Origin of the sequence: Microvirga pakistanensis (genome assembly GCF_004458765.1) — a bacterium.
Taxonomy (GTDB): domain Bacteria; phylum Pseudomonadota; class Alphaproteobacteria; order Rhizobiales; family Beijerinckiaceae; genus Microvirga; species Microvirga pakistanensis.
Genome location: NZ_SPJX01000012.1, coordinates 113,418 through 170,655, shown reverse-complemented (window position 1 = coordinate 170,655; position 57,238 = coordinate 113,418). Strand labels below are relative to the sequence as shown.

49 protein-coding genes (2 of these 49 only partly in view) are annotated in these 57,238 nt (G+C 66.6%); 29 read left to right on the top strand and 20 right to left on the bottom strand.

The window, feature by feature from the left end; translation table 11 throughout:
- Positions 1–137 carry the 3' portion of a hypothetical protein gene (locus E4K09_RS00820; RefSeq protein WP_134494315.1) on the top strand. It extends 127 nt beyond the left edge of the window, so only the last 137 of its 264 coding nucleotides appear in the window; its start codon lies off the left edge, out of view; it ends in the stop codon at positions 135–137.
- Positions 138–156: 19 nt separating this feature from the next.
- Here E4K09_RS00820 and E4K09_RS00815 read toward each other — a convergent pair whose 3' ends face one another.
- Complete coding sequence (locus tag E4K09_RS00815) at positions 157–399, bottom strand: DUF3297 family protein (protein ID WP_134494313.1); 243 nt, start codon at positions 397–399, stop codon at positions 157–159.
- 320 nt (positions 400–719) lie between these two features.
- Between E4K09_RS00815 and kynA the strand changes: the two genes are divergently transcribed.
- Positions 720–1,541: a tryptophan 2,3-dioxygenase gene (gene kynA, locus E4K09_RS00810; RefSeq protein ID WP_134494311.1), complete on the top strand. Its 822-nt coding sequence runs from the start codon at positions 720–722 to the stop codon at positions 1,539–1,541.
- Between the two features lie 18 nt (positions 1,542–1,559).
- On the top strand, positions 1,560–2,726 hold the full coding sequence (locus tag E4K09_RS00805; RefSeq protein ID WP_134494309.1) for an aminotransferase class V-fold PLP-dependent enzyme: 1,167 nt from the start codon (positions 1,560–1,562) through the stop codon (positions 2,724–2,726).
- A 257-nt stretch (positions 2,727–2,983) separates the two neighbouring features.
- Here the strand turns inward: E4K09_RS00805 and E4K09_RS00800 are convergent, their stop codons facing one another.
- From E4K09_RS00800 to E4K09_RS00790, 3 genes are all read right to left on the bottom strand, one after another.
- The gene (locus E4K09_RS00800) at positions 2,984–3,964 is read right to left on the bottom strand and encodes an aldo/keto reductase (RefSeq protein ID WP_134494307.1); all 981 of its coding nucleotides are present in this window, start codon (positions 3,962–3,964) and stop codon (positions 2,984–2,986) included.
- A 159-nt stretch (positions 3,965–4,123) separates the two neighbouring features.
- Complete coding sequence (locus E4K09_RS30590; protein WP_134494305.1) at positions 4,124–5,200, bottom strand: calcium-binding protein; 1,077 nt, start codon at positions 5,198–5,200, stop codon at positions 4,124–4,126.
- A gap of 282 nt (positions 5,201–5,482) precedes the next feature.
- A complete protein-coding gene (locus tag E4K09_RS00790) occupies positions 5,483–6,661 on the bottom strand; it encodes a BaiN/RdsA family NAD(P)/FAD-dependent oxidoreductase (RefSeq protein ID WP_134494303.1) in 1,179 nt (392 codons plus the stop codon).
- A gap of 225 nt (positions 6,662–6,886) precedes the next feature.
- On the opposite strand from E4K09_RS00790, the gene E4K09_RS00785 reads away from it, so the two are divergent.
- Positions 6,887–7,324: a YqaA family protein gene (locus tag E4K09_RS00785; RefSeq protein WP_134494561.1), complete on the top strand. Its 438-nt coding sequence runs from the start codon at positions 6,887–6,889 to the stop codon at positions 7,322–7,324.
- Between the two features lie 6 nt (positions 7,325–7,330).
- Here the strand turns inward: E4K09_RS00785 and E4K09_RS00780 are convergent, their stop codons facing one another.
- A complete protein-coding gene (locus tag E4K09_RS00780) occupies positions 7,331–7,576 on the bottom strand; it encodes a hypothetical protein (protein WP_134494301.1) in 246 nt (81 codons plus the stop codon).
- A 229-nt stretch (positions 7,577–7,805) separates the two neighbouring features.
- Between E4K09_RS00780 and ilvD the strand changes: the two genes are divergently transcribed.
- Both ilvD and E4K09_RS00770 read left to right on the top strand, forming a co-directional pair.
- Entirely contained in the window at positions 7,806–9,635 is a 1,830-nt protein-coding gene (gene ilvD, locus E4K09_RS00775; RefSeq protein ID WP_134494299.1) for a dihydroxy-acid dehydratase, read from the top strand.
- Positions 9,636–10,113: 478 nt separating this feature from the next.
- Positions 10,114–12,000, top strand: a complete 1,887-nt coding sequence (locus E4K09_RS00770; RefSeq protein ID WP_134494297.1) for a glycoside hydrolase family 113 — start codon at positions 10,114–10,116, stop codon at positions 11,998–12,000.
- 53 nt (positions 12,001–12,053) lie between these two features.
- Here the strand turns inward: E4K09_RS00770 and E4K09_RS00765 are convergent, their stop codons facing one another.
- On the bottom strand, positions 12,054–14,498 hold the full coding sequence (locus E4K09_RS00765) for an autotransporter family protein (protein ID WP_166802085.1): 2,445 nt from the start codon (positions 14,496–14,498) through the stop codon (positions 12,054–12,056).
- Positions 14,499–14,508: 10 nt separating this feature from the next.
- Here E4K09_RS00765 and E4K09_RS28650 point away from each other — a divergent pair, with 10 nt between their 5' ends.
- The 4 genes from E4K09_RS28650 to E4K09_RS00750 all read left to right on the top strand — a co-directional run bounded on the left by E4K09_RS28650 (position 14,509) and on the right by E4K09_RS00750 (position 17,458).
- On the top strand, positions 14,509–14,850 hold the full coding sequence (locus tag E4K09_RS28650; RefSeq protein WP_166802084.1) for a hypothetical protein: 342 nt from the start codon (positions 14,509–14,511) through the stop codon (positions 14,848–14,850).
- 201 nt (positions 14,851–15,051) lie between these two features.
- Positions 15,052–15,351 carry a hypothetical protein gene (locus E4K09_RS00760; protein ID WP_134494293.1) on the top strand — a complete coding sequence of 100 codons (300 nt, stop codon included), beginning with the start codon at positions 15,052–15,054 and terminating at the stop codon, positions 15,349–15,351.
- Between the two features lie 279 nt (positions 15,352–15,630).
- Positions 15,631–15,948, top strand: coding sequence for a quaternary ammonium compound efflux SMR transporter SugE (gene sugE / locus E4K09_RS00755; protein ID WP_134494291.1), 318 nt, complete (start codon positions 15,631–15,633; stop codon positions 15,946–15,948).
- Positions 15,949–15,964: 16 nt separating this feature from the next.
- Positions 15,965–17,458 carry a GGDEF domain-containing protein gene (locus E4K09_RS00750; RefSeq protein WP_134494290.1) on the top strand — a complete coding sequence of 498 codons (1,494 nt, stop codon included), beginning with the start codon at positions 15,965–15,967 and terminating at the stop codon, positions 17,456–17,458.
- A gap of 70 nt (positions 17,459–17,528) precedes the next feature.
- Here E4K09_RS00750 and E4K09_RS00745 read toward each other — a convergent pair whose 3' ends face one another.
- The 3 genes from E4K09_RS00745 to E4K09_RS00735 form a co-directional block, all read right to left on the bottom strand.
- Positions 17,529–18,899, bottom strand: a complete 1,371-nt coding sequence (locus E4K09_RS00745; protein WP_134494288.1) for a glutamate--cysteine ligase — start codon at positions 18,897–18,899, stop codon at positions 17,529–17,531.
- Positions 18,900–19,146: 247 nt separating this feature from the next.
- Positions 19,147–20,286, bottom strand: coding sequence for a carboxylate-amine ligase (locus E4K09_RS00740; RefSeq protein WP_134494286.1), 1,140 nt, complete (start codon positions 20,284–20,286; stop codon positions 19,147–19,149).
- 186 nt (positions 20,287–20,472) lie between these two features.
- A complete protein-coding gene (locus E4K09_RS00735; protein WP_134494284.1) occupies positions 20,473–21,219 on the bottom strand; it encodes a 16S rRNA (uracil(1498)-N(3))-methyltransferase in 747 nt (248 codons plus the stop codon).
- A 231-nt stretch (positions 21,220–21,450) separates the two neighbouring features.
- Between E4K09_RS00735 and E4K09_RS00730 the strand changes: the two genes are divergently transcribed.
- The 7 genes from E4K09_RS00730 to lpxK all read left to right on the top strand — a co-directional run bounded on the left by E4K09_RS00730 (position 21,451) and on the right by lpxK (position 27,167).
- On the top strand, positions 21,451–21,918 hold the full coding sequence (locus E4K09_RS00730) for a hypothetical protein (RefSeq protein ID WP_134494282.1): 468 nt from the start codon (positions 21,451–21,453) through the stop codon (positions 21,916–21,918).
- A gap of 18 nt (positions 21,919–21,936) precedes the next feature.
- Positions 21,937–22,866 (top strand): 4-hydroxybenzoate octaprenyltransferase, encoded by a 930-nt coding sequence (ubiA, locus tag E4K09_RS00725; RefSeq protein WP_134494281.1) that lies wholly within the window; start codon positions 21,937–21,939, stop codon positions 22,864–22,866.
- 136 nt (positions 22,867–23,002) lie between these two features.
- Positions 23,003–23,821, top strand: a complete 819-nt coding sequence (locus E4K09_RS00720) for an inositol monophosphatase family protein (RefSeq protein WP_134494279.1) — start codon at positions 23,003–23,005, stop codon at positions 23,819–23,821.
- 60 nt (positions 23,822–23,881) lie between these two features.
- A complete protein-coding gene (locus E4K09_RS00715; RefSeq protein WP_134494276.1) occupies positions 23,882–24,112 on the top strand; it encodes a DUF4170 domain-containing protein in 231 nt (76 codons plus the stop codon).
- Between the two features lie 15 nt (positions 24,113–24,127).
- Positions 24,128–24,868 (top strand): lysophospholipid acyltransferase family protein, encoded by a 741-nt coding sequence (locus tag E4K09_RS00710; RefSeq protein ID WP_134494275.1) that lies wholly within the window; start codon positions 24,128–24,130, stop codon positions 24,866–24,868.
- Positions 24,865–26,154 (top strand): 3-deoxy-D-manno-octulosonic acid transferase, encoded by a 1,290-nt coding sequence (locus tag E4K09_RS00705; protein WP_134494273.1) that lies wholly within the window; start codon positions 24,865–24,867, stop codon positions 26,152–26,154. Before E4K09_RS00710 ends, E4K09_RS00705 begins: the two co-directional genes overlap by 4 nt.
- Positions 26,154–27,167 carry a tetraacyldisaccharide 4'-kinase gene (gene lpxK / locus E4K09_RS00700; RefSeq protein WP_134494271.1) on the top strand — a complete coding sequence of 338 codons (1,014 nt, stop codon included), beginning with the start codon at positions 26,154–26,156 and terminating at the stop codon, positions 27,165–27,167. Before E4K09_RS00705 ends, lpxK begins: the two co-directional genes overlap by 1 nt.
- A 9-nt stretch (positions 27,168–27,176) precedes the next feature.
- Here lpxK and E4K09_RS00695 read toward each other — a convergent pair whose 3' ends face one another.
- On the bottom strand, positions 27,177–27,398 hold the full coding sequence (locus tag E4K09_RS00695; RefSeq protein WP_134494269.1) for a DUF2093 domain-containing protein: 222 nt from the start codon (positions 27,396–27,398) through the stop codon (positions 27,177–27,179).
- Between the two features lie 266 nt (positions 27,399–27,664).
- Positions 27,665–29,239: an exodeoxyribonuclease VII large subunit gene (gene xseA, locus E4K09_RS00690; RefSeq protein WP_134494267.1), complete on the bottom strand. Its 1,575-nt coding sequence runs from the start codon at positions 29,237–29,239 to the stop codon at positions 27,665–27,667.
- A 285-nt stretch (positions 29,240–29,524) separates the two neighbouring features.
- Between xseA and E4K09_RS30585 the strand changes: the two genes are divergently transcribed.
- The 5 genes from E4K09_RS30585 to E4K09_RS00665 all read left to right on the top strand — a co-directional run bounded on the left by E4K09_RS30585 (position 29,525) and on the right by E4K09_RS00665 (position 37,749).
- A complete protein-coding gene (locus tag E4K09_RS30585) occupies positions 29,525–33,688 on the top strand; it encodes a cadherin domain-containing protein (protein ID WP_134494265.1) in 4,164 nt (1,387 codons plus the stop codon).
- 133 nt (positions 33,689–33,821) lie between these two features.
- Complete coding sequence (gene purD / locus E4K09_RS00680; protein ID WP_134494263.1) at positions 33,822–35,099, top strand: phosphoribosylamine--glycine ligase; 1,278 nt, start codon at positions 33,822–33,824, stop codon at positions 35,097–35,099.
- Positions 35,100–35,165: 66 nt separating this feature from the next.
- On the top strand, positions 35,166–36,074 hold the full coding sequence (locus tag E4K09_RS00675; protein WP_134494262.1) for an alpha/beta fold hydrolase: 909 nt from the start codon (positions 35,166–35,168) through the stop codon (positions 36,072–36,074).
- 88 nt (positions 36,075–36,162) lie between these two features.
- Positions 36,163–36,600 carry a YsnF/AvaK domain-containing protein gene (locus tag E4K09_RS00670; RefSeq protein ID WP_134494260.1) on the top strand — a complete coding sequence of 146 codons (438 nt, stop codon included), beginning with the start codon at positions 36,163–36,165 and terminating at the stop codon, positions 36,598–36,600.
- A gap of 171 nt (positions 36,601–36,771) precedes the next feature.
- The gene (locus E4K09_RS00665) at positions 36,772–37,749 is read left to right on the top strand and encodes a YsnF/AvaK domain-containing protein (protein WP_134494258.1); all 978 of its coding nucleotides are present in this window, start codon (positions 36,772–36,774) and stop codon (positions 37,747–37,749) included.
- A gap of 60 nt (positions 37,750–37,809) precedes the next feature.
- Here the strand turns inward: E4K09_RS00665 and E4K09_RS00660 are convergent, their stop codons facing one another.
- The gene (locus E4K09_RS00660) at positions 37,810–38,238 is read right to left on the bottom strand and encodes a nucleoside deaminase (RefSeq protein ID WP_134494559.1); all 429 of its coding nucleotides are present in this window, start codon (positions 38,236–38,238) and stop codon (positions 37,810–37,812) included.
- Positions 38,239–38,356: 118 nt separating this feature from the next.
- On the opposite strand from E4K09_RS00660, the gene E4K09_RS00655 reads away from it, so the two are divergent.
- The 5 genes from E4K09_RS00655 (at position 38,357) to E4K09_RS00635 (ending at position 44,321) form a co-directional block, all read left to right on the top strand.
- Positions 38,357–40,351: a pseudouridine synthase gene (locus E4K09_RS00655; RefSeq protein ID WP_134494256.1), complete on the top strand. Its 1,995-nt coding sequence runs from the start codon at positions 38,357–38,359 to the stop codon at positions 40,349–40,351.
- A 13-nt stretch (positions 40,352–40,364) separates the two neighbouring features.
- Positions 40,365–40,922, top strand: coding sequence for a 16S rRNA (guanine(966)-N(2))-methyltransferase RsmD (gene rsmD / locus E4K09_RS00650; protein ID WP_134494254.1), 558 nt, complete (start codon positions 40,365–40,367; stop codon positions 40,920–40,922).
- 101 nt (positions 40,923–41,023) lie between these two features.
- Entirely contained in the window at positions 41,024–42,064 is a 1,041-nt protein-coding gene (locus tag E4K09_RS00645; RefSeq protein WP_134494252.1) for a zinc-dependent alcohol dehydrogenase family protein, read from the top strand.
- A 143-nt stretch (positions 42,065–42,207) separates the two neighbouring features.
- Positions 42,208–43,251 (top strand): L-glyceraldehyde 3-phosphate reductase, encoded by a 1,044-nt coding sequence (gene mgrA / locus E4K09_RS00640; protein ID WP_134494250.1) that lies wholly within the window; start codon positions 42,208–42,210, stop codon positions 43,249–43,251.
- Between the two features lie 671 nt (positions 43,252–43,922).
- On the top strand, positions 43,923–44,321 hold the full coding sequence (locus E4K09_RS00635) for a PilZ domain-containing protein (RefSeq protein ID WP_134494248.1): 399 nt from the start codon (positions 43,923–43,925) through the stop codon (positions 44,319–44,321).
- 26 nt (positions 44,322–44,347) lie between these two features.
- Here the strand turns inward: E4K09_RS00635 and mutL are convergent, their stop codons facing one another.
- The 7 genes from mutL to ileS form a co-directional block, all read right to left on the bottom strand.
- The gene (gene mutL, locus E4K09_RS00630; protein ID WP_134494246.1) at positions 44,348–46,201 is read right to left on the bottom strand and encodes a DNA mismatch repair endonuclease MutL; all 1,854 of its coding nucleotides are present in this window, start codon (positions 46,199–46,201) and stop codon (positions 44,348–44,350) included.
- A gap of 229 nt (positions 46,202–46,430) precedes the next feature.
- Positions 46,431–47,747: a glucose-6-phosphate isomerase gene (locus E4K09_RS00625; RefSeq protein WP_134494244.1), complete on the bottom strand. Its 1,317-nt coding sequence runs from the start codon at positions 47,745–47,747 to the stop codon at positions 46,431–46,433.
- A 199-nt stretch (positions 47,748–47,946) separates the two neighbouring features.
- A complete protein-coding gene (locus E4K09_RS00620; RefSeq protein ID WP_134494242.1) occupies positions 47,947–49,224 on the bottom strand; it encodes a M16 family metallopeptidase in 1,278 nt (425 codons plus the stop codon).
- A 26-nt stretch (positions 49,225–49,250) separates the two neighbouring features.
- A complete protein-coding gene (locus tag E4K09_RS00615; RefSeq protein ID WP_134494240.1) occupies positions 49,251–50,582 on the bottom strand; it encodes a M16 family metallopeptidase in 1,332 nt (443 codons plus the stop codon).
- A 216-nt stretch (positions 50,583–50,798) separates the two neighbouring features.
- Positions 50,799–51,437 (bottom strand): hypothetical protein, encoded by a 639-nt coding sequence (locus E4K09_RS00610; protein ID WP_134494238.1) that lies wholly within the window; start codon positions 51,435–51,437, stop codon positions 50,799–50,801.
- A gap of 88 nt (positions 51,438–51,525) precedes the next feature.
- Positions 51,526–52,122, bottom strand: coding sequence for a signal peptidase II (gene lspA / locus E4K09_RS00605; RefSeq protein WP_134494236.1), 597 nt, complete (start codon positions 52,120–52,122; stop codon positions 51,526–51,528).
- Positions 52,119–55,067, bottom strand: coding sequence for an isoleucine--tRNA ligase (gene ileS, locus E4K09_RS00600; protein WP_134494234.1), 2,949 nt, complete (start codon positions 55,065–55,067; stop codon positions 52,119–52,121). Before ileS ends, lspA begins: the two co-directional genes overlap by 4 nt.
- A gap of 264 nt (positions 55,068–55,331) precedes the next feature.
- Between ileS and msrB the strand changes: the two genes are divergently transcribed.
- Positions 55,332–55,835: a peptide-methionine (R)-S-oxide reductase MsrB gene (msrB, locus tag E4K09_RS00595; protein WP_134494232.1), complete on the top strand. Its 504-nt coding sequence runs from the start codon at positions 55,332–55,334 to the stop codon at positions 55,833–55,835.
- A gap of 5 nt (positions 55,836–55,840) precedes the next feature.
- Entirely contained in the window at positions 55,841–57,010 is a 1,170-nt protein-coding gene (locus tag E4K09_RS00590) for a DUF3095 domain-containing protein (RefSeq protein ID WP_134494230.1), read from the top strand.
- Between the two features lie 6 nt (positions 57,011–57,016).
- On the opposite strand, the gene E4K09_RS00585 is transcribed toward E4K09_RS00590, so the two are convergent.
- A protein-coding gene (locus tag E4K09_RS00585; protein ID WP_134494228.1) for a bifunctional riboflavin kinase/FAD synthetase crosses the window boundary here: on the bottom strand, positions 57,017–57,238 show its 3' end. The gene runs 750 nt beyond the window's last position; 222 of the gene's 972 nt are visible here — the last part of the coding sequence; the start codon falls outside the window, past its right edge — the gene reads right to left on this strand; it ends in the stop codon at positions 57,017–57,019.

Genomic DNA, 57,238 nt, shown 5'->3' with positions numbered 1-57,238 from the left:
CGCCGCGCGAGCCGGCGAGCCATGAGCTGGCGGCACCCGACGAGGCGAAGCCCGCGGAGGATGCGCCTCAGGGCACCGATCCCGCGCGGGTCGGCAAGGCCCCGCCCCAGCCGGGCTCCGGCGGCAACAATCCCTGAAGCCGCCGAGGCGGCAGGCTCACGCCTCGCTCTGGAGGTAGGGCTCGACCGTGCCCTTGAGCTTGATCGTCATGGGATTGCCGAAGCGGTCCTTCGCGTTCCCGGCGATCACGCGGACCCAGCCCTCGCTGACGCAATACTCGTCCACGTTGGTCTTCTCGGCTCCGTTGAAGCGGATGCCCACGCCCTTGGCCAGCAGCTCCTCGTTGTAATAGGGGCTGTTCGGGTTGGTGGACAGGCGGTCGGGAAGTGCGTCGGACATGCGTGGGTACTCCGTTCAGGGACAAATCGGGCCGCACGCTAGAGCATCGGACCCGAAAGTGGAATCCACTTTCGGGATTCATCCGATACTCGCTTTTTACAAGGAGCGCATCGTCGGTGCGGGAAAACCGGGCCCGCAAGTTGCGCTAGGCATCACACCCAAAAGTAGAGTCTACTGTACTTTCTTCTACTTTTGAGACAGGTTCGTGTTCCCCCTTTCCATGCGATCGTCGCGTGACGATGTTCTCGCCTCCCCTATTTCCTCTTCGCAACCCGAGAACGATACGTGCTCGGGCAGGACCAGTATCGAGGGAAGGCATCATGTCAGCGGCGGACGGAATTCACACGGATTTCTCGGAGAGCATGAGCTACGGGGATTATCTCCAGCTCGACGCTCTTCTGTCGTCTCAAAAGCCCCTCACCCAGGAGCATGACGAGCTTCTGTTCATCACCATCCATCAGGTGATGGAGCTGTGGCTCAAGCTCCTGAACCGCGAGCTCGACACGGCGCTGGCGCATCTGCGCGCCGACGAACTGCCGCCCGCCTTCAAGTGCACGGCGCGCATCAACCGGATCCAGGAACAGCTGATCCAGGCCTGGACGGTGCTCTCCACCATGACGCCGTCGGACTATCTCAGCTTCAGGCCGGCGCTGGGCCGCTCCTCCGGCTTCCAGTCCTGGCAATACCGCCTCGTGGAATTCAAGCTCGGAGCGAAGGACGACGTGAAGATGGCGCCGCACATGCACCGCGGCGATCTCGCGGTGCAGCTCGACGCCGCCTATCGCGCGCCGAGCCTGTACGACGAGGCTCTTCGCCTGCTGGCCCGCCGCGGCTACGACGTTCCCGACGACGTGCTGAACCGCGACGTGACGCAGCCCTACACCGCGCATCCCGGCGTGGAGGCCGTGTGGGAGGACATCTACCGGCATTCGAACGAGCATTTCGATCTCTACGAACTCGCCGAGGAGCTGGTCGATCTCGAGGATTCCTTCCAGCAATGGCGCTTCCGGCACATGAAGACCGTGGAGCGCATCATCGGCATGCGCCGCGGCACCGGCGGCAGCACGGGCGTCACCTATCTGCGCAAGGCGCTGGACCGCTACTTCTTCCCGGAGCTCTGGTCCGTGCGCGGCAACCTCTGAGCCGCCGAGATGTCTCCCATGCTCGACCTGCGCTCCCGCTTCTCCCGCTTCCTCGACGCCGCCCCGGAGCGTCTGCATTTCGCCGCGCACAGCCACCATCCCTGGCCGGACGTGACCCGCGCGGCGCATCTGCAGGCCTGGGACGATGCCGCGCGCCTCGTCGACGACAAGTGGGAGCACGTGCTCGGCCCCGTCCTCGAGGAATTCCGCGCGCATGCGGCGGGCCATCTCAACCTGCCGGATTCCGGCACCATCGCGGTCGCGCCCAACACGCATGAATTCCTCAAGCGCATCCTCTCCTGCTTCCCTGCGGACAGGCCGGTCCGCATCCTGACCTCGGACGGCGAGTTCCATTCCTTCAGCCGGCAGATCGCGCGCCTGGAGGAGGAAAGCCTCGCCGCCGTCACGCGCGTGAAGGTGGAGCCCTTCGCCAGCTTCGAGGATCGTTTCCGATCAGCCGCAGCCGGCGAGCACGATCTCGTCTTCGTCAGCCAGGTCTTCTTCAATTCGGGCTTCGCCGCGGATGTGCGAAGCCTCGTGGACGCCGCGGGCGAGCGCGCCCTGGTGGTGATCGACGGCTATCACGGTTTCATGGCGCGGCCGATGGACCTGAGCGCCGTCGCACAGCGCGCCTTCTACATCGCGGGCGGCTACAAATACGCCATGGCGGGCGAAGGCGCCTGCTTCATGCACTGCCCGCCGGACTGGGGCCCGCGCCCGCGGGACACCGGGTGGTACGCCGCCTTCGGCGCCCTCGCGGCCGCGCAGCCCGGACAGGTGGGCTACAGCGCCGACGGCTGGCGCTTCATGGGCGCGACCTTCGATCCGTCCGGCCTCTACCGCTTCAACGCCGTGATGCGCTGGCTGCGGGATGAAGGCATCACGCCTGCCATCGTCCATGCGCATGCGATCGCGCTGCAGCAGCTCTTCGTGCAGCATGTCGCGGACATCCCGGCGCTCGGCCGAGCCCGCCTCGTGGTGCCCGAGGACGAGATGCGGCGCGGCAACTTCCTGACCTTCGAGACCCCGGGGGCTCAAGATCTCCACGCCGGACTCACGCAACGCCATGTGGTCACGGATGTCCGGGGCAACCGCCTGCGGATCGGGTTTGGTCTCTACCAGACGCAGGAGGAGGTGAGCGAACTCGTCAGACGCCTGCAAGGAATGGGCCCGGCGCTCGCCTGAACCTTCCGACGCCTTGCCTCCGGGCTTCGCCTCTGCGGCTGCTTCATCTCTCGTCATGCTTGGCCTTGAGCCGGGCATCCACGTCTTTGCACACCTTTCCGCAAACGCCTTGTCATCACCGGCCTTGTGCCGGTCATCCTGACGCGGTGAAGCGCCGTGCTTTTCGGATCGGGTCGGCCGGGACGATGAAGACGTGGGAAGGTGGAGGAGCAATCGAGGAATGGGACCGCAGCGTCCGTTGCCGCTGCAGTCTTCACTTAGAGCCCGACTGTCTGCATGCCCGCCGCCGCGTAGCGCGCTCCGGCCACCGCGCCGGGCGGCATGATGCGGTCGATCCGTGCCAAGTCTTCCTTCGTGAGCGTGACCTCGAGAGCACCGACGTTCTGCTCCAGGTAGCTGCGCCGCTTCGTGCCGGGGATCGGCACGATGTCGTCGCCCTGCGCCAGCACCCATGCGAGGGCGAGCTGCGCGGGCGTGCAGCCCTTTTCCTGGGCCATCGCTTCGATCTCGCGCACGAGGTCGAGGTTCTTCTGGAAGTTCTCGCCCTCGAAGCGCGGGGAGTTGCGGCGGAAATCGTCAGGCTCCAGATCGTCGATGCTCTTGATCTGCCCGGTGAGGAAGCCGCGCCCGAGCGGCGAATAGGGCACGAAGCCGATGCCGAGCTCGCGCACGGTGGCGAGGATCTCGTCCTCCGGGTCGCGGCTCCAGAGGGAATATTCCGTCTGCAGCGCGGCGATGGGGTGAACCGCATGGGCGCGGCGGATGGTCTGGGGCGCGGCCTCGGACAGCCCCAGATGGCGCACCTTGCCTTCGCGCACGAGATCGGCCATGGCCCCGACCGTGTCCTCGATGGGCGTCTCGGGATCGACCCGGTGCTGGTAGTAGAGATCGATCACATCGACCTTCAGCCGCCTGAGGCTCGCCTCGCAGGCCTGGCGCACGTAATCGGGCTTGCCGCTGATGCCGAGCCGCTCCCCGTTGGGCCCGCGCACGTTGCCGAACTTGGTGGCGAGCACCACCCGGTCGCGGCGATCCCGGATGGCGCGGCCCACGAGCTCCTCGTTGTGGCCGACGCCGTACATGTCGGCGGTGTCGAGGAAGGTCACGCCGAGTTCGATGGCCCGGTGGATCGTAGCGATGGATTCGCCCTCGTCGCGACCGCCGTAGAATTCCGACATGCCCATGCAGCCGAGGCCGATGGCCGAAACCTGCAAGGGTCCGAGGTGTCGCGTCTGCATGGGAGATCTCCTGGTCGGGCGTGGATGGGCGCGAGCCCCGGCAACTGGGGCGTCGTGCGGCCCTTCGGGTCCGCTAAGACGATGCTCTCATTCTTGAGAAAAAAGCATCGGATTGATCCCAAACGTGCAAGTCCACTTTTGGGTCCGATGCTGTAGCGCCTAGATGATATTCGACCAGTCCAGCGCAGCCGCCGATCCTGCCCGTCCAAGACCGATCCCCGTCTCGAAGGTTCCGTTCTGGTCGAGGTCCGCGAGAAGGTAGCCCGTGTTCGTTGCTCCATTGTAGAGGAACCCGTAGCGGATGGACGGGCCCGCGAAGAGGCTCTCTGCCGCCGTGGCGGCAGCCTCGATGGAGTTTGCGCTCGTGGCGGCCTCGCCGTAGTTCAGCCCGGTTCCGGCGACGGCCATATCGATCCGGTCGAACGCGCGCCAGTCGCCGAGGACGTCAGCCGTCGCGGTGGTGATCCCGGATTCCCCGAGCTGGAAGCGGAAGGTGTCCGCCCCGGATCCGCCCATGAGAACGTCGCTCCCGGCCCCGCCCTGCAATGTGTCGTTGCCGGCCCCGCCGATCAGGGTGTCGTTGCCGTCTCCACCCTCGAGGCTGTCGTTCCCGCTTCCGCCGTGAAGCCAGTCGTTCTGGGCTCCGCCGAGGAGGCTGTCCTGGCCACGTCCGCCGGAGAGAGTATCGTCGCCACCGCCGCCGTCGAGAGAGTCGTTTCCGGCCCCACCATTCAGAGAATCGTCGTCGAAGGGGGAGCCGCTACCGCCGATCAAAGTGTCATCGCCGGTCCCGCCCATCAGGGTATTCCGGTCGAGCCCCCCGGTCAGGAGATCATGGCCGCTTCCGCCCTGCAGGGTGTCGAAACCAAACCTGCCGCCGCTCAGGGTATCGTTGCCGGACCCGCCATGCAGGAAATCGCTGCCGATCGGATCGATGCCGCTGTCGCCGATCAGCTGGTCGTCGCCGGCCCCGCCATGCAGGACGTCGTTGACGTCTCCTCCGATCAGGGTGTCGTTGCCCCAACCGCCATAAAGGGTATCCGAACCGAATCCGCCGCCACTCAGGCTGTCATTGCCGGCGCCGCCGTACAGAAGGTCGCTGCCTCGCTCCCCGCGCAGGGTGTCATGGCCACCGAAGCCCCATAGGGTGTCGTTGCCGTTCCCACCGGAGATCGAATCGTCGCTCGCCGTGCCCGGCAGGGTGTCGTCGGAAGGGGTGCCCATGATCACGGCCATGATCTCGATCTCCTGTGCCCTGGATGGCGAAACGGTGAATGGAATGCCAGCCGTCGCGGCTTCGGCGGGAACAGCCTGCTCCGATGAAACACGACAGACGACGCTTCGGATTGGGGCATCAAGGATCTCTCGTTGCCTCGCATGGATTCACGCAAGAGCGGCGTCGAGCGACGGGTGCAACGAGTCTATGGGGCGCGTCGGCAAACGCCATTGCTCAAAAGAGTACCTCTCCGTGAGCATCGGATTCAGCGCAGGAGCGGAGCCCATCTCGAGGCTTGATGCTCAGGCCGCCTGCCCCGCGCACCAGCCCGACGACCAGGCCCATTGGAAATTGTAGCCGCCGAGCCAGCCGGTCACGTCCACCACCTCGCCGATCATGTAGAGCCCGGGCACGGACTTGACTTCCATCGTCCGGGAATCGAGCTCGCTTGTGTCGACGCCGCCCAGCGTCACCTCGGCAGTGCGGTAGCCTTCCGACCCCGCCGGCTTGAAGCGCCAGCGGTTCACGGAATCGTCGATCCGCCGCAGGACCTTGTCGGAACAATCGGCGAGGTTCGCGGGCCCTTTCTCCTGCTCGGTGACGAGCTGCGCGAGACGCTTGGGGAGAAAGGCCGAGACCGCGGTCTGCAGCGCCTGCCGGCCGTTCTGCGCGCGGGCGGCGCGCAGCTCCTCGAACAGGTTCACGCCCGGCAGCAGGGAGACCGCGATCTCCGCGCCCTCGCGCCAATAGGACGAGATCTGCAGGATCGACGGGCCGCTCAGGCCCCGATGCGTGAACAGCATCGCCTCGGCGAAGGCGGTCTTGCCGCAGCCCACCACCGCATCGACCGACACGCCCGCGAGCGGCGCCAGCCGCTCGAGCATCGTCGGTTCCAGGGTCAGTGGCACGAGCGCGGGACGGGTCTCCACCACCTTCAGGCCGAAACGCTGCGCGAGATCGTAGCCGAAGCCGGTGGCGCCCATCTTCGGGATCGACTTGCCGCCGGTCGCCACCACAAGGGAGCGGCACTGCACGGCGCCGTCCGACAGCGCGAGATGAAAACCGTCGCCGGTCTTCTCCACCTCCGCGACGGATGTCCGCAGGCGCAGCGTGACGCCCGCCTGCCTCATCTCGTCGAGGAGCAGATCCACGATCTGCCGCGAGGAGCCGTCGCAGAACAGCTGACCCAGCGTCTTCTCATGATAAGCGATGCCGTATCGCTCCACGAGCGCGATGAAATCGCGTTGCGTGTAGCGGCGCAGGGCCGAGATGCAGAAGCTCGGGTTCTGCGAGATGTAGTTGGCGGGCGCGGCGTTGAGGTTGGTGAAGTTGCACCGCCCTCCCCCGGAGATGCGGATCTTCTCGCCGGGCTTGGCGGCGTGATCGAGGATCAGCACCGAACGCCCGCGCTTTCCGGCCTCGGCGGCGCACATCATCCCGGCGGCGCCGGCGCCGATCACCACCACATCGAAAGATTTCAAGAGACCCGTTCCCGAGAGATTTTCACGACAAGCCAAGCGAGCGGCGTTGGTAGTGACTTCCGCCATGCGGTGCAAGCGGGAGCGGAGCATGCCCGCTCCGCCTGTCCTCCGCTCATCGTCGTCACCGGCCATGACGCAGAGGCCATGACGGGAGAAGCTGCCGTTTGGGAAGCGCAGCCAGGCGTGGTAAGGCCGGGGTCCCGCAACGGCTTTTCCATCCGCCCCATGCCTCACCTTGCCGAATACGGCGCTCTTTTCGCGGCTGCGTTCCTCTCGGCCACGATTTTTCCGTTCCAGTCGGAGGCCGTGCTCTTCGGCATGCTGGCGGCCGAGCATTATTCGGGGTGGCTGCTCATTCTCGTGGCCAGCCTGGGCAATATCCTCGGGTCCGTCGTCAACTGGGTGCTGGGGCGGTCCTTCAGCCATTTCGAGGAAAGGCGCTGGTTCCCGGTCAAGCGGAAGCAGATGGCCCGCGCGGAGGCGTGGTATCGCCGCTACGGGCGCTGGACCCTGCTGCTAAGCTGGGTGCCGGTCGTCGGCGACCCGCTCACCATCGTGGCCGGCGTGCTGCGCGAGCCCCTGCCCGTCTTCGTCGTGCTCGTGACCCTGGCCAAGACCGGCCGCTATCTCGCCGTCGGGGCGCTCAGCCTGGGCTGGACCTGAAGGGCCTCACGGCCCCTGGAGGCTGAGCCAGATCTCCTCCAGCATGGCCGGACCGAGCACCGCGCCCGAGGAGGTGCGGATCACGGCCTGCATGCCGGCCGGAGCCTCGTTGTTCATGGCCCAATGAACCGCCTCGCGCAGGTTCTCGAACTCGGTCACGTCGCTCGGATCGCGCGAAGCGCCGCCCTGAGGCGAGGCGATCGGCTCGTATTGCAGATGAGCGGGGGCATCCCAATCGGTCTTCGGCACCATGGCGTCGTCCTGCCCTTATGCTGATGGCGTTGACAGGGACAACGCGGTCCGGGCCGCAACGGTTCAGCTTGGAAACGGCGCGCTTCCCGCCCGCGCGAGGCGCTTCTCCGGGCAAAAACGCCGGTCGGTCATGCGCTCTGCGCCTAAAGGCGGCAGCGAAATTCCTTGCATGTCGCCCGTTTTCGGTCGAACAAGACGGGCTCAAGGATTTCGCAGATCGAGACAACCCATGCCAGCCTATCGCTCTCGCACCACCACCCACGGCCGCAACATGGCGGGCGCCCGCGGCCTCTGGCGGGCCACCGGCATGAAGGATTCCGACTTCGGCAAGCCGATCATTGCCGTGGTCAATTCCTTCACCCAGTTCGTGCCGGGCCATGTCCACCTGAAGGATCTGGGACAGCTCGTCGCGCGCGAAATCGAGAAGGCGGGCGGCGTCGCCAAGGAGTTCAACACCATCGCGGTGGACGACGGCATCGCCATGGGCCATGACGGCATGCTCTACTCCCTGCCCTCGCGGGAGCTGATCGCCGATTCCGTGGAATACATGGTCAACGCCCATTGCGCGGACGCCATGGTGTGCATCTCCAACTGCGACAAGATCACCCCCGGCATGCTGATGGCGGCGCTTCGCCTCAACATCCCGGTGGTCTTCGTCTCCGGCGGCCCGATGGAGGCCGGCAAGGTCGTGCTCAACGGCGTGACCAAGAAGCTCGACCTCGTGGACGCCATGGTGGCGGCCGCCGACGACAAGGTGGCGGACGAGGACATCCAGGCGATCGAGCGCTCCGCCTGCCCCACCTGCGGCTCGTGCTCGGGCATGTTCACGGCCAATTCCATGAACTGCCTCACCGAGGCGCTGGGCCTGTCTCTGCCGGGCAACGGCTCGACGCTGGCGACCCACGCCGATCGCCGCCGCCTCTTCGTGGAGGCCGGCCACCTGATCGTCGACCTCGCCCGCCGCTATTACGAGCAGGACGATTCCAGCGTCCTGCCGCGCTCGATCGCGAACTTCGCCGCCTTCGAGAATGCGATGACGCTCGATATCGCCATGGGCGGATCGAGCAACACGGTGCTGCACCTGCTCGCCGCCGCCTACGAGGCGGAGGTGCCCTTCACCATGGCGGACATCGACCGCCTGTCGCGCCGGGTGCCGGTGCTCTGCAAGGTCGCGCCGGCCATCGCCAACGTGCACATGGAGGACGTCCACCGCGCCGGCGGCATCATGGCGATCCTCGGCGAGCTCGACCGGGCGGGCCTCCTCGATACCGCGGTGCCGACTGTCCATGCGGAGAGCATGAAGGCGGCCCTCGACCGCTGGGATGTGCGCCGCACCAACAGCCATTCCGTGCACGACTTCTACCGCGCCGCCCCCGGCGGCGTGCCGACCCAGACCGCGTTCAGCCAGGAGAGCCGCTACGACAGCCTGGACACGGACCGGGCCGGCGGCGTGATCCGCGATGCGGAGCATGCCTTCTCGAAGGACGGCGGCCTCGCCGTGCTCTCCGGCAACCTCGCGCTCGACGGCTGCATCGTGAAGACGGCAGGCGTCGACGAGAGCATCCTGGTGTTCTCAGGTCCCGCCATCGTGTTCGAGAGCCAGGACGATGCGGTGAGCGGCATCCTCAACGGCAAGGTGAAGGCCGGCGACGTGGTGGTCATCCGCTACGAGGGTCCGCGCGGCGGCCCCGGCATGCAGGAGATGCTCTATCCCACGAGCTACCTGAAATCGAAAGGCCTGGGCAAAGCCTGCGCGCTCATCACCGACGGCCGCTTCTCGGGCGGCACCTCGGGCCTGTCCATCGGCCACGTCTCGCCGGAAGCGGCGGAGGGCGGCACGATCGGCCTCGTGCGGGACGGCGACCGGATCGAGATCGACATCCCGAACCGCCGCATCCACTTGGCCGTGGCCGAGCCCGAGCTGGAACGCCGCCGCGCCGAGCAGGACGCGAAGGGCTGGCACCCCGCCGCTCCCCGCAAGCGCAAGGTGTCCGCGGCCCTCAAGGCCTATGCCATGCTCGCCACCAGCGCCGCCAAGGGAGCGGTGCGGCAGGTTTGATCCGGCGGCGCTCCTCTCCCGCCGGTGCGGGAGACAAAGGATGCCCGTCGCTTCCAGCCCTATGCTCAGCAATCAAGAGCTGAAAGCCTCGGCCGTGCATTCGAACTCACGTCCGAGGCTTTCAGAGCGTTCACGCCCCTCTTCATCAAAGAAAGACAGGCCCGCCCGCTGCCAGACCGGCGGAGCACCTTGTCGGCTGGCGTCCGCGCCTCCCACGGACGGATGGCGCAAGGCATGGTCTATGAGGTCGCGGATCGAGTGCGACTGGTTTGTCGATGGCGCCAATGCAGCGGATCGCAAGTTGCGGCCATACAACCACTAAGAATACCTCACAACCTGTAGCTGAAATCGGCCCGCTTTGACTGCGTCATTCGGCCTAACCCGATTGGAATAACGACAACTGAAGTAAGATATATTATATCTTAACTGAATCAGTTCAAAGACAGCGCAACTGTCGGCACGACAATGGGGGCACCGCATGAGCCTAGGCCAGATTCTCGAATGGGAAAGCATCACCCAGCCGTCCTACTGGGCGGGCCAGGCGCTGTCTCCCGGCGGCCAGGCGGCCATGGCCCAGATCGCCGCGACGGGAGCCAACACCCTAACGCTCATCCCGAACTTCTTCCAGACGGACAAATTCAGCAACTCGGCGGCCTTAAAGCTCGGCGATCCGAACATTCCCTGGGACAGCGAGAGCGACAGCTTCGAGCAGGTCAAGCAGACCATTCTCAACGCGAAGGCTCTTGGCATGAACGTCGTGCTCAAGCCGCACCTCGAAACCGATAATCGCGTGTGGCGCGCGGAGCTCGCGCCCACCGACCCGAAGGCTTGGTTCGACAGCTACAAGGCCATCATGGTCGAATACGCGCGGGTGGCTCAGGAGGCCGGCGCGGCGATGATCTGCGTCGGCACCGAAATCGACAGCATGATCGACCCGACCAAGCTCTGCAGCGACGGCAAGACCTACACGGAGAAATGGGGGGAGATCATCGACGCCGTGCGGGAAGTGTACTCGGGCAAGGTCACCTACGCGGCCACGTACTGGACGGTGAATAAGGTCGGTTTCTGGGACAAGGTCGATTATATCGGCGTCGACGCCTATTACCCGCTCTCGACGGTGGACGACCCCACCGTGGACCAGATGGTGGATGCCTGGGTGAAGCCGCATTTCAACCCCTGGATCCGAGATGACCTGCTCGGCGGCAAGTCCATCGTCGATTACTACAAGGCGCTGTCCGCGCAATACGGCAAGCAGGTGATCTTCACCGAAGTCGGTTATCGCAGCGTGCAGGGTGGGAACAAGGATCCGGGCGTTTTCGGCAGCGGCGGCACGGTCGATCTGCAAGAGCAGATGGACGCCTACACCGCCCTCTTCCGCGTAATGGAGAACTACGGCGGGCAATGGCTCGCGGGATCCTTCATGTGGAGCTACTACTCCTTCGCGCATCCGATGGACCCGCCATCAGAGGGAGGAGCCGGCGTCTCGTGGACGGACTACACGACGCAGGACAAACCCGCCAACGTCACGATCCGCGACCACTACTCCAACCCGACCCCTACCACCGGACTCGTCTGGAACGGCACTGCGGGCGCCGACAATCTCGACGGCGGCTACCACAACGACACGCTCAACGGCGGAGCCGGCAACGACACCCTCTGGGGTGGCAAAGGAAACGACAAACTGAACGGCGGCACCAGCGCGGATAGCATGGAGGGTGGAGCAGGCAACGACATCTACTACGTGGATTCCACGGGCGACCGGGTGGTGGAAACCGCGTCGGGCGGCACGGCCGACCGGGTCTACACCAGCGTCAGCCATAATCTCGCGGCTTACGTCGAGCAGCTTTACGCCACCGGCAGCGCGTCCCTTAACCTGACCGGCAACACGCTCGCCAACACGCTCACCGGCAATGCCGGCCGCAACAAGCTCTCCGGCGGCTCCGGCAACGACAAGCTCTATGGCGGCACTGGCAACGATACGCTCTCCGGCGGCAGCGGCCACGACACCCTGGACGGCGGTACGGGCCGGGACGTGCTCACGGGTGGGACGGGCAACGACACCTTCGTGTTCAAGGACCGGCCGGGCTCGACCCGCTACGACACGATCACCGACTACAACAAGCGCTACGACAGCATCCACCTCGACAACAAGTCCATGCCGAAGCTCGGCGGCGCGGGAAAGTTAAGCAGCTCGAAGTTCGTGCTGGGCACGGCGGCCAAGGACGCGGGCGACCGGGTGATCTACGACCGCAGCACGGGCAAGCTGTACTACGATGTGGACGGCACCGGCGCCATCGCCAAGCAGCTCATCGTCATCCTCAAGAACAAGCCCGGCCTCGCGGCTTCCGAGTTCCTGATCGTCTGAGGACAGCAATCAGAGAGCAGCGGCGCAGGCCGCAAGACCTGCGCCGCCGATGTTCAAAACCGGACCGTCAGGCCGGCTCTGACCGTGTGTTCCTGGTCGCGCCGGCCGATGGCGCCCGAATAGCTCACGTTCACCGTCATGTTCCTGCGCATCTCCCAGTTCAGGCCCGCTTCCATCACAAGACTGTCCTTGTCGATGGACGCGCCGGTCACCAGGAACGGACGCCCGTCGCCCGCATAGGAGAAGGTCGCCTTCGGCACAATGTCGCCGAAGGCGTGACGCCATCCGAGCAATCCCTTGAAGGTCACCGTGCCGGCTTGCGTCGGCATCGTGGCGATCAGGCGTGCGCCCAGGGTCGAATAGGTGGTGTCGAAGGAGTGAACCTCCCCCGCGACGGCGAGATCGGAGCCTTCCTCCACGACGCCGCGCCCTGCCACATGAACATGCGCCAGGCCTACGAACGGTTCGAGCACGACCCTGTCGCTCAGCAGGATCTCATAGCCGAGTTCCCCGAAGGCCTGGATGGAATCCGTTGAGCTGCTGGAACGGTTGGTCCCGGAGAAGCCCGTGAACCGGATGTCGCGCGTCATGTCCACGTCATGGTGGGCGTAAGCGACGCCGCCGCGCAGGTTGAGCGTACCGAAGGCGGCGGAGCCATAGAGGCCGATGTGCAGGCTCTCCACGGTGCCGCCGGATGCCAGCGTGGCGACATCGAGATCCGTCGAGAAATAGCCTACCGCGAGGCCCAAGCGATACGGCGTGCCGAAACCGCTGTCGATGCCTGCCACCAGACCCGCCGTGCTGCGCTCGAGCGCATGGGACGTGGCGGTCGCGTCCGTCGAGCCCCAGGAGCCGACGGCCTTCGCCCATATGGCCCAGTCTTGTGCGGTCTGCGGAGCGGGCACGGGAATCCGCGTGGTGGTCACCGGCCTGCCGGGCAGGTCCGCGGCATAGGCTGCGGTAACCAGATTCAACGTGCTGAAGGTCGGCAGGCCTTCCGAGCAGCGCAGGCGACAGAGCACGGCGGCCCGGAAGAGATCGTCGTGCACGAGGATCGTTCCGTTGGCGCCGACGATCGGCGCACCGGAGGTCTGGTCGAGAACGTCGGAGAGCTCATCCTCCGTCACCGAGTCGAACGGAGCGGGCGTCGGCCTGTTGTCGGGAAGCGTGCGCTGGATGCGCAGGAGCCCGAGATAGATGTTGTTCCCGTCCTTGCTCAACACGGGCCTGAAGAAAGCCAGGGTGGTGGTTGCACGCAAGAACTGCCCGGTGACTCCGTCCCTGGCCGTGAGGATGGTCCAGCGGCTGCCCGGCCTGTAATCTCCCGGCAACGTATTCACCTGCACGGTGCCGCCCCGAACATCGGCGCTGCCCTCGGCCACGATCCTGTCGCTGCGGAGAGACGCATCGAGATCGATCTTGTAGACGGTGCCGTTGGCGATGAGCACATTGCCGGTGACGGCAAGGGAGGCGATGCCGTTCATGCCGGGCGTCAATGTGCTGCCTGCGCGGGCATTGATGCTCCCGACGGTGCCGCTGCCGCCGAGCGTCGCGCCGCCATACACATTCATGTCCGCACCGCCCATGACGCCCGTCACCAGGAGGCTGCCCTGGCGCACATGCCACGGCATGACGCCGTCGTTGCTGCCGGTCACGACCCAGGTGGACGGGCCCAGCTTCTCATAGGTTTCGAAATTTCGATATTGCGCGCCGGCGCCGATCAACGCGGCATCGAACGATGCGTTCGCCGAGCCCCCTAGGGCAAACGTGTCCGTGCCGTCGCTCGCATCGACGAAGCCCGTGATGCGGGAGCTCGCGCCGATCAGAAACGAGTCGCTGCCGGCGCCGAGATCGGCAGCGGCCCCGCCGCCCGGCGCGCTCAGGGTGCCGAAATTCCGGACGCTTTCATTGCCCGCATCGAACTTGAAGAACTTGTCGTTCCGGCTGCGGATGATGCCGCTGCTTTCATTGATGATCGTGGTCGTCTCGCCGGCCCTGCTCGCAACCCAAATGCCGTAGGCACGATTCCCCGACGTATCGATCGTCCCACGATTGACGACGACGTTGCCGGTCCCCGCATCGACCTTGATGCCCCGCCCCTCCACGCCTGACGTCGTGACATTCCCCGTGTTGAGGATGGAGTTGTTGTTGCCGTGGACGCGAATTCCGTTTCCGACCGGACCAAATGTGGCGATGGCGCCGGCATTGGTGAGCACATTGCGGTCCCCATAGGCCGATAGGCCCTCGGCGCCACCCCCACCCGTGACGATGGTGCCCTGGTTGGTCGCTCTGTTCCCGGCTCCTTCGGCGAAGATCCCGATGGCCGCGCCACCCGTGCCCGTATTGAGCGTTCCGGTATTCAAAAGGATGTTGCTGTTCCCGAGAGCATGGAGGGCGCTGGCGGAATGTCCGGATGTCCGGACGCTGCCGTTGTTGGTGATCGTATTCCGGTTGCCGAGCACCTCCAGGCCATCCAGCGACGGGCCTATCGCGCTCAAGGATCCCCTGTTGATCAAACGTGTTCCCTCGCCGCGGCCGAGGACCGCGAAACCCGTCGAGCCGCTCGCGGCCGCATTCCCTTCGATGATGATGGTGCCTCCGCTCGTTGTCCTCGCGATCGGCGCATCGGCGGCTGTTGTCGTTCCTGAACAGGTGATGGTCTTTCCTGCGCTGCTGCAACTCGCCAGCGCCGTTTGCGTCAAAGCGCCGGACGCCAGGAGAAGGATCGCCGATGTGACAGCTGCTGACCGTATAATAGCGGCTCGGGGCACCAATGTAGTTGCCGCTAGGTTAGCATTCGAACGGATCATGCTTCAGCCCATGGTTGTTGCTTCGTTATGGGCCATCTAGGCAGCCGTTCGCCTCCACCACCTCTCCGAATCGAGAGGTTCGAATCCTCAGCAACAGAATATATTTTTAGACGGGCATGGAACTTTTCGTCCGTGCCGGGCAGAGCCTGCTTCCTATCGTCCGATCCCACTTTTGGCTCTTGACGTAATGGAACCGCATGGCGTCCTGTCAGGAATATTCGAAGTGCTTGCGAGGAGCCCGATGCGCCATTTTCTTTTCGCTGTCCTGCTCATGGGGGTGCCGGGCATGGCCTTTGCTCAGGGAGCGCCAGACGAAAAAGGGTTGCAGCTGACGGTGCGTCCCTCCGGCTACGAATCCGAGCAGAACGAGGCTCTCAAGCGGCAGGAGAAACTGCTCAAGCGCCTGGAGCAGAGCAACCACATGATCCGCTCGATCTGCATCAATTGCGGGGACTCGTGGAAGCATCAGATCTACGAGCCCTTCAACCCCTATGCCTCCCTGGGCCCCTCCGTCCGCCCCTCGGACGAACCTGTGAACTGACCCCGCGCGGAGCGCCCGCCCCGGCCTCACCCGTGGGCATTTCTGCAATGGCAGCTACTATTGAGACGCATGCGGACGCCCTGTATATCTCAAGAAGCGCAAGGGGGGCCTCGCGTCAGAGCATCGTGCGGATCCAGAGGGCCGCGTCAGCGACCCGAACGACGCTCTCATTGAAGAAAGCAAGCATCGGATCGACCCTGATAGTGCAAGTCCACTTTTGGGTCCGGTGCTTTAGCATCTCGGAAAAGGGGTGTCACCGGATGGTGACGTGAGACCTGTATGGCGTGGGTTTATCTGTTTTTGGCGGGTCTTCTCGAGGTCGGGTGGGCGATCGGGCTCAAATATACCGACGGATTCACGCGGCTCGTGCCCTCGGTGCTGACCGCCATCAGCATGGTGGCCAGCGTCCTGCTCCTCGGAATCGCCCTCAAGAGCCTCCCCGTCGGAACCGGATATGCCGTCTGGACCGGCATCGGAACCGTCGGCACCGCCCTCCTCGGCATCGTTCTCCTGGGCGAGCCCGCCACGGCGCTCCGCCTCGGCTGCATCGGCCTGATCGTCGCCGGCATCCTCGGCCTCAAGTTCGCCGGCACGTGACGGGAGACCGGGACTGATGCTTTCCCCTCCTTCCAAGGCCTATTCATCGTCCCGATGGCTCAAGATCTTCGTCACGGTCGTATGCCTCGCCATCGTCGCCCTCGAGGGCTGGAGGGACTGGACCGAGCGCCAGCAGGAATTCGTCCGGATCGAGGGCGAGATGAGCAACCTCGCCAAGTCCCTGGCCCAGCATGCGGAAGACACCTTCAACCGGGCCGACGCCATCCTGGTCGACATGGTCGACCGCCTGGAGCGCCAGGCGGTCGACCATGTCGACATACGGCCCATGGAGGAATTTCTCTCCGAGCGCATTCAGACCCTTCAGGCCCTGAAGTCCCTCACGGTCTATGGCGAGGATGGCTTCGTCCTTGCCAGCTCGCTTCCGGGCCACAGCCGGGTGAACGTCAGGGATCTGGCGTTCTTCCGGCATCATGCCGCCTCGCCGGACGGTAAATGGTTCTTCGGGCCGCTCGTTCAGGATCCGCTCGGGGGCGACCGGGTGCTGACCCTGTCCCGTCGCCTCGACAGGCCCGACGGCAGTTTCGCCGGCGTCGTCCAGGTCAGCATTCCGCCTCGCTACTTCGCGAATTTCTTCGGTCGCATCGACCTCGGCTCCCAGGGAACGATCGTGATGGTCAGCACCTTAGAGAGGGGGAGGATCCTGTCGCGCTACCCTTATGACGCATCCGTGATCGGCACCACGCCACCTCCACCCCCATGGCTGCTGGACGGCAGCCCCTCCGGCTCCCAGCCTTATCTCTCTCCCGTGGACGGGATGCCGCGTCTCGCCGGCTACCAGCGCAACCACGTCTATCCGGTCGTGCTCCTGGCAGCCGTCGGGCAGGAAGAGGCCCTGAGGAACTGGACCATGGAGTTTCAGATCCGCTCGCTCGGCGTGGCCATTCTCATCGTCATCATCGGCCTGCTGGGCTGGAGGCTCGCCCGCGAATTGCGGCGCCGCGAGCAGGCTGAGGCCGAACTCGCCGTGCTCGCCGCAACGGACCCCCTGACGGGTCTCGCCAACCGTCGCACCTTCGACTTGCGGCTGGAAATCGAATGGCTGCGCGCCGCGCGGGACGGAACGCCGCTCTCGCTGCTTCTGATCGATGTCGATCAGTTCAAGTCCTACAACGATTTCTACGGGCACCAGCAGGGCGACGAATGCCTGCGCAAGGTGGCAAGGGTGATCGCGGACGGCGCGAGGCGCCCCGGCGATCTGGTGGCCCGCTACGGAGGCGAGGAGATCGTCGTGCTGCTGCCGGGCACGGATGCGAGCGGCGCCGCGACGATCGCCGAGAGGATCCGTGCGAGCGTCGAGGCGCTGGCCGTGCATCACGAGGCCAATTCACCATCGTACACCCTCACGATCAGCATCGGCAGCGTCACGCAATCGCCTGCCGCCGACCCTTCCAACACGAGCCCGGCCAGTCTCATCGAGATGGCCGACAAGGCGCTCTATCAGGCCAAGCAGGACGGCCGCAATCGCGTTGCCATCGCGACCGCCGCCTAGAGCATCGGTCCGTTCCCCGCCCCCGATGACGGGGCGCCGCCGGCGCCGGCACGGACCCGCTTCGGCTCTCTCAGAACACGCAGTCCCGGAAGGCCGGGAGCACCGATCCTCCCCATCGTTCATGGTAAAGCTCCAGGAGCCGCTCGGCCGCTGTCCGTCCCGAGAGGACGATCTCTTCGGCATAGGCGAGATGCTTCGTCTCGTCCTGCCCGGCCTCGTCGAGGCAGGCGCGGCGCTTGAGGCCTTCGCGCGAGAGCGCGAGCGCGTCGCGCGCGATGTCCTGGACATTGCGCCCGGCAATCTGCGCTTTCAGCGCGAGTTTCGGCACATCGGCGCGCAGCCGCTCGCGCTCATCCGCGCTCCAGCCTTTCACGAGCTCCCAGGCTCCGTCGAGCGCAGCCTCGTCGTAGAGCAGTCCCGTCCAGAAGGCGGAGAGCGCCACGATGTGCTCGAGGCCGCCCACATCCGCGCCACGCATTTCGAGATAGCGCTTCAGGCGCACTTCCGGGAACAGGGTCGAAACGTGGTTCGCCCAGTCGGACCGGGTCGCGCGCTCGCCCGGCAACGGCGCGAGCCTGCCGGCGAGAAGATCCCGGAACGAGGCGCCGGTCACGTCGTGATAGGTCGCGCCGCGCTTGACGAAATACATCGGCACGTCCAGCGCCCAGTCCACATAGCGCTCGTAGCCGAAGCCGTCCTCGAACGCGAAGGCCATCATGCCCGTGCGGTCCCGGTCCGTATCGAGCCAGATGTTCGAGCGCATGGAGAGATAGCCGTTGGGCTTGCCCTCGGTGAAGGGCGAGTTCGCGAAGATCGCCGTCGCGACCGGCTGCAACGCGAGCGAGACGCGCAGCTTCTTCACCATGTCGGCCTCGGACGCGTAGTCCATGTTCACCTGCACGGTGGACGTGCGGTACATCATGTCGAGGCCGAGCGAGCCGACCTTCGGCATGTAGTTCGTCATGATGCCATAGCGCTTCTTGGGCATGACGGGCGTTTCGGCGCGTGTCCACAAGGGGCTCATGCCGAGTGTGAGGAATCGGATGCCGAGGCTCTCGCCGATCGCCTTAACGTCGGCGAGGTGCCGCGCGGTTTCGCAGGCCGTCTCGTGCAGCGTCTTGAGCGGCGCGCCGGAGAGCTCGAACTGGCCGCCGGGCTCCAGCGAGATCGCGCCGCCGCCGGCTTCGTCGAACAACCCGATCGGATGCTCGTCCTCCATGATGGCGGACCAGCCGGTGCGCGCCTGCAAGCCTTCGAGGAGCGCGCGAATGCCGCGTCCGCCGTCGTAGGGAACGGGGGATTCGTCCGCCTCGTAGAAGGGAACCTTCTCGTGCTCGGTCCCCAACCGCCACCTGTCGCGTGGCTTCTCGCCTTCCGCGATCCACTCCACGAGCTCAGCCCGCGCGCCGATGGGGGTCGTATCGGATACGTCCCGCGCCATACATCACCTCATCCAAAAAGCGCGTTCAAGGCGCGCCGACTCAGGGATCGTGACTAGATAGGCGGGTTAAGGCCAAGCTGCAACGAGAGTTCGTCCCACAAAATGCGGGGCCGGTTTTGCGCCCTGGCATCGGACCCGGAAGCGGACGACACTTCCGGGACCCACCCGATGCGCCCATTGAGAATAGCGCACCCTCTGAGCGGGCCGAGGGCCCATGCCGCGGAAAATCAGGGTCCGCACAAATTCCCTAGTGCCGAACGACCGTGTCCCCGACGGTTTCGGCGGAGAGCCAGTCGACCACGCCGACTAGGGCATCCCGGCTCGACAGGCCGCGCCCGAGGGCCTCCGTGTAGAGGGTGAGCTGCCGGTCGGCGCTGGTGCCGCGCGCCACGATCCAGCGGGCGAGATCGACCTCGCGTTCGCAGCCGAGCTCCTTCGCGTCGCCCCGGATCATGTCCAGCACCTCGTCGAGGATCTCGCGCACGGGCTTCGCGCTGCGGGTCTTCTCGTCGACGAAGCTGCCATGGATGCCGTAGCGCATCGCGCGCCAGCTGTTCTCGTCGTTGATGGCGCGGGACGCGCCGGTCTGGCCGGCATTGAGCGTGGCATCGAGGCTCAGGCGGCGCACGAGGCAGCGATAGAGCGCCGCGATCGCGATGGTGTCGTCCACCCGCGTGCAGCTGTCGGCCACGCGCAGCTCGAGGGTCGGGTGCTTGAGCGAAGGCCGGATCACCCACCACACATAGCTCGAATTCTCGATGGCCCGGGCGGCCACCAGCGTGTCGATATAGCGCTGGTAATCCTCCGCGCCGTCGAACAGGTCCGGCAATCCGGTGCGCGGCAGCTCACGGTAGGCCGCGAGCCGGTAGCCCAGGAGGCCCGTGCGCTGCGCCTGCCAGAACGGCGAGGACGTGGAGAGCGCCAGCAGCAGCGGCAGATAGGGCTGGATGCGGTTCATGATGTCGACCCGCGCCGCGAGATCCGGCACCTCCACATGCACATGCATGCCGCACAGGACCGTGCGGCTGCCGAGCATCTGCAGGTCGTGCATCACCTTGCCGTAGCGCGGCTGCGCGTTGGCGCGCACGCGCGACCACACGGCGAGCGGATGCGTGCCGGAGGCCATGATGGAGAGATTGTACTCGCGGGCGATCGCGCCCACCGAGGAGCGCAGGCCCGTGAGTTGGGCGCGGGCCTCGGCGAAATCCACCATCGGCTTGGTGGCGATCTCGATCTGAGGCTCGAGCATCTCGGGCTGGATTCCGTCCGCGAGCTGCTCACGGCAGGACGCGAAGAATTCCCGGATTCGACCCTTGGCCACGTCCCGCTTGGCGGCATCGTTCACAAAGTACTCTTCCTCGATGCCGAACTTGAAATCCCAGCTCATTTCCCGGTTTCCTCGATGTGTTTCTCAGGAATGACCCTTGCACGCGCAGGATGGCCTGCCGCCCGCTCCAAACTCCGCCCGAATGGGGCGTGAGTGGGGCGAATCGACGCTAAACTGCTAGGCTTCTGAATCTAGAGGCGAAGCGACCTGGCTCGAAGGGGCTCGGCCCATCGTCGGATGGCCGCGTCAGCTCCAATCGCCAAGCACGGACTGAACGATCGCGAGGGCTGCCACTGCGGCGGTATCGGCTCGCAGGATGCGCGGTCCCAACGATACGCGAACACAACTTTCGTGGGCGGCGACAAGCGCTCTCTCCTGATCGGTGAAACCCCCTTCGGGGCCCACGATAACGGCAACGCCTGCCGGATTGTTCCCAAGCTTGGCCAGAGCCTGGACCGGGTTGGAAACCGGCGCGTCCTCGTCGCAGAACACGAGTACGCGATCCTTGTCCAAGGTCTTGAGGAAAAGCTCCAAACTCTCCTCTTCGCGCACCTCCGGAAGCGTCAGGATTCCGCATTGCTCCGCCGCCTCGACGGCGTTGCTGCGCATGCGCTCCAGGTTGACCCGCGTGCTCTGGGTCCGCCGGGTGATGACCGGCTGGAGGGTGCCGGCGCCCATTTCCACCGCCTTCTGGACCATGTAGTCCAGGCGCGCGTGCTTGAGGGGCGCGAAGGCGTAGATCAGGCTCGGCCTCGCCGTCTGCCCGCGAGTCCGGTGGGCGCAGACCAGATCGGCCGCCTTGCGCCCTTCCACGGCGATGTCGGCGCGCCATTCCCCATCCTGGCCATTGAAGACCAGCACGCCCTCGCCGGTCTTCAGGCGGAGCACATTGAGCAGATAATTGGCCTGCCCCCGGTCGAGGGCGATCCTCGCGCCTTCGTGAAGAGGCGCGTCGACGAACAGGCGGGGGGCGTTGAAGTCGTAATCGGCCATGGGACGTGCGAGGGGGCTTTCGAGCGGTTGAGCCCCGAGCCATACCAAGTTCCCCCTGGCCTGGGGAGGCCTTTGCGGGCCTTCGGTCATCTGAAATTAAGGTGCGCCATGGCACAGCTTGCTCCCGGGCGACCAATCGCCCCTGGAATCACCCCTTGGCCTGGAGCCCCGTAAGCTGTTAACAGAGCACAGGCTCGCGAGACGTCGCGGGCTTTTTGAAGGATTTTTGCCATGACGCACATCCGTCCGACCATATTGGCCGCGCTTGCCGCCGTTGGCATTCTTGCATCCGCTCCCGCCTTCGCGCAGTCGAGCGCCTGTCAGGACGGGCAGAAGATCCTGCTCGAGCGGCAGAGCATCATCAAGCAGATCAACGGCCTGACCGGCGGCGGCAAGAAGAAGCAGATCGACCCGCGCGCCGCCTGCGGCGTCTTCGGCAAGCTCGTGAGCAATGGCGATGCCGGCCTGAAATGGATGACCACCAACAAGGATTGGTGCCAGGTGCCCGACCAGGTGGTCACGAATTTCGAGCAGGATCACAAGCGCGCCCAGACCTTCAAGTCGCAGGCCTGCGGTGCCGCCGCCAAGATGGCCGAGATGGAAAAGCGCGCCAAGCAGCAGGCCCAGCAGCAGGGAACCCCCGGCCGCATCGGCGGCGGCCTGACCGGCACCCTCAACGTGCCGAAGGGCGCCCTCTAAGCGGGATTTCCGGCGATCATGGAGCAACCCGGGGCGTCATCCCTTCCCGATGCCGTGCGCGGCCATTGGGCCGAAAGATGGGCCCCGGCGGGCCTGCGCCCCTATCTCCGCCTGGCGCGGATCGAGCGGCCCATCGGCTGGTGGCTGCTGCTCCTCCCCTGCTGGTGGTCGGCGGCGTTAGCCGCCATCGCGAAGGGCCAGCCCTATCCCGACCCGCTCCATTGCGTTCTCTTCCTGATCGGCGCCGTGGCCATGCGCGGCGCGGGCTGCACCTATAACGACATCGTCGACCGGGACCTCGACATCCGGGTGGAGCGGACCCGCCAGCGGCCCCTGCCCTCCGGCCAGGTCAGCCTGAAGGGGGCGCTCGTTTTCCTGGGACTTCAGGCCCTTGTCGGGCTCCTCGTCCTTCTGCAGTTCAACGCCTTCGCCATCGCGACGGGTTTCGGCTCGCTTGCGGTCGTGGCGCTCTATCCCTTCATGAAGCGGTTCTTCTGGATGCCGCAGATCGTGCTGGGGCTCGCCTTCTCCTGGGGCGCGCTGATGGGCTGGGCCGCAATGTTCGGGTCCTTGAGCCCGGCGCCGGGGCTGCTCTATCTCGCCAGCATCGCCTGGGTGGTGGGATACGACACCATCTATGCCCTTCAGGACATCGAGGACGACGAGATCGCCGGCATCAAGTCCTCCGCCCGCTTCTTCGGCGAGCGCGTGCGGCAGGGCGTCGCCGCCTGCTACGGCCTGACCGTGATGCTCATGATCGCGGCCTTCCTCCAGGCCGGCGCGGGCGTCGCCGCCTTCGTGGGCCTTTTCCTCTTCGCCCTTCATCTCGGCTGGCAGGTGGCCCGCATCGACCGCTCCGACGGCGCGGGCGCCCTGCGGCTCTTCCGCTCGAACCGGGATGCCGGGCTGATCCTCTTCGCCGCCATGGTCATGGACGCCCTGTTCTAGACCGGACGCATCATCGGAGAGCCCTGGCTTCCTTCACGTCACCCCGTCATCACGGGCTGGTGCCGGCCATGACGAGGTGAGGTTTCTTTGCCGCTCTCCCTGGCATCCGCCGGCGATCCCTCCCATCTTGGACCCGATGCTTTCCTCAGCCTCCGATTCCCTTGCCCGTCTCGCCGAGGCCGTGCGCGACGCGGCGCGCCAGGCCGGCGCCATCGCCCTTCCCTATTTCCGGTCCGGGGAGCAGACGGCCGCGCGCCTCTGGTATAAGGGCCAGGGGGCTTCGGGGCACAGCTCCCCGGTCACGGAAGCCGACATCGCCCTCGACACCTTCCTGAAGGATCGCCTCACCGGGATTTTACCGGAAGCCGGATGGCTGTCGGAAGAAACGGCGGACGATCCCGCCCGCCTGGGGCGCAGCCATGTGTGGGTGGTCGACCCCATCGACGGCACCCGGGCCTTCGCCTCCGGGCACCCCGACTGGGCCGTGTCGATCGCGCTCGTGAAGGACGGCGCCCCGGTGCTCGGCATCCTCCATGCCCCCATTCACGACCGTCTCTACGAGGCCATCCTCGGCGGCGGAGCCTGGTGCAACGGAGACAGGCTCCGGCTCTCCGAAACGGCGCCTCCCGGCCCCGCCCGCGTGGCCGGCCCCAAGCCGCTGGCGGACCGGTTCGAACGGAACACCGGCCCCGTCGAGCGCCTGCCTAAGGTGCCCTCCCTGGCGCTGCGCCTCGCCCGCGTGGCGGACGGCTCGATCGATGTCGGGCTCGTTTCCCACAATTCACAGGACTGGGACATCGCCGCCGCCGATCTCATCCTCCGGGAAGCGGGAGGCGTTCTCACGGATTTCTCAGGTCTGCCACCGGCTTACAACAAACCTGAGCCACGGCATGGCGAGATGATTGCCGTTGCGTCACGGTTGCATCCTCGTGCTATTGGAGCCATGAGGACCTGAACAAGGTTTGCCTCCCAGCGACATACCATCCCAATATCCATTCACGAGAGTTCTAAAAACATGACCGATACGTCCGGCAAGCAGCTGCTTCATCTGGTCTTCGGCGGTGAGCTCACCAGCCTCGAATCCGTTGATTTCAAGGATCTTTCCAAGCTCGATATCGTCGGAATCTTCCCGAACTACGCCGCTGCCCACGCCGCCTGGAAGGCCAAGGCCCAGGCCACGGTCGACAACGCGCAGATGCGCTACTTCATCGTCCACCTGCATCGCCTGCTGGAGCCGCAGGCTTAAAGTCGTCCAGCCACGATGGGTCTGATCAAACGCATCACGCGCTCGCGCCCGGTTCAGGAAGCCTTGGGCTTCCTGGTCGCGGGCTATCTCAAGCTCGTGCAGCGCACGAACCGGTTCGTCATGGAACCGGCGGATGCCTATGACCGGATCGGACCCCGAATGCCCGTGATCGCCGCCATGTGGCACGGGCAGCATTTCATGATCCATTTCGCCAAGCGCCCTCAGGATCGCGCGGCCAGCCTCGTGTCCCGCTCGGGCGACGGCGAGTTCAACGCGATCGCCCTGCGCCATCTCGGGATCCGGGCCATCCGGGGCTCGGGCGCTCGCGGCCGCGACATCCGCAAGAAGGGCGGCGTTCAGGCCATGCGCGCCATGCTCAAGGCGCTGGCCGGCGGCGAGATGGTGGTGATGACCGCGGACATTCCGAAGATCTCGCGGGTCTGCGGACAGGGCATCGTGACCCTGGCGCAGATGTCCGGCCGTCCCATCGTTCCGGTCGCCGTCGTCACGAGCCGCCGCATCGACTTCAACAGCTGGGACAAGGCCAGCATCGGCCTCCCCTTCGGCCGCGGCGCGATCGTGCTGGGCGAACCGATCCATGTTCCGCGCGACGCGGATGCGGGCGCGCTCGAAGCCCTCCGCCAGCAGGTGGAGCGCGAGCTCGATGCCATCCACGAGCGGGCCTATGCGCTCGTGGGCTCCCACGATCCCGGCGCGAAAGCGGCCCCGGCCCTCGCGGAGGGATCGCGCGCATGAGCCCGCCGCTTCTCTTCAGGGCCTATCGCACGGCGACCGCTCTCCTCGAGCCCGCCGTTTTCGGGCTCCTCCTGTGGCGGCAGCGGAAGGGGCGCGAGGAGCGCTCGCGCCTGGGCGAGCGCCAGGGCCATCCCAGCCGGCAGAGGCCGAAGGGCCACCTGATCTGGCTGCACGGCGCCAGCATCGGCGAGACGCTCTCCCTGCTGCCCATCGTGGAGCGCCTCACCCAGCGCGGCCTCGCGGTTCTGGTGACATCGGGAACCCGCACCTCGGCCGCCCTGATCGCCCGCCGCCTGCCGCCCGGAGCGGTGCATCAGTTCGTGCCCCTCGACGTGCCGCGCTACATGCGGCGCTTCCTCGACCACTGGCGGCCGGACCTGGTGCTCATCGCGGAATCCGAGATCTGGCCGAACACGGTCATGGCCCTTGAGGAGCGGCAGATCCCGCTCGTCCTGGTCAACGGGCGCATGTCGGATCGTTCGTTCCAGCGCTGGCAGAAGTTTCCCTCCGTGGTCGGAGGCCTGCTGGAGCGCTTCGCCCTCTGCCTTGCCCAGAGCCAGGACGACGCGGCGCGGCTGGCCCGCCTCGGCGCGCCGCGGGTGACCGTCACGGGCAATCTCAAGTTCGACGCCTCTGCGCCCCCGGCCGATCCGCGGGTCGTGGCGCATCTGTCCGGCCTTATCGCGGGCCGCCCCGTATGGCTTGCCGCCAGCACCCATGCGGGCGAGGAGAATGTCATCGTGGCCGTGCATCGGGCGCTCGCCAAGCGGCACCCGCACCTCCTGACGATCATCGCGCCGCGCCATCCCCATCGCGGGCCGGAGGTCGCGGCCATCGCCACGCAGGCGGGCCTGCGCGCCGGCCGCCGCTCGGAAGGCATCCACCCCGATCGCGCCACCGACGTCTACGTGGCCGACACGGTGGGCGAGATGGGGCTGTTCTACCGATTGTCCCCGATCGTCGCGATGGGCGGCTCCCTGGTGGCTCACGGCGGGCAGAACCCGATCGAGCCGGCCAAGCTCGGCGCAGCCATCCTGCACGGGCCCCACGTCCACAACTTCGAGGATGTCTATGCGGCCATCGATGAGGCGCGCGGCGCCCTGATGGTGAAGGACAGCACGGCCCTGGCGCGGGCCGTCAGTGAACTTCTGGGCAATCCGGCGCTCACCCGCGACATGGCCCGGGCGGCCGGCGAGGCCGTTCAGGCCCTGGGCGGCGCGGTGGAGCGGACCATGCAGTCCATCGAACCCTTCATCGTCCAGGCCAAGCTCGGGGCGCGGCGCTGATGCGTGCGCCGGACTTCTGGTGGCGGTCCCGCCCCTCGTCCCTGGCCAGCCTCCTGCGCCCGGCCGGCGCCGCCTATGGCGCCCTGGCGGGCCGCCGGATGCGGCAGGCGGGGGAACGCGCCCCCCTGCCGGTGATCTGCATCGGCAATTTCACGGCCGGCGGCGCGGGCAAGACGCCCACCGCCCTTGCGGTCGCGGACATCCTCGATGCGGCCGGCGAAAGCCCCGCCTTCCTGTCGCGCGGCTACGGCGGGAGCCTGCGCGGCCCGGTGCAGGTGCAGCCCCACCACAGGCCCTTCGAGGTCGGCGACGAGCCGCTGCTTCTGGCCGCCATGGCGCCCGCCATCGTGTCCGCCGACCGGCCGGCCGGCGCGCGGCTCGCCCATGAGATCGGCGCCACCGTGCTGATCATGGACGACGGATTGCAGAACCCGTCGCTGCACAAGGACTGCGCCGTCGCGGTCGTCGACGGCGCCACCGGAATCGGCAACGGACTTCCCCTGCCGGCCGGCCCCCTGCGCGCGCCCATGGCGGCGCAATGGCCTGCGGTCGATGCGGTTCTCGTGATCGGAAGCGGCGCGCCCGGGGACGCCGTCGCCCGTCAGGCGGAGCTTTTGGGCAAACGCGTCTTCAAAGGCCATCTCGTCCCGGGTCGCCCCCCCGCCGAGAAGCTCCAGGGGGAAAGGGTGCTGGCCTTCGCAGGGATCGGGCGGCCGGAGAAATTCTTTCAGACCCTGCGCGCCTGCGGGGCCATCGTCGAGGAGGCTCGCGCCTTCCCCGACCACCACCCCTATACCGGCAGCGAGCTCGAAACGCTGCGCAGGGAAGCGGAGGCTCGCGGCCTTCGGGCTGTCACGACGGAAAAGGATCTCGTGCGCATCGAAGGCCTGAACTTTGCCGAAGTCTGGGCCGGCCTGATGGTTCTCCCCGTCCGGCTCCGGCTCGACGACGAGACGGGACTGCGCAACTTCATCCTGCGCAAGGTCAGCGACAGACGGCTCAGTCGCCCGTGATCGGAACCGTCAGCCCTTCGTGGACGGGCTCTGCCCCGTGATGCGCCTCATCACCGCCTCGGGCGAGGCGTAGGCCTCCTGCAGCTCCACGCTCCAATACTTCAGCTCGTCGAGAGGGATGGGTTCGCCCGTGACGGCGCAGCGCACGAAGGCCCCGGGCTTGATGACCCGGAGGTTGCTGTCGAGATATTGCACGACGGCCTCGCCGTCGCTGCGCTCAAACTTGTTCATGATCAAGGCCATCGCAGGTCCGAAGGAACCTTATAAGGGGACAAGGCAAGGTTTTTTCAATGCGGGCGCGTCGTGCGCGGCGATGCATCCTGCTCGAATCCATCGCCGTCATGGCCGGACTTGATCCGGCCATCCACGTCTTGGGAAACACCGAGCCAAAGACGTGGATCCCCGGGTCAAGCCCGGGGATGACGAGAAGAATGTGAGAGCCCATGCCTCGCCGTCATGGCTTCGACAACGGAACCCTCGGGTGTCCGCACGATGCTCTAGAACAAGGCGCCCTGTTCTTCCGCAATGACGAGCTTGGGCTTGACCGGCTTCGGACGGGAGCCGATGCGCCCGCCCGTGGCATCGACCTTGCCATCGGCGAATTCGAGCACGAGAGGCTGCCCGTCGAGCACCGCATCCGCCGAGCGCAGGGGCTGCCCCTCCGCATCGCGCACGAGCGCGAAGCCGCGCTCGAGCACGGACTTGTAGTTCAAGCTGTCGAAGAGCTTCGAGACCGCGTCGAGCTTCTCGGCCTTGCGCGCGATCTGCCCCTTCAGGGTGGGTCCGAGACGCTCGGCCGCGCGCCGGGCGAGTTCGGCCGATTGCGCGATGCGCGTGCGTTCCGCGCGCAGCAACGTCTCGCGCGAGACGACGAGACGACGCCCGACCTGCTTCAGGGTCTCCTCGCGCAGGGTCACGAGACGGCAGACCGCGTTGTAGGGGCGCGAGCCCACCGCATCGAGCTTGGCCCGCATGCGCGCCACGTTCGCCACCGGCGACACATGCGCGAGCTGGCGCGCGACCTTGAGCAGCCGCTCCTCGTGTCCGCGCGCATTGCGCGCGAGCGCCGGATAGAGCCTCGCCGCCGCCAAGTCGAGCCGCTGGCGCTTCGGCGAGAACAGGGCCTCCGGCGTCGGCAGCGCGCGCGCCGTGGCGCGCAGGTCCGAACGGCGGCGCTCGACGAGGCGCAGCATCGTCTCCGTGTGGCGGCGGGCGAGATCGTTGACTCCGGCCACCAGCTCGACGCGCACCGGCACGACCATTTCGGCCGCGCCCGTGGGCGTCGGCGCGCGAACGTCCGCCGCATAATCGATGAGCGTCGTGTCGGTTTCGTGCCCCACGGCCGACACCAGCGGAATCGCGCTCTCGGCCGCGGCCCTCACCACGACCTCTTCGTTGAAACCCCAGAGATCCTCGATCGAGCCGCCGCCGCGGGCGACGATGAGCACGTCGGGCCGCGGGATCCGGCCGCCCGGCTCGAGGGCGTTGAAGCCGCGGATGGCGGCCGCCACGTCGGCCGCGCAGGTCTCGCCCTGCACGCGGACCGGCCAGACCAGCACATGGCGGGGGAAGCGATCCTCCAGCCGGTGAAGGATGTCGCGGATCACCGCGCCGGTGGGCGAGGTCACGACGCCGATCACCTGCGGCAGGAACGGCAGGCGCCGCTTGCGCTCGGCCGCGAAGAGCCCCTCGGCAGTGAGCTTGCGGCGACGCTCCTCGAGCAGCGCCATGAGGGCGCCGATGCCGGCGGGCTCCAGGCTGTCGACGACGATCTGGTACTTGGACGAACCCGGAAAGGTCGTGATGCGCCCGGTAGCGATGACCTCCATCCCCTCCTCGGGGCGGATCTTGAGCTTGGCGAAGGACCCCTTCCAGATCACCGCATCGATGCGGGCGTTCTGGTCCTTCAGGCAGAAATAGGCGTGGCCCGAGGAATGCGGCCCGCGATAGCCGGACACTTCGCCCCGCAGACGCACGAACCCGAAGGCGTCCTCGAGGGTGCGCTTGAGAGCGCCCGCGAGATCCGAAACCGACCATTCCTGGGCATTGGAGGGAGCTTTTGCTGCGAACATGAGGAGAACCTAATCGCTCCGCCCCCGCCATGCCAAGGGCGCGGGATGGGCCCGGGCCGGGCGATCCTCATCGAAATGCCCGTTGTCCACTGTTCGAACGCCGCAGGCCGAGCTGGCCCATCGTCTTCCCACCGCCTAGGTGATCCCCCCCGCTTGTCTCTTATTCCCCTACGGCATGGCTGGTAGCGCGCAAGTAACCGGTAACCTAGACTATTCTGTCACGTTGTAACTTTTCACGAGCCGGGTTACGAGCAAAGATTACAAGCACCTGCTTGGGAGATCTGCATGCCGACGCCCATCGCCTCGATCGGCCCCGAAAACTGGGTCAACATCACCACGGCCTCGGATCAGAAGGTCCCGAGCGTCACCGGGCTCTCCGACGGCGGCTGGATCGTCACTTGGCAGTCGAACGACCAGGACGGGTCCGGCTGCGGCATCTATCAGCAGCGCTATGACCGGACAGGCGCCCCCGCCTCCCTCACGGATATCCGCGTCAACCGCACCACGAGCTCCGATCAGGGCGACCCGAGCGTCACGGCGCTTCCCGATGGCGGCTGGGTGGTCACCTGGGTGTCCGAGGGCCAGGATGTGGGCTGGAACGGCGGCATCTACCAGCAGCGTTATGACGCCAACGGCAATGCCCTGTTCGCGGCGGACAGGCTCGTCAACACGGCCGTGACTCCGGACCAGTCGCAGCCGAGCGTCACGGCGCTCGCCGATGGCGGCTGGGTCGTGACCTGGATGTCGGAGGGGCAGGACGGCTCCGGAGCGGGCGTCTATCAGCAGCGCTACGGGGCGAACGGCTCCTCCCTCGGCCAGGAGACCAAGGTCAACGCCCTGACGGACGGAGGCCAGATGCGCCCCGCCGTCACGGCCCTGAGGGATGGCGGCTGGGTGGTCACCTGGGAATCCCACAGCTCCGGCCCCACCGGCCATACGATCTACCAGCAACGCTACAACGCGAACGGGACAGCGTCCTCCGTGGCCGACCTTCCCGTCGAGACGACCCCCGGCGACTACAAGATCCTGTCGAGCGTCACCGCCCTGTCCGACGGTGGCTGGGTGGTCACCTGGACCACGTACAGCACCGGCGGCGACATCGTTCAGCAACGCTTCGATCCGTCCGGCACGGCGCTCGGCACCCCGCAGCGGGTCAATGTCACCACCGGCGGCCTTCAGGAGCCCGCCAGCGTGACAGCTCTCAACGGCGGCGGCTGGGTGGTCGTCTGGCAATCCGCCGATCAGGACGGATCGGGCAACGGCATCTATCTGCAGGCCTACGACCGGAACGGAGTCCCGGCCGGCCCTGCGGACATGCTCGTCAACACCACCACGGCCGGCAACCAGGAACTGCCGAGCGTCGCCGCCCTCGCGGACGGCTGGATCGTGACATGGCAATCCTCCGGCCAGGACGGCGACGGATACGGCATCTATCAGAAGCGCTACTTCACCAACGTGGCGCCGACCGATGTTCTCCTGTCGCGAACGAGCGTGCCCGAGGATGTCAGCGGCGTCGTTGCGACGCTCACGGGTGTCGACCCTAACGACGGCGATTCGTTCATGTTCACGCTGACGGGCGACCCCGGCGGCAAGTTCGAGATCGTCGGCAACGAATTGCGTTTGCGAGCCGGTGAGGCCCTCGACTACGAGGCCGCCAGGTCTCACAGCATCCAGATCACGGTGACGGATCAGCGCGGCGCATCGGTGACGAAGACGGTTCTGATCACCGTCAACGACATCGACGACACCAACGAGGCTCCGACGGGCATCCGCCTCAACGGCGGCCTCGGTGTCGCCCTCTCGGAAGATGCCACGCCCGACACCTTCGTCGGGGCCATGAGCGCGACGGATCCGGACGGCGATGCGGTGAGCTTCGCCTTCGCGCCCGGCGGCGATGCGGGCGGATTGTTCGTCATCGATCCCGTCACCCACCAGATCAGGCTGGCGCCCGGCGCGGCGCTGGATTACGAGGCTCTCCCAGCCGGCGCAAGGCACTACACGCTGTCCGTGATCGCCACCGACAGCCTTGGCGAGAGCAGCGCTCCGCAGACGATCACGATCGGCGTCACCGACGTGAACGAGCGGCCCGACGCCGTGATCACCGGCATGGGTCCCGGCGGCGCGATCATCGCCGAGGAAGGTGCCGCGACCGGCACCCTCGTGGCCTCCTTGAGCGGCTCCGATCCGGACGGAGACGCACTCACCTACGTGCTCGCCGACAGCGCGGGCGGGCGCTTCCATGTGGTGGGATCGGAGATCCGCGTCGCCAACGGCGCCCTCCTTGACTTCGAGGATCCCGACGGCGCCTCACATGCTCTCACCCTGCTCGTGATCGATTCCAGGGGCGCCGTGACGGCGAGGACGATCACCGTCGCCGTCGTCGAGCGGAACGATGCTCCGACCGACATCATCCTGTCGGGAACGGTCGTGGACGAAAACGCCGACGACGCGCAGGTCGGCACCTTGAGCGGGGTCGACGAGGATACGGGCGACACCCTCGCCTATACGCTTCTCGACGATGCGGGGGGACGCTTCAGGCTCGACGCGACCGGAACGAGGCTCCTGGCGGCGGACGGAAGCCTGATCGATTACGAGACGGCATCGTCCTACGCGATCACGGTTCAGGTCTCCGATGGCAGAGGCGGCACGTACACGAAGGCCATCGTCATCGCGGTCGACAACGGGAACGACGCTCCCACGGACATCCTGTTCTCAGGATCGACGGTTGATGAAGGCGCGGCGAACAACGTCTTCGTCGGCTCGCTCGGAATCGTCGATCAGGACTCAGGTGGAGCGTACACCTACGAGCTTCTCGATAACGCCGGAGGGCGTTTCAAGCTCGGCGCGGACGGACGCTCGATCCTGGTCGCGAACGGCGCGCTGCTCGACTACGAGGCGGCGACCTCTCACGACATCAGGGTGAAGGTCACGGATGGCAGTCATTCCATCGAGAAGGTGATCACCATTGCGCTCAACGACGTCGTCGAGGCGCCTGCCAACCGCGCCCCGACCGACATCGCCCTCTCGTCCGCGTCCATCACCGAGAACGCCGTCAACGGAACCGTCATCGGCACGCTCAGCGCCTCCGATCCGGATGCCGGCGATCTCTTGACGTATACGCTGCTCGACGATGCGGGCGGCCGCTTCGAGATCTTCAACGGCCAGCTCCGGGTCAAGGACGGCAGCCGCCTCGATTACGAGGCCACCACCGTTCACACCGTCAAGGTGCGGGTCACGGACCGGGGTGGGCTGTCGTTCGACAAGGAATTCGATGTCCGTCTCACCAACCTGGACGAACCCCCCGTCAATCATGCGCCGACGATCACGGTCGCGGACGGCAGGGCCGTGACGAACGCCACCGACAATGGAGCGGCCGTCAACCCGTTCGGGGGAGTCACCTTCGCGGATGCGGAGAACGACACGCTCACGGTGACGATCAGCTTCAACGCGGCGGACGGGAGCATGATCTTTCCGGCGGGCCTTGGTCCCGGCGGCGAGGACCTGTCGGAAGGCATCAGGACCTACACCCTCACCGGAAGAGCCGAGACCCTCGCGGTCATGCTGCGCATGATTCAGTTCGATCCGGCGGATCACCCCCAGGCTGCGGCAGGATCCGTGACCGCGACGGTCTTCACGATCGGGGTGAGCGATGCCGCCCATCCGGGCGCCGTCGCCACCAATGATGAGGTGGCGGTGCGGGCGGTGGTGGCGAACCGCGCGCCTGCGGACATCTCGCTCGACGCGGATGCCGTGACCGAGGCGACGGCCGGCTTCGTGGTCGGCGCGCTCACGGCGGCCGATCAGGCTGGATCCTCCTTCACCTATACGCTGACCGACACTGCGGGCGGCCGCTTCAAGCTCGTCGGCAACACGATCGTGGCTGACGACCACCTGCTCATCGATTACGAGCAGGCCGGAGCTCACACCATCAAGGTCATGGTCAGCGATGGCACGCTCACCTTCGAGAAGGCTCTCATCGTGAACGTCGCCGACTGGGTCGGCGAGAGGGTGACGGGAACGGCCGGCAACGACACGTTCAAGGGAGGCCTCGGCAACGACATCCTCACCGGCTCCGACGGAAGCGACATTCTCTATGGCGGGCTCGGCAAGGACATTCTCTCAGGCGGCACGGGCAAGGATACGTTCGTGTTCGACACGAAGCTGAACAAGAGCGCCAATGTGGACACGGTCTCGGGCTTCAGCGTGAAGGACGACGCGATCCGGCTGGAGAATGCCATCTTCAGGAAGCTCACGAAGACCGGCGTCCTCAAGAAGGACTTCTTCACCATCGGTGCCAAGGCGAAGGACAAGAACGACCACATCGTCTATGACAGCAAGACCGGCGCCCTCTCCTACGACGCGGATGGCTCCGGCAAGGGCGCGGCGATCAAGTTCGCCCAACTCTCCAAGAACCTGAAGATGTCAGCCGCCGACTTCTTCGTGATCTGAGGCGCGGCGGCCTCGGTCGTTCCTGACCGAGCCGTCGGCAGGACCAGCCCTGGCCCGCCTCCGCATTTTCGGGGTAGGCGAAACTGTTTCGAGCGGCTAAGAGCCCAACCGTCGTCACGGAGGGCTCACAGCCATGAACATCCTTCTCGTCGGTTCGGGCGGGCGCGAGCATGCCCTGGCGCGCTCCCTTTCGGCCAGCGCCCTCTGCCAGCGCCTCTTCATCGCCCCCGGCAACCCGGGCACGGCACACCACGGCACCAATGTCGCGCTGGACGTGGCCGATCACCGGGCGGTGATCGACTTCTGCCGGGTGATGGGGATCGGCTTCGTGGTGGTCGGCCCGGAAGCGCCCCTGGTGGCCGGTCTCGTGGACGACCTGACGGCCGCCGGCATCAAGGCCTTCGGCCCCAGCAAGGCGGCCGCGCAGCTCGAGGGCTCGAAGGCCTTCACCAAGGATCTGTGCGCCGAGTTCAACATTCCGACCGCCGCCTACCGGCGCTTCACGGATGCGCAAGCCGCCAAGGCCTATATCCGCAATTACGGCGTTCCCATCGTGGTGAAGGCCGACGGCCTCGCGGCCGGCAAGGGCGTGGTCGTGGCCACGTCCTTCGAGGAGGCGGAGGCCGCCATCGACATGATGATCGGCGGGGGCCTGGGCGCGGCCGGCGCGGAGGTGGTGATCGAGGCCTTCCTCGAAGGCGAGGAGGCGAGCTTCTTCGCGTTGTGCGACGGCGCAAACGCCATTCCCTTCGGCACGGCGCAGGACCACAAGCGCGTCTTCGACGGCGACCAGGGACCCAATACCGGCGGCATGGGGGCCTATTCGCCCGCGGCGGTTCTCACGCCGGAGCTGCAGGCGCGCGTGATGCGCGAGATCATCGCGCCGACGCTCAGGGGCATGGCGTCCCGGGGCGCGCCCTACAAGGGCATCCTCTATGCGGGCCTGATGCTCACGCAGGACGGGCCGCAGCTCATCGAGTACAATGCGCGCCTCGGCGATCCCGAGACCCAGGTGCTTCTGCCGCGCCTCACCTCCGACCTCGTGGAGGCGCTGCTCGCCGCCTGCGACGGCCGGCTCGATGCCGTCTCGCTGACCTGGTCCGACAAGGCTGCACTCACCGTCGTCATGGCGGCCAGGGGCTATCCGGGCACGGTCGAGAAAGGCTCCGAGATCCGCGGGCTCGACAAGGCCGGAGCGCTCGACGACGTGATCGTCTTCCACGCCGGCACGAAGCAGGACCAGGACAGGATCGTGGCCAATGGCGGGCGCGTGCTGAACGTCACCGCCCTGGGCCAGACGATCACGCAAGCCCAGGCGAGAGCCTACGAGGCGGTGTCCCGTATCGACTGGCCGCAAGGCTTCTGCCGCCGGGATATCGGCTGGCGCGCCGTGGAGCGCGAGCGGGGCTGACAAACGCGTCGGCTCCCCTAAGCTTAAGAAAAGCCCATTCCTTGCCATGCAGCGAGCGGACTTTTCATGAGCAGCGACCTCTTCCCCGGATTTGAGAGCCATTGGATCGACACGGAGATCGGGCGCATCTTCGCGCGCTCGAAGGGGAAGGGGCCGCCGGCGGTTCTGCTGCACGGCTTTCCGCAGACGCACGCCATGTGGCATCACTTGGCGCCGGCGCTTGCCGAGACGCACACCATCGTGTGCATGGACCTGCGCGGCTATGGCTGGTCCACGGCGCCGAAGGGCGACGGGAGGCACGAGACCTATTCCAAGCGCGCCATGGGGCAGGACGTGATCCGGGTCATGGAGGCCCTGGGGCATGTGCGTTTCGCGGTGATCGGCCATGATCGCGGCGCGCGCGTGGGCTACCGGCTGGCGCTCGATCAGCCCGGCCGCGTGGAGCGGCTCGCGCTGCTCGACATCCTGCCGACCTATCACGTCTGGGAGCAGATGCGCTCAAGGACAATCCCGGAATCCCATTGGGGCTATCTCTCGCAGCCCTACCCGAAGCCGGAAGACGAGATCATCCGTGATCCCATTCCCTATTTCGAGGGTCTGATGAAGGCATGGTCGGCAGCCGGCGACCTCGGCGCCTTCGATCCACGCGCCCTCGAATCCTACCGGCAGAGCTGCAACGAGCCCACCCGCATCCACGCCTTCTGCGAGGATTACAGGGCCGGCGCCACGCGCGACATCGAAGCCGACGAGGCGGACCTCGCCGCGGGCAAAAGGATCGCGTGCCCGACCTATCTGATCTGGAGCGACTACGAACTCGTCAGCGGCCCCGTCGGAAACCGGAAGCAGCCGCTGGAGATCTGGCGCGGCAGCTTCGCACCGCAGATGCACGGCATGGGCGTGACCTCGGGACATTTCGTGGCGGAGGAGAACCCGAGCGCGACCCTGGAGGCGCTGCAGGCTTTTCTGAAAGCCTAGCCGCAATCCGGCCGGATCTCGCGCCCGGCTCAAAGGAACCCGCCCTGACAGCGCACGTTCACCACGCTGCACACGGGGGTCCTTCGCCATGACGCAGCACGACTCAGATTCATCGGCCCAGCGCAGCGAAGACGCAGAAACGGAGATCGTCCCGCTCGCCGAAGAGACGCTGCATGTCGACAAGCGTGACGTCGCGACTGGCAGGGTCCGCATCAGCACGAAGACCGAGATCGTCGAAGAACTGGCACGAGCCGCGCTCGAGAGCGAAACCGTCGAGGTGACGCGCGTTCCGATCGACCGGATCGTGGATCAGGCGCCTGGAATCCGCACAGAGGGCGACGTCACCATCATTCCTATCCTGGAAGAAGTTCTCGTCGTTGAGAAGCGTCTCGTCCTCAAGGAAGAGCTGCACGTCCGCAAGACGATTGCGACGGACAATTTCGAGATCCCGGTCCAGCTCCGCAAGCAACGCGCCACCGTCGAACGTTTGTCCGGCGACGAGGACGATGCGGTCGAGCAGCGATAATTCTCCCATCCCCGAATGCCACAATGGGAACGAACGGGCCAAGCAGCCATTGAAAGATCAGTGCGCTGCCGTCTCGCCATCTCTTTCGGACGCGACAACAGCAAGTTTCCGATCCAACCGAAATGCATCTGATCTGTGCCGGCAACGGCGCAGGTTGTGGAGATTTGACCAATGGCCAAGACTGTCACCTGCCTCTTCAACAGCGACGCTCAGGCTTCGACGATTATCAGCAGGCTTGAGGATGCCGGCCTCTCACGGGGCAAGATCTGCATGTTCAGCAACTCGGGCACCAACCGGCTCTGGGACGAGTCGCCGGGCTTCGACGCAAGCGCAGGCGGATCGGATGACGATCGCGTCGAAAGTTATCTGAGGAGCAATGGCGTGCCGGGCGACGACGCGCGCGCCTATGCCGAAGGCGTTCGGCGCGGGCACACTCTCGTGGCCGCGAGATGTGATGACAGCGAAGTCGACTGGGTCGTGGACATTCTCGACGATGACGATGTCCTCGATCTCGACGAGCGGCAGGCGGCGTGGCGCTCGGAAGGCTGGAGCGATTTCGGCTCCGGCACGCAGGACATCGGCAGCGCTTCCAGCGCTTCGACGACTTCGGCAGGGCTCATGAGCGGCGCCGGGAGGAGCAGCGACGCTGGCCTGACCGGACAGAGCGGCATGCCTGACGTCGGCACGATGGCCGGGGACCGCACGATGTCGGAGGATCGCACGCAGATGCGCGGAAGCGACGAGGTCATTCCGGTGGCCGAGGAAGAGCTGCATGTGGGCAAGCGCGAGGTGAGCCGCGGCCGCGTGCGCATTCGCTCGCACGTGGTCGAGATGCCGGTGCAGGAGCAGGTCAGCCTGTCCGAGGAGCGGGTGCACGTCGAGCGACGTCCGGCGGAAGGATCCATGCATACCGGCACGATGGGCGACAACAACAATCTCTTCCAGGAGCGCACGATCGAAGTCGAGGAGCGCGGCGAAGAGGCCGTGGTCTCCAAGGAGGCGCGGATCGTGGAGGAAGTGGTCGTGCGCAAGGAAGCCGACCAGCGCACGCAGACGGTCTCCGATACGGTGCGCAAGACCGAAGTCGAGGTCGAGGACGATCGGAGCGACGCCGCCACGCGCACCGGCACGACCGACCAAACCCGATAAACCCTCACGGCTTATCGCCGTCCGGCCCGGGGCACTATGCCCCGGGCTTTCTCATGGCGCTTAGCGCCTCTCCTCAAAGAACGCCTTCAGCAACTCCGCCGCCTCGCTTTCGCGGATGCCGCCATACACCTCCGGCGCGTGATGGCAGGTGGGCTGGTCGAAGAAGCGGACGCCGTTATCCACCGCCCCGCCCTTCGGGTCGTGGGCGGCGTAATACACCCGCCGGATGCGGGCGAACGAGATCGCGCCCGCGCACATGGTGCAGGGCTCCAGCGTCACGTAAAGATCGCAGCCTGACAGCCGCTCGTCGTCCAGCGCCTCGCAAGCGCGACGGATGGCGAGCATCTCCGCATGGGCCGAAGGGTCGCGCAGCTCCCGGGGGCGGTTGCCGGCACGGGCCACGACGCGGCCGTCCCTGACGATCGCGGCCCCGACCGGCACTTCCCCGCGCGCGGCCGCCGCGCGCGCTTCCGCGAAGGCCACGCTCATGGGATCGGCCTTGGGATCGGCCGCGGAATCGTCCTTGTCGAGCCCGGGATCGGTCCTGCCGTGGTCGGCGTTGTTCATGTCGCTCGCTTCCGTTCCCTTCCTCTGCTATCAGGCTCCTATGACCGACAGCAACGACGATAATCGCAAGGGCCGTTCCTCGGGACGCTCCGACCGTGGCCGCACCTCCGGTGACCGGCCTTTCCGCAAATCCCGCGAGGGCGGCGAACGCCCCTTCCGCGCCCGGAGCGAGGACGACCGCCCGCGCAAGCCCCGCGCCGCGGGCGACAAGCCCTTCCGCAGTCGCGACAACGACGAGCGGCCGCGCCGCCCGAGGCCCGAGGGCGACAAGCCCTTCCGGGCCCGCCGCGAGGACGGAGACCGTCCCTTCCGGGGACGTGGCGGCGACGACCGCCCGCGCCGCTTCGACCGTTCGGCCGAGGAGCGCCCGCGCCGCCCGCGCGAGGAACGCCCCGAAACCCAGGCCGAGGCGTCCCAGGAGCCCGCCGAGGACCGCATCGCGAAGGTGATCGCCCGCGCGGGCATCGCCTCCCGCCGTGACGCGGAGGCCATGATCGCGGAGGGCCGCGTCACCCTCAACGGCAAGGTGCTGGAGAGCCCCGCCATCAACGTGACCGCCGCCGACACGATCACCATCGACGGCGAGCCCCTGCCCACCAAGGAGCGGACGCGCCTGTGGCTCTATCACAAGCCGCGCGGCCTCGTGACCACGGCCCGCGACCCGGAGGGCCGCCCCACCGTGTTCGACAACCTGCCGGAGGACCTGCCCCGCGTGGTGGCGGTGGGCCGGCTCGACATCAACACGGAAGGCCTGCTGCTGCTCACCAATGACGGCGGCCTCGCCCGCGTGATCGCCCATCCCGATACCGGCTGGCTGCGCCGCTACAAGGTGCGCGCCCATGGCGACATCACGCAGGCCGATCTCGACGGGCTTCGCGACGGCATCACCATCGACGGCATGGACTACGGTCCCATCGAGGCGCGCCTCGACCGGGTCCAGGGCGACAACGTGTGGATCACAATGGGCCTGCGCGAGGGCAAGAACCGCGAGATCAAGCGCATCCTCGAACATCTGGGCGTTCAGGTGAACCGCCTCATCCGCATGTCCTTCGGCCCGTTCCAGCTCGGCGACCTCGAGCAGGGCCTGGTCGAGGAAGTCAGAACGAAGGTGCTGAAAGACCAGCTTGGAGCGGCGCTCGCCGCCGAGGCGGGCGTCGATTTCGAGAGCCCGGTGCGCGAGCCCATCGCGCCCTTCGGCGCCTCGGCGAAGGAGCGCCAGGGGCGTGAGGACCGCGACGAGCGCCCTGCCCGCTTCGGCCGTGGCGGCGACGACCGTCCCCGCCGCCGCGGAGACGACGAGAAGCCGTTCCGCCCGCGCGGAGGGGACCGTTACGAGCGCGAGGAGGAAGAGCCCAAGAAGCGTCCGTCACGCCTCGACGTGAAGAAGAGCGTCTGGCGTGCGGGCGAGACCGACGAGGAAGCTCCTCGCAAGAAGGCGCCGCGCCGCGGCGCCGATCCGCGCGAGGCGCGCGCCGCTACGGCGGAGCGCCCGCGCGAGCGCGTCGGCGCCATCGCCTCGCCCGAGGGCCGGAAGGTGGTGGTGGAGCGACTCGTGCGCCAGCCGCAGGAGGAAGCGGAGGCACCCGCCCCACGCCGGGGTCGCGGCGCCGACCGTGGCGAGGAGCGCCCGCGCCGTCGCGACGATCGCGATGCCGCGCCGTCCCGCTCCAGGCGCGAGGGCGGTGCGGGCCGCCCCCGCCGCGATGAAGACGATCGCCCGCGCCGCCCGGCGGGAGAGCGTCCGTTCCGCTCCCGCGAGGGCGGCGAGGATCGTCCGCGCCGTTCCGCGGGAGAGCGTCCGTTCCGTGCGCGCGGCGAAGGAGACGAGCGTCCGCGCAAGGCACCGGGAGAGCGCCCCTTCCGCGCACGCAGCGAGGGTGGCGACGAGCGCCCGCGTCGCGGTCCGCCACGCGGCGAAGGACCTTCACGCGGTGGTCCGCGCGGCGGTGGCGGAGGCTTCAAGGGTGGTCCCCGCGGAGCGTCCAAGGGCGGCTTCAAAGGCGGTTCGAAGGGCGGCCCGCGCGGCCGTCGCTGATGGGAGCTGAACCATGAGAATCGTGGGCGGGCGCTGGCGCGGCCGCTCGCTCAAGGGGCCGAGCTCGGACGCCATCCGCCCGACCTCGGACCGCCTGCGCGAGACGATCTTCAACATCATCCAGCACGGCTATGACGACCCCATCGAGGGCTCGCGCGTGCTCGACCTGTTCGCCGGCACCGGCGCCATGGGCCTCGAGGCGCTCTCGCGCGGCGCGGCCTTCGCGCTCTTCGTCGACGACGGCGCGCAGGCGCGCGGCATCATCCGCGAGAACGTGGAGGCATTGGGCGCAGGCGGCGCGACCCGCCTGTTCCGCCGCGACGCCACGCGCATGGGCGAGGCCGCCCCCAACGGGCCCTTCTCGGTGGTGTTCTGCGATCCGCCCTACGGCCGGGACCTCGCCCCGAAGGCGCTGCGCTCCTGCGCGGACGGCGGATGGCTCACGCCCGATGCGCTGGTGATCGTGGAAGAGGCGCAGGGCGTCGAGATCACCCTGCCCGAGGGCTTCGAGGAGATCGAGCGGCGCGATTACGGGGAGACGAAGGTTGTGTTCGGGCGCTATCGGGCCTAGTCCCCTCTCCGCTGCGATAGATTTCGCCTGTCGGGATTTGCTCCGCCCTAACCCGCCCGCTATACCGCCTGTCCCTGCCCCTCGCGCATGAAAGGCCTCCCATGAAAGCCGTTCTCTTCGAGCAATTCGGCCAGCCGCCACGCGTGCAGAATGTGCCGGATCCGACACCGTCGGCCGAGGGCGTCGTGATCAAGGTTGAGGCGACGGGTTTGTGCCGGAGCGACTGGCACGGCTGGATGGGGCACGATCCCGACGTGGTGTTGCCCCATGTGCCGGGGCACGAGCTGGCCGGCACGGTTCTGGCCACCGGCAAGCAGGTCACGCGCTGGAAGAAGGGCGACCGCGTCACGGTGCCGTTCGTCGGCGGATGCGGTCGCTGCTTCGAGTGCAACTCGGGCAATCATCAGGTCTGCGAGCATCAGTTCCAGCCCGGCTTCACGGCCTGGGGATCCTTCGCGGAATACGTGGCGGTGGACTACGCCGACACGAACCTCGTCGCGCTTCCCGAGAGCCTCGATTTCGAAACCGCCGCGAGCCTCGGCTGCCGGTTTGTCACGTCGTTCCGCGCCATCGTCGACCAGGGCCGCGTGGGACCGGGCGACTGGGTCGCCGTGCATGGCTGCGGCGGCGTCGGACTGTCGGCGATCATGATCGCGGCCGCCATGGGGGCGAACGTGGTCGCAATCGATCTCACGCCGGAAAAGCTCGACTTCGCCCGGCAGATGGGCGCCGTCGCGACGATCAACGCGCGCGAGGTCGCCGACGTGGTCGAAGCGGTGCGCGAGATCACCAGGGGCGGCGCGCATGTTTCCATCGATGCATTGGGACACCCCACCACCTGCTTCAACTCGATCGCGAATCTGCGCCGCCGCGGGCGTCACGTGCAGGTCGGGCTCATGCTGGGCGAGCACTCAAGGCCGCCCGTTCCGATGGACCGCATCATCGGCTGGGAACTCGAAATCCTCGGCAGCCATGGCATGCAGGCCTTCCGCTATCAGGCCATGATGGCCATGATCGAGACGGGCAAACTCAGCCCTCGGAAGCTCGTCGGCAAGAGGATCGGCCTCGAGGAGGCGCCCGCAGCCCTCATGGCCATGGACCGGTTCGAAGGACTCGGCATCAGCGTGATCACGCGGTTCTGAAATCTCCGCCCGCGGGCGGCGGCGCTCTACGGCCGAGCCTTCCTGGAGGGCTTTCGTCCGCTCCTGGCCTGGATTTCGGGCTCTCTCGACACAGCTATGCTCCCTGTGCCAGCGTGCCACGCAACGCATTCACGGAGGAAGCCATGGCCTATCAGCCCGCAGACGGCCGCTATGACGAGATGATCTACAATCGCTGCGGCCGAAGCGGTTTGCAGCTGCCGGCGATTTCGCTGGGGCTCTGGCACAATTTCGGGGAAGACAAGTCGGCCGCCACTGCGCGGGAGATTTGCCGGACGGCTTTCGATCTCGGCATCACGCATTTCGACCTCGCCAATAATTACGGCCCGCCCCCCGGCTCGGCGGAAACCCTGTTCGGCGAGATCCTGCGCAACGACTTCCACGGGCTGCGCGACGAGCTCGTGATCTCGACCAAGGCGGGCTACCGCATGTGGCCCGGACCCTACGGCGAGTGGGGCAGCCGCAAGTACCTTCTGTCCAGCCTCGACCAGAGCCTCAAGCGCATGGGCCTCGACTATGTCGACATCTTCTACTCGCACCGCTTCGATCCGGAAACGCCGCTGGAAGAAACCATGATGGCGCTGGATTCCGCTGTGCGGCAGGGCAAGGCGCTCTATGTCGGCCTGTCCTCCTACAACAGCCAGCGCACGCGCGAGGCGCTTGCCATCCTGCGCGAACTCAAGACGCCCTGCATCATCCACCAGCCGAGCTATTCCATGCTCAACCGCTGGATCGAGGAGGATGGCCTTCTCGACACGCTCGACGATCTCGGCATGGGATCGATCGTGTTCTCGCCCCTAGCGCAGGGCATGCTGACCACGAAATATCTCGACGGCATCCCGGAGCAGAGCCGCGCGGCGGAAGGGAAGTCCCTCAGAACCAGTTTCCTGAGCGAGGATAATCTCTCCCGCATCCGCAACCTCAACGCCATCGCCGGGCGGCGCGGCCAGACGCTCGCCCAGATGGCGTTGGCCTGGGTGCTGCGCGGCGGACGCGTGACGTCGGCCCTCATCGGCGCGAGCCGCCCCGAGCAGGTGGTCGATTGCGTCGGAGCGCTCAAGAACCTGTCGTTCACGCCGGACGAGCTGGCGGACATCGACCGCCATGCGACGGAAGGCGGCCTCAACCTCTGGGCGGCCTCCGCGGAGCGTCCGGGCCCGTCTCGCTAAAGCATCGGACGTGAAAAGTGGACCTGCCCTTTTGGAATCAATCCGATGCATTCTTAAGATGAGAGCATCGTTTGGTGGAGCCCCTCCGGGTCCGCACGAGGCTCCAGGACCTTGCGCACCGGATCGACAGCCCGTCCAATCTTTGCTCAGCGGATGACCAGCAACGCGGCATACCGGACATCCAGATTCGTTGACGCCGAAGTCGGACGGAATACCATCGAGATGCTGCCGTGCAGGCCGCGACAGCCCACGCCCTGGCTGCGGGAGCAAGGTCTTCCCGGTCAGGGCGCCCAATCACCCGGTGTCATCGTCACGTCATCCGAGGTGCTTAGGGGGTTGGATGTGGGGGCAAACGGGATGGGCTTCACGGAGGTACTGACGCTCACCCCCGCCTCCACAACCGAGAGACGAAGGGGAGCGCGACAGCGGATGAATCTCGACGAGCCGACCTCCTGCCCCAAATGGTTTCCAATTCTGCTTCTGGGCATGGGCGTCGTGGGCGCCTTCGCGCGCCAGATCCTGCTTTAGCAGTAAGCGTCCACGCCGTGGAACCCGTCCGGCCGCTGCCCTGGCCAAAAGTCCTATGTGGGACAACCGAAAGAGCCATTGGAAATTAGTTAACGCAGCGTTAAGACCAGGCTTGGCATTAACCATTTCAGCGGGTCGGGTCCATGGGCTCTTGCAGCCAGATCGCCAATCGACGGCAAGCCAGGCGCTTTCGCACGCGGCACCTCGCCAAGATCGTGCTGGGCCCCGATTCCATGATCTCCTGCCGGGTCGAGGATATCTCGACGGGTGGTGCGAAGATCGCCCTCGATCGCCACTTGCCTCTGCCTGACGATTTCGAGATCTTCATCGCCGCCCACGACCTCCAGGTTCACCGGGCGCGCCTGTGCTGGCGCCATCAGGATTCCCTCGGCGTTTCCTTCATCCACGCGACGGAGCGGCCGCGCGCGCTTCGCCACGTCGCGGAAGATCGCAGCGCGTTCTGGGACGAGTTCGACAGGGTCCGGGTCGAGGTGGAGCGTGAGGAGACGACGCACGTTGCCGGCCTGCGAGCCTCCGCCTGAATCGGAGTACCTGCCAGGCAACGAACCTATCGCCGCCCGAACAGGCGCTCGATGTCGCTGAGTTTCAGTTCCACGTAAGTCGGCCGCCCGTGATTGCACTGGCCCGAGAGAGGCGTGGCCTCCATCTCCCGCAGCAATGCGTTCATCTCCTCCGGGCGCAGGCGGCGCCCGGCCCGGATGGAGCCGTGGCAGGACATGCGCGAGAGCACCGCGTCGAGGCGCTCCTCCAGCGGGTTGGCAGCCCCCTGCCCCCACTCGGCGAGCGCATCCGCCACGTCCTGCACCAGCGCCCTGATGGATCCGCCCGCGAGCGCCGACGGCACCTCGCGCACGAGCAGCGCGCCATGGCCGAAGGGCTCGACGACAAGGCCCAGGCCTTCCAGCAGGGAGGCTTCCGCAAGCACGCGGTCCGCGTCCACCGGATCGAGATCGACCACCTCTGGGATCAGGAGCAATTGGCGCGCGATGCCCGATGACGCCCGCTCGCGCTTCAGCCGCTCATAGACCAGGCGCTCGTGCGCGGCATGCTGATCGACGATCACGATGCCGTCCTGCGTCTGCGCGACGATGTAGGTGCCGTGCAGCTGCGCACGGGCGGCCCCGAGAGGAGCGGCCTCCATCTCCGGCTCGATCTCAACGAGCGTCGCGCGGCTGTCGGCGGAAGGTGCCGCGAGATCGGGCAGGCTCGCCTGCGCCTCCGCGAAACTGGAAGTGGAAGCATAGGCCTGCGGAGCGGGATCGAGGGGAGCCTGCCAATGGGCGAAGCCGCTCGACGGGCGGATGACCGACGGCCGATGATGCCCGTAAGCCGGACGCGACGACAGCACCCCTTGCGGACGCAGGCTCTCCAGCGTGCGCGTGCCGACCGTCGAGGATGCGCGCGTGGAAAAGCGCGTGATCGCTTCCTTGATCGCTGCCACCACGAATCCGCGCACGAAAGCGGGATCGCGGAAGCGCACCTCCGTCTTTGCCGGATGCACGTTCACGTCCACCGCGCGCGGATCGAGATCGATCATCATGGCGAGGACCGGATGTCGGTCGGAGGCCATCACGTCGGCATAAGCGCCGCGCACAGCGCCGAGCAGGAGCTTGTCGCGCACGGGCCGTCCGTTCACCACGAAATGGATCGATGCGGACGTGCCGCGATGATAGGTCGGCAGGCTGGCGAAGCCGGTGAGCCGCACACTGTCCCGCTCGACGCCGATCGCCATGGCGTTCTCGTGGAAGTCCTGGCCGAGAACGCGCGAGAGGCGCCGCAGGAAGCCGTGCTCGCCGGGCTCCTCCGGCGGGTAGGTGAAGGATGTGATGTGCTCGCCGGACAGGGTGAAGCGGATCGTCGGATGCGCGATGGCGAGGCGTTTGACGATCTCCGCCACCGCCTGCGCCTCGGAGCGGTCGCTCTTCAGGAACTTCAGGCGCGCGGGCGTCGCGGCGAACAGGTCCGTCACCTCGACGCGCGTTCCCTTGGGCGCGGAGACGGGCCGCACGCGGTTCTTCACGCCGGCCTCGACCACGATCATGGAGCCGGCTTCGGCATCCTTCGTGCGCGTCGTGATCGCGAGGCGCGCCACCGCTCCGATGGACGGCAGCGCCTCGCCGCGGAAGCCCAACGTGTTAATGGAAAACAGATCGCCGTCCGGCAGCTTGGAGGTGGCGTGGCGCTCGACAGCGAGTTCGAGATCCTGCGGCGTCATGCCCTGTCCGTCATCGACGATCCGGATCAGGCGGCGCCCGCCGGCCTCGACCGCGATCTCGATGGAGCCTGCGCCCGCGTCGAGGGCGTTCTCGACAAGCTCCTTCACGGCCGCCGCCGGGCGCTCGACGACCTCGCCCGCGGCGATGCGGTCGACGAGAATGGGATCGAGGCGGCGGACGAGCATGAGGCGCTTCACGTTGCAGGGATTCGGAACTGGGAAGATAGAGGCTGGGCCCCGCCCCTGCCAGCAGCCGCGACGTCATTCCCCTGCCGATTGAGCCGGAAAGCCGAACCCCTCCTCGTCATGACCGTCTCCGGACGTGATCCGGGGATCGGTCACGGCCATCCACGCCTTGGAAGCGCAACGTCGGAAGACGGGGATCCCCGGGACGAGCCCGGGGATGGCGTCGTGACTAGCCCTGCGCCAGGTACTGCTTGGCGAGGATCTTGCCCTCCTCCACGGCCGGCTGGTCGAACGGGTCGACGCCGAGCGCATAGCCGGTGAGGATGGTCTCCAGCATGAAATGCATCAGCAATTCGCCCACGGCGCGTTCGTCGAGTGTCTCGATGTGGATGCGCCGGGTCGGGCGGCTGTTCTTCGCGAGCGTATCGGCCGTGGCGCGCCCCTGAGCGGCGACGAGATCGCCGATGCGCTTGCCCCCGAAGCCCGCCTCGCCCGCGCGCTTGGCGAGCTTTTCGTCCATGAGGGGGCCCTGCCCCGCCACGCCCGTGGTCATCACCGTGAACAGCTTGTCGTTGGGCCCCGCGAGATAAAGCTGGAGCTGGCTGTGCTGATCGACCGGGCCGATGGCGGCCACGGGCTGCGTGCCCTTGCCGTCCTTGCCGATGCTCTCCGCCCAAAGCTGCACCCACCAGCGGGTGAATCGCTCCAGGCGGTCCGCATAGGCCATGGTGACGGCGATGCCCTTGCCCTCCCTGGCGGCGGCCACGTTGAGCGCCGCGCCGAGGGCCGCCGGTGCATCGGCGGCGGATCTGCCTTTGCGGAAGGGCTCGTAAGCCTCCGCCGCCCCCTGGCGGATGGCCCCGATGTCGAGGCCGAGCACGGCCGCGGGCAGCAGGCCCACATTGGTGAGCACCGAATAGCGCCCGCCGATGCCCGTGTGATGTTCCAGGAAGCGCACGCCCTCGGGCTCGAGAAGGTCGCGGAGGGCATTCCGGCCGCCATCCTTGCGCGGTTCGGACAGGCCGAGGAACATGTCCTTTGGCAGAGCCCTCAGGCCCGCCTTGTCGAGGGCGGAGAGCACCGCGATCGTTTGCATCAGGGTCTCGCCGGTGCCGCCGGACTTGGAGATCGACACGAAACGCGTCGACGACAGCGGCAGCTTGTGCAGCACGTGGTCGAAGGTCACGGGATCGAGATTGTCGAGGAAATGGATGCGCGGGCTCTCGGTGAAGCGGCCGGCCCCGGGCACGGCGTAATCCCTCAGCTGGGCCAGGGTCTGTCCACCCAGGCTGGAGCCGCCCGTGCCGAGAAACACCACGTCCGTCGCGTCCAGCCGCAGCCAGGCGGCCGCTTCCTTGACGGAGGCCAAGTCCTCCGTGGTGCGCGGCATGTGGAGCAGCGGAAGGCGACCGGACGCGTCGTCGTCCGAGAGCCGCTCCATGGCCTTGCCGACAGCCGCGAGGGCGGCCTCGAACACCCCTTGCGAAAGACCGCCCTCCCCGATGATGGACTCCAGGGCGAGATCGATCGATTGCTGCAGGGCCATGAGGGTACTCCGACTTGTTCCATGAGGATGGGGGAACTTTAGGGCAGAGAGCGGGTGGCGGCTAGAGCATTGGACCCAAAAGTGGACTTGCGCTTTCGGGATCGATCCGATGCCTTCTTATTAAGTTACCGGAACAGCGTCGCCCGACATGGAAAAGGAGCCCGCGGGCTCCTTTTCGGTCTGCTATTCGAAAGGGGGATCAAAGCCCCGTCGGCCGCCCTGCAATGACCGTCAGCATCCGGCCGTCGCCCAGGATGCGCTCCGCTGCCTTGCGGATATCGGCCTGCGTGACGGCGGCGACCAGGGCGTTGCGGCGGCCGATATAGTCGATCCCGAGGCCCTCGAAGGCGATCTGCGCCAGGGTATGGGCGATCTTGGTCGACGTATCGAAGCCGAGCGCATAGGAGCCGATGAGATAATCCTTCGCCTTCTGCAGCTCGTCGTCGGAGGGACCCTCCTCCTTGAGGCGCCTCATCTCGCCGGCGATCACATCGAGGCATTCCACCACGCGCTCGTTCTTGGTGGCGGTGTAGCCCCAGGTCATGGCGGCGGCGCGATAGCTCACGAGGGAGGTGCCGACGCTGTAGGCGAGGCCGCGCTTCTCGCGCACTTCCTGGAAAAGGCGCGACGTGAAGGAGCCGCCGCCGAAGATGTGATTGAGCACATAGGCCGGGATGAAACCAGGATCGCGCCACGCGATGCCCGGGGTGCCGAAGCGGATGACGGATTGCGGCACGTCGAGATCGACGACGATGCGCGAGCCGATCTTCTGCAGCGCCACCGTTTCGACGACGGACAGCGGCTTCGCCTCGGGCAGCGAACCGAAGACCTTGTCGAGAAGCACCGACAGATTGTCGGCCGAGATGGCGCCGACGACGGCGATCTTCACCCGGCCGCGCGCGATCATGGCGCGGTGCATGGCCACGAGATCGTCGCGCGTGATGGCCGCCACGCTCTCGGGCGTGCCCGATGTCGGGCTGCCATAGGGATGCCCGGCGAAGCCTTCCTCGAAGAAGCGTCGCGTGGCCATGACGCCGGGATCGTTCTGCTGATAGCGCAGGCCCGCGATGGTCTGAGCGCGCACGCGCTCGATGGCATCCTGATCGAAGCGCGGCTCGACCAATGCGAGGCGGAGCAGCTCGAAGGCTTCGTCCGCATGCTTCACGAGGGTCTTCAGCGAGCCCCCGATGGCGTCGTTGCCCGCATTGAAGGACAGCTCGATGGCGCGCGCGGCCAGGCGCTCCTGGAAGGCGTCGGAATCGTACTCGCCCGCACCTTCGTCGAGCAGGCGCGCCAGCATCTGCGCCACGCCGGGCTTGGTCTCGGGATCGTGGGCCGATCCCCCCTCGAAGATGAAGGACACCGCGATCAGCGGCACCACGTCGGATTCCACGTGCCAGGCCTCGACGCCGCGTGCGGAGGTCAGGGCTTTCACGGTCGTGGGGGACGAGGACAGGGTTTCAACGGAAGCGGTCATCTTTACCTCGGATCTCAAGCAGGCGGTCAAGAAGCCGGCTTCTGCAGATAGCCCGTCACCGAGCGGCGGGCGACGAGATAGCGCTCGGCCGCGGAGGCAAGGTCCTCCTTGAGCACGGTCTCGATCTCCACCGGCCAGCGGCGCACATCCTCGATCGACTCGCCGATGGCGAGGGCGGACCCGTAGATGCGCGCGAGCGAGGATTGGCTGTCGGTGGAATAGATCGTCTCGGCGACGAGGCGCGTCTTGGCGCGCTCGATGGAATCGGAATCCAGCGCTTCGGCCGCGATGGTCTTGAGCACCTCGTCAACCGCCTCCTCGAGGGCGGACAGCGAAACGCCCTCGGCCGGAACCGCATAGACGCAGAACCGCGTGTCCTCCATGGCGGAGGACATGTACCACGCGCCCGCATTCACGGCGATGCCGCGCTCCATCACGAGCTTGCGGTAGAGATAGGACGTGGGGCCGCCGCCGATCACCTCGGCGAGAAGCTCGAGCGCGTAGCAATCGCGCTGCGTGGCCGTGCGGCACGAGGGAACGAGGTAGAGCCGTTGCAGGGTGGGCTGCTCGACCTTCGGATCGGCCACCGTGATATGGCGTGCGGCCACGGGCTCGGGCTCGCGGGGACGCACGCGCACCGGGCGCTTTCCCTGCGGGGCGATGCGGCCATAGGTGGCGTCGGCGAGGCGGCGCACCTCGTCGGCCGTGACGTCGCCGGCCACCACCAGGATGCCGTTCTCGGGCGTATAGAAACGCTTGTAATAGTCGAGGGCATGCTCGCGGTCGAGCGTCTCGATCTCGTGCATCCAGCCGATGATCGGAATGCCGTAGGGATGGTGCACGAAGAGCGAAGCCGCCATGGCTTCCGACAGCTGGGCGGAAGGATCGGTTTCGACCCGCATGCGCCGCTCTTCCAGCACCACGTCGCGCTCAGGCGCGATCACGGATTCCTCGAGCAGCAGGTTGGTCATGCGGTCCGACTCGAACTCCATCATGACCTTCAGGTTCTCGCGCGCGACGCGCTGGAAATAGGCCGTGTAGTCGAACGACGTGAAAGCATTCTCCTGACCGCCGAGGCTGGAGACCACCTTCGAGAACTCGCCCGCCGGATGCTTCTCGGTTCCCTTGAACATCAGGTGTTCGAGGAAGTGGGCAATGCCCGATTGCCCGATCGGATCATCCGCGGAACCGTTGCGGTACCACACCATGTGCGTGACCACAGGAGCGCGATGATCGGGGATCACCACCACGTCGAGACCGTTGTCGAGCGTAAAGGACGACAGATTCGGGCCGCTGCCTTCCGTGCGCCCGAAGGACGAGGCGTCGGCTCTGAGGATGGGCTTGGAGGCAGTCTTCATGACGGTTCAACCTTGGAAGCATCAAATCGTTTCGTAGGGTGATTCCTACGGGCATAGTCCAATTGGGCTGGTACGCAAGCGAGGCAGGGCACCTTTCGGTGCGACATGGTTCGCGCCCTCGGGCGCGAACAGGCTTGGCTTTGCGGGGCCCCAAGAACGCTTTCAGGCGAAGCGGGGGTGCCCGTTCGCCTGAAAGAAAAGAAGAGTGGCAATGTGTTATCGCCTGCGCTGCTGTTGCTGGATGAAGGCTTGCGCGCTGTCGGGATCACCCATCGGCTGCGGATCGGCGGAGGCCTTGAGAGCCGCGCCGGGAGCGGCCTTCAGCAGCGTCTGCGGCGGATCGCTCAGGTAGCGGCGCTCCAGCCCGTCTCCCTCGAGCTCGACCTTCTTGTTCGTCCCGAACGAACGCAGCTCGTCCGGGGTCATGCGGCTGTTTTCCTTCCCCCAGCCTCCGGAGGGTTGCGGAAGGGCGTCGCGGCTGTTCGGATTGCGGCCGGCGCGGACCTCGTCGATGGAGAGCCGCTTGCCTTCGCTGAGCTTGTAAAGCTCGGAATCGGTATAGGGTGTCTTGGCTTCCCTGGCGGCCTTGCGGCGGGCCGCCAGATCGGGGTCCTTCGGCCAGTTGGCGTTGTTCGCCTCGGCCCCGTGCGGGGCGGCCGGAGCGGGCAGATCCATCTTGGGCGGCAGCACGAGCGGCGCGCGCTCGTTGTAGATGATCGGCTCTTTCTCCTTGGGGATGATGCCGATGCTGCCGAGCAGGCTCTTCACGGCCTCGCCCTCCTGCGCCGAAGCGGACGATGCGGCGAGGAGGAGCGCCAGAGCGCCAGCAAGCCCAGTGATTTTGATTCCCGTCATGGCACACCCACCATTGTTTCTCTTTATGCCTGAACGCCTGATCGCTCTTTGGGGCGAACATAAGGCAGCTTGTCCGGCAGCTTGGGGGTTACCGGCTGCGCCGGCCCTCCAGGAAGAAGGAGTCATAAAGCAATCCAACCACACCCGCAACGATGGCCGCGTCCGCCACGTTGAACACGTACCACGACCAGGTTCCGACGTGGAACTGGATGAAGTCGAACACCGCCCCATAGGCCAGCCGGTCGATCACGTTGCCGATGGCGCCGCCCACGATCAGCCCGAGGGATGCGGCCAGGAGCCGGGCCTGCGTCCGGAGGATCCAGATGGACAGGCCGATGGAGGCCAGGATCGACACGACGATGAGGACCCAGCGGCCCAGGTCCCCGTCCTGCTGGAAAAGGCCGTAGGAGATGCCCCTGTTCCAGACCACGATCAGGTTGATGAAGGGCGCGAATTCCACAGGCTCCTTCAAGGGCAGATCGTAGACGAACAGGGTGTAGAGCTTGGTCGCCTGATCGAGGATCAACGTGATCAGGGCCGCGGAAAAACCGAGGATTGCAGCCGCCGAGAGCCCGGGCCGGGCCCGGGCCGATCGGGGTTTTGCCGCGGCGCGGGGGCGCTGCGGGGCCGATTTGGTAGCCTTCGGGCCGGGAGCCGGCACCTGGGAGCCTTCGCCCTTGATCATTCCGCAGCCGCCTTCAGCCGGTCCCACTCGCGAAGCGCGGCCGCATCGCGCGGCGTCACGTCCGGAAAATCCGGATCGCTGCCGACCTCGGGCGTGACCTTCCAGGAGCGGGCGCATTTGCGGCCCGGGGCGAGCTCAGGCACCACGGCGACGCCCTTCACGTCCTCCAGACGGAAGGCCTCCGCGGGCCCCTCGCCCTGGATCACCCGGATCCCGGAGGTGATGCAGATCTCGGCCATGTCGAGCCCCTGGACGGCCTGGAAGAGAGCCTCGTCGGCGATGTGCACGACGGGGGCCGCCTCCAGGCTCGCGCCGATGCGCTTTTGCGCGCGCTCGATCTCCAGCGCGCCGGTGACGACGCGGCGAACCCGGCGCACCTTGGCCCAGCGCTCGGCGAGCGCCTCGTCGCGCCACTCGACCGGAACCTGCGGGAAGGTTTCGAGATGCACGGACTCGGCATTCGGGAAGCGCGCGAGCCACGCCTCCTCGGCCGTGAAGGCGAGGATCGGCGCGATCCAGGTCACCACGCAGCGGAACGTCTGGTCGATCACGGTGAGCGCGCTCTTGCGCGCGACGCTCGAGATCGGATCGCAGTAGAGCGTGTCCTTGCGTACGTCGAAGTAGAACGCCGACAGATCCGTGGTCATGAACGAGTTGAGCAGCGCGACGACGCGCTTATAGTCGTAGCTCGCATAGGCCTCGCGCATCTCGCCGTCGAGCTCCACCAGGCGGTGCAGCACGAAGCGTTCGAGCTCCGGCATCGCGCCGACTTCGACCCCGTCGGCCTCCCTGAAGTGAGCGAGCGAGCCCAGCATCCAGCGGATCGTGTTGCGCAGCTTGCGATAGGTTTCGGCGGTCGTCTTGATGATCTCGGGGCCGATGCGCTGATCGTCCCAGTAATCCACCGAAGCCGTCCAGAGGCGCAGGATGTCGGCCCCGTATTCCTTGATGATGGATTGCGGCGCGACCGTGTTGCCCAGCGACTTCGACATCTTGCGGCCCTGCTCGTCGAGCGTGAAGCCGTGCGTGACGACGATGTCGTACGGCGCGCGTCCGCGCGTGCCGCAGCTTTCCAGGAGCGACGAGTGGAACCAGCCGCGATGCTGGTCCGATCCTTCGAGATACATGACCCGGTCCGGGCCGCCGTCGACCTGGCGGCGGACCTGCAGGTCCGGGCGCTTTTCGAGCGCGAAGGCGTGGGTGCAGCCTGAATCGAACCACACGTCGAGGATGTCGTCGATCTTCTCGTAATCGGCCAGATCGTAGCCGCCCGCCTTCAGGAAGCGCGACCCGTCATCGGCATACCAGGCATCCGCGCCCTCCTGCTCGAAAGCCTCCGCGATGGCGTCGTTGACGCGTTCGTCCTTCAGGATCTCGTTGGTGCCCTTCTTCACGAAGACGGCGATCGGCACGCCCCAGGCACGCTGGCGCGACACGACCCAGTCGGGGCGGTTGGCGATCATGCCGGTGATGCGGTTCTCGCCGGATTCCGGCACCCACTGCACGCTCTCGATGCCGCGCAACGCCCGCTGGCGGAGCGTGTCGCCCTTGTCGTCGAGCGGCTTGTCCATCGAGATGAACCATTGCGGCGTGTTGCGGAAGATGAGCGGGCCCTTCGAGCGCCACGAATGCGGGTATTGGTGCTTCAGGCGTCCGCGCGCGATCAGCGCTCCGGCCTCCACGAGCTTCTTGATGACCGCGTCGTTGGCGCCCGCGTCCTTGCCCTTGTCGTCGTAGATGCGCTCGCCCGCGAAGAGCGGGATGTTGGGGAAGTAGGACGAGTCCGGCGCCACCGTGTGCGGCACTTCCCGGGTGCCGCAGGCGGCGAACACGTCGCGATGCTTCACATAGGTGTTGTAGTCGTCCGCACCGTGACCGGGCGCGGTGTGCACGAAGCCCGTGCCGGCGTCGTCTGTCACATAGTCTGCGGTCAGCATCGGCACCGGGTAGTCCCAGAAGCCGTCCGCCCCCTCGAGGCCGCGGAACGGATGCGCGCAGCGCTCGATCATCACCGGCAGCACGTCCTTCACGCGCTCGTATCCGGCAACGCGCGCCGCCGCGAACACGTCGGGCGCGAGCTTGTCGGCCAGGACGAGGCGATCGCCCACCCTCGCCCAGTTGTCCTCGGCGGCTTCGGTGACGGTATAGAGGCCGTAGCCGATGGTTTCGCCATACGCGATGGCGCGGTTCGCCGGGATCGTCCAGGGGGTCGTCGTCCAGATGACCACGGACGCGCCTTCGAGATCGCCATCGAGCGTGTTGGTGATCTTGAACTTCACCCAGATCGTGGTGGAGGTCTTCTCGTGGTATTCCACCTCGGCTTCGGCGAGCGCGGTCCGCTCGACGGAGGACCACATGACCGGCTTCGAGCCGCGGTAGAGCTGGTCGCTCGTCGCGAACTTGATGATCTCGCGGGCGATCTGCGCCTCCGCGTCGTAGCTCATCGTGAGATAGGGATGCGCCCAGTCGCCGCCGATGCCGAGGCGCTTGAACTCCTCGCGCTGCACGTCGATCCACTTCTCGGCGAACGCCCGGCACTCGCGGCGGAACTCGACGATCGGCACCTCGTCCTTGTTCTTGCCCTTGGCGCGATACTCCTCCTCGATCTTCCACTCGATGGGAAGGCCGTGGCAATCCCAGCCCGGCACGTAGTTTGAATCGAAGCCCAGCATTCCCTGCGAGCGGACGATCAGGTCCTTCAGGATCTTGTTGAGGGCATGGCCGATATGGATGTTGCCGTTCGCATAGGGAGGGCCGTCGTGCAGGACGAAGCGCGTGCGGCCCTTCTGGACCTCGCGCAGGCGCTCATAGAGCTTCATCTCGTTCCAGCGCTGCAGAAACTGAGGCTCGCGCTGGGGAAGCCCCGCCCGCATGGGAAAATCGGTCTGGGGCAGGAACAGGGTTTCGGAATAGTCGCGAGCGGCGCTCTCAGGTCTATCGGTCATGACGGTCAATCGATCCAAGCGGCCCCGGGCCGGGGCTCCAGTCAGGCTGTGTGTGAGGCGAACGGCAAAGATCCCGGACCTTCGCGGATTACGCGAGGGCCGGGCCAGTAATTCGCGAAGGCCGGATGCGGGCCGTGCTGCGAGCCTGAAAATCCATGGGCATGGGAGCCTTTTAGCAGCGCCCGGCCGGATAATAAAGCGTGGTGATCCGGTCCTGTGCCCCCTATGTATGGGGCAAGCCCCCACTGCGGTTAGGAGTGACCCATGGCAGATATGACCACCACGGAAGGCAAGCGCTCTCGCGCGGGCTTCGACCTGACGCCCCCCTCCCCCGAGGAATTCCGCAGGCTCGTGGATGATCTCGACGACGAGGAGCGGCGCGTCCTCCTGGAGCACGGGACGGAACGCCCCTTCTGCGGCATCTTCAACGAAGCCAAGGAGAAGGGCACTTATTGCTGCCGCCTGTGCGGACTGCCCCTGTTCAAGTCCGGCAGCAAGTTCGAATCCGGCACCGGATGGCCGAGCTTCTTCGACCCGATCGACCGCGCCCACATCGCCTTCGTGCGCGACACGAGCTACGGCATGATCCGCACCGAGATCCGCTGCGCCCGCTGCGAGGGGCATCTCGGCCACGTGTTCCCCGACGGCCCGCCTCCCACCGGCGAGCGCTATTGCATGAACTCGGTCTCCATGCGGTTCGTGGCGGAAGGCGACCCGCTGCCGGACGATCTCGGCCGGGGCGCACCCGAGGGTGAGACCCTGGGCTAGCCATCATGGATCCGGGCGGACGGAGGAAACCCGACACGCCGAACGACGCGGGCTTCTACGCCCGTCTGCCCGTTTTCAAACAATTCGCCCACCTGACCGATCCCGTCATCTATACGCCCTTGCCGACCGGCTGGATCTTGGGACTCAGCGATATCGTCGACTCCACCTCCTGCATTGCAGCGGGACGGTACAAGGAGGTCAATGTGGCGGCTGCCTCGGTCATCGCCGCCATGGCCAACACGCTGGACGGTCAGGACTTTCCCTTCGTGTTCGGAGGTGACGGCGCAAGCTTCGCCGTTCCCGGCGAACAGGCCGATCTCGCCCGCGAGGTGCTGGCTGCCGTTTCCGCATGGGCGCGGGATGCCTTTGGTTTCGAACTGCGCGCTGCCCTCGTGCCAGTCTCGACTCTCAGAGCCGAGGGCCATGACGTGCGCATCGCGCGGTTTGCTGCCTCCCATGACGTGACCTACGCCATGTTCTCCGGAGGCGGGCTCAGCTTCGCCGAGCGCCGGATGAAGGAAGGCGCTTTCGCGGTGCCGCCCGCCCCCACCGGGACGATGCCTGACCTGACGGGCCTTTCCTGCCGCTTCAACGAGCTTCGCTCGGAACGGGGCGTCATTCTCTCATTGATCGTGATTCCTGCCTCGGGCAGCGATCCCGCCCCCTTCAGCAGGCTCGCCGCCGAGATCCTCGCCTTGGCGGACAATCCAAAGGAAGCCCGCAGGCCTGTTCCCGACAATGGCCCCGGGCTCGCCGGGCCGTTCACCGGATTTGCCGTTGAAGCCAAGACGATCAAGCGCGGAGCCCTCGCCGCAAAGGTCAGACTGGCGGCCGATCGCCTCGCTGCATACTTCATCTTCAAGACTGGACGCCCGGTCGGCGGGTTCGATCCGGCCCTCTACAGGGATCAACTTGTCGAGAACACCGATTTCCGCAAATTCGACGACGGCTTGCGCATGACGCTCGATTGCACGCCCGCCCTTGCCGATCGGCTGGAGAGGATCCTCGGGCAGGCGCGGGAAGAAGGCATCGCCCGTTACGGCCTGCACCGTCAGCAGGCCGCCCTCATGACCTGCTTCGTCCCATCACCGACGCACAGCGATCATGTTCATTTCGTCGACGGCGCGATGGGCGGGTACGCCATGGCCGCTCAGACCCTGAAGCTGACGGCCTGATGAGGATCAACCGACCATCGAAGGCGTCCGGTCGGCCTTGAGCATCCGCCTGGCCTCTTCCGAATCCCGGTCCATCTGCGCGATCAGCGCCTCGATCCCGTCGAAGCGCTCCTCGCCCCGGATCCAGCCGACGAACTCCACGTCGAGAGTCGTGCCATAGAGATCGCCGCTGAAATCGAACAGGTGCGTTTCGAGCAGCGGCGCGCCGTTGTCGAAGGTCGGGCGGCG

Bases quoted from the DNA above. Each gene is read 5' to 3' on its own strand.
- E4K09_RS00720 (WP_134494279.1), top strand. From the start codon at position 23,003: ATGCTTTCCTCAGCCTCCGATTCCCTTGCCCGTCTCGCCGAGGCCGTG.
- E4K09_RS00655 (WP_134494256.1), top strand. From the start codon at position 38,357: ATGACCGACAGCAACGACGATAATCGCAAGGGCCGTTCCTCGGGACGC.
- E4K09_RS00620 (WP_134494242.1), bottom strand. From the start codon at position 49,224: ATGACCGCTTCCGTTGAAACCCTGTCCTCGTCCCCCACGACCGTGAAA.
- E4K09_RS00660 (WP_134494559.1), bottom strand. From the start codon at position 38,238: ATGAGCGTGGCCTTCGCGGAAGCGCGCGCGGCGGCCGCGCGCGGGGAA.
- E4K09_RS30585 (WP_134494265.1), top strand. From the start codon at position 29,525: ATGCCGACGCCCATCGCCTCGATCGGCCCCGAAAACTGGGTCAACATC.
- E4K09_RS30590 (WP_134494305.1), bottom strand. From the start codon at position 5,200: ATGGCCGTGATCATGGGCACCCCTTCCGACGACACCCTGCCGGGCACG.
- mutL (WP_134494246.1), bottom strand. From the start codon at position 46,201: ATGCTCGTCCGCCGCCTCGATCCCATTCTCGTCGACCGCATCGCCGCG.
- E4K09_RS00770 (WP_134494297.1), top strand. From the start codon at position 10,114: ATGAGCCTAGGCCAGATTCTCGAATGGGAAAGCATCACCCAGCCGTCC.
- E4K09_RS00730 (WP_134494282.1), top strand. From the start codon at position 21,451: ATGACGCACATCCGTCCGACCATATTGGCCGCGCTTGCCGCCGTTGGC.
- E4K09_RS00815 (WP_134494313.1), bottom strand. From the start codon at position 399: ATGTCCGACGCACTTCCCGACCGCCTGTCCACCAACCCGAACAGCCCC.
- E4K09_RS00615 (WP_134494240.1), bottom strand. From the start codon at position 50,582: ATGAAGACTGCCTCCAAGCCCATCCTCAGAGCCGACGCCTCGTCCTTC.
- E4K09_RS00800 (WP_134494307.1), bottom strand. From the start codon at position 3,964: ATGCAGACGCGACACCTCGGACCCTTGCAGGTTTCGGCCATCGGCCTC.
- lpxK (WP_134494271.1), top strand. From the start codon at position 26,154: ATGCGTGCGCCGGACTTCTGGTGGCGGTCCCGCCCCTCGTCCCTGGCC.
- purD (WP_134494263.1), top strand. From the start codon at position 33,822: ATGAACATCCTTCTCGTCGGTTCGGGCGGGCGCGAGCATGCCCTGGCG.
- E4K09_RS00665 (WP_134494258.1), top strand. From the start codon at position 36,772: ATGGCCAAGACTGTCACCTGCCTCTTCAACAGCGACGCTCAGGCTTCG.
- E4K09_RS00705 (WP_134494273.1), top strand. From the start codon at position 24,865: ATGAGCCCGCCGCTTCTCTTCAGGGCCTATCGCACGGCGACCGCTCTC.
- E4K09_RS00750 (WP_134494290.1), top strand. From the start codon at position 15,965: ATGCTTTCCCCTCCTTCCAAGGCCTATTCATCGTCCCGATGGCTCAAG.
- E4K09_RS00740 (WP_134494286.1), bottom strand. From the start codon at position 20,286: ATGAGCTGGGATTTCAAGTTCGGCATCGAGGAAGAGTACTTTGTGAAC.
- E4K09_RS00715 (WP_134494276.1), top strand. From the start codon at position 23,882: ATGACCGATACGTCCGGCAAGCAGCTGCTTCATCTGGTCTTCGGCGGT.
- msrB (WP_134494232.1), top strand. From the start codon at position 55,332: ATGGCAGATATGACCACCACGGAAGGCAAGCGCTCTCGCGCGGGCTTC.
- E4K09_RS00760 (WP_134494293.1), top strand. From the start codon at position 15,052: ATGCGCCATTTTCTTTTCGCTGTCCTGCTCATGGGGGTGCCGGGCATG.
- mgrA (WP_134494250.1), top strand. From the start codon at position 42,208: ATGGCCTATCAGCCCGCAGACGGCCGCTATGACGAGATGATCTACAAT.
- rsmD (WP_134494254.1), top strand. From the start codon at position 40,365: ATGAGAATCGTGGGCGGGCGCTGGCGCGGCCGCTCGCTCAAGGGGCCG.
- sugE (WP_134494291.1), top strand. From the start codon at position 15,631: ATGGCGTGGGTTTATCTGTTTTTGGCGGGTCTTCTCGAGGTCGGGTGG.
- E4K09_RS00710 (WP_134494275.1), top strand. From the start codon at position 24,128: ATGGGTCTGATCAAACGCATCACGCGCTCGCGCCCGGTTCAGGAAGCC.
- E4K09_RS00805 (WP_134494309.1), top strand. From the start codon at position 1,560: ATGCTCGACCTGCGCTCCCGCTTCTCCCGCTTCCTCGACGCCGCCCCG.
- E4K09_RS00745 (WP_134494288.1), bottom strand. From the start codon at position 18,899: ATGGCGCGGGACGTATCCGATACGACCCCCATCGGCGCGCGGGCTGAG.
- ubiA (WP_134494281.1), top strand. From the start codon at position 21,937: ATGGAGCAACCCGGGGCGTCATCCCTTCCCGATGCCGTGCGCGGCCAT.
- E4K09_RS00675 (WP_134494262.1), top strand. From the start codon at position 35,166: ATGAGCAGCGACCTCTTCCCCGGATTTGAGAGCCATTGGATCGACACG.
- kynA (WP_134494311.1), top strand. From the start codon at position 720: ATGTCAGCGGCGGACGGAATTCACACGGATTTCTCGGAGAGCATGAGC.
- E4K09_RS00780 (WP_134494301.1), bottom strand. From the start codon at position 7,576: ATGGTGCCGAAGACCGATTGGGATGCCCCCGCTCATCTGCAATACGAG.
- E4K09_RS00785 (WP_134494561.1), top strand. From the start codon at position 6,887: ATGCCTCACCTTGCCGAATACGGCGCTCTTTTCGCGGCTGCGTTCCTC.
- E4K09_RS00645 (WP_134494252.1), top strand. From the start codon at position 41,024: ATGAAAGCCGTTCTCTTCGAGCAATTCGGCCAGCCGCCACGCGTGCAG.
- E4K09_RS00590 (WP_134494230.1), top strand. From the start codon at position 55,841: ATGGATCCGGGCGGACGGAGGAAACCCGACACGCCGAACGACGCGGGC.
- E4K09_RS00735 (WP_134494284.1), bottom strand. From the start codon at position 21,219: ATGGCCGATTACGACTTCAACGCCCCCCGCCTGTTCGTCGACGCGCCT.
- E4K09_RS00635 (WP_134494248.1), top strand. From the start codon at position 43,923: ATGGGCTCTTGCAGCCAGATCGCCAATCGACGGCAAGCCAGGCGCTTT.
- E4K09_RS00695 (WP_134494269.1), bottom strand. From the start codon at position 27,398: ATGAACAAGTTTGAGCGCAGCGACGGCGAGGCCGTCGTGCAATATCTC.
- E4K09_RS00670 (WP_134494260.1), top strand. From the start codon at position 36,163: ATGACGCAGCACGACTCAGATTCATCGGCCCAGCGCAGCGAAGACGCA.
- E4K09_RS00625 (WP_134494244.1), bottom strand. From the start codon at position 47,747: ATGGCCCTGCAGCAATCGATCGATCTCGCCCTGGAGTCCATCATCGGG.
- ilvD (WP_134494299.1), top strand. From the start codon at position 7,806: ATGCCAGCCTATCGCTCTCGCACCACCACCCACGGCCGCAACATGGCG.
- E4K09_RS00610 (WP_134494238.1), bottom strand. From the start codon at position 51,437: ATGACGGGAATCAAAATCACTGGGCTTGCTGGCGCTCTGGCGCTCCTC.
- ileS (WP_134494234.1), bottom strand. From the start codon at position 55,067: ATGACCGATAGACCTGAGAGCGCCGCTCGCGACTATTCCGAAACCCTG.
- xseA (WP_134494267.1), bottom strand. From the start codon at position 29,239: ATGTTCGCAGCAAAAGCTCCCTCCAATGCCCAGGAATGGTCGGTTTCG.
- lspA (WP_134494236.1), bottom strand. From the start codon at position 52,122: ATGATCAAGGGCGAAGGCTCCCAGGTGCCGGCTCCCGGCCCGAAGGCT.